Here is a 57,671-nt window from a genome sequence, read left to right as displayed (position 1 = left end):
ACTTCCGCTGTTATGGGGTAATGAGCTATTTGCTGGCCATTTAGAATTATGGCGCCAGTATCAAGCCCACGGACTTCGTTAAGGCATCAGTCAAGTGGTGCACAGCGGTCGAGGCGTCAGCAGCGTCCTGAGCCTGGTGCGCAGCCAGGATGAGATCAGCATCGGCGAGTTCTACGACAAGGCGGGCGATGTGTTGTGGCTGGCGAACCTGGTGCATAACGCCCTGGCGATCCGGATCGATACCGCGGTGCAACAACAGCTTGCCGACAGCGCGGCTGAGGCAGGTTTATCCCCGCGCGAGCGGGAAGTCTTGAAGTGGACCGCCCAGGGCCTGACCTCGGTGGACGTCGCCAAGGTGTTGCAGTTGAGCGAGCGCACGGTCAACTTCCATATTGCCCGCTGCATCGAGAAGCTGGGCGTGTGCAACAAGCTGTCGGCGGTGGTAAGGGCGGTGCTCTGCGGTCTTATCTGAAAATAGCTGGCGGCTCACAGCTTAGTAGCCGGTCATCTCCAGGTACCCCTGGCCAGTGTGGCTACCTTCGATGCGTATCGGGCCCTCCCAATAGGGGGGCGTCACGTCCATCCAGGCGTTGCGGTTCAGGGCGCTGAGTTGCACGTCCAGCCCATGCTCGGCGATGCGCAGGTGCCAATGGGTGGGTACGGTGTGGCCGTCCAGGGTGACCGATGGCGCCAGCGGTTGCAGGTCGATCTGCCGGTTGTCCAGCGGTTGCCCGTGGCCGTCGGCGGCAATCCAATTGCCACTGATGAAGTCGGCGCCACCTTGTTGGCGCAGCCGGAACAGCATCACTTGGCTGCCGTCGGCCAGGTGCAGCGAGAACCAGTCCCAGCCTTGCTGGTTGGCCGCCAGCGGTTGACTGCTCCATTCGCGGTCCAGCCAGGCCTGGCCACTGACCTGCCACTGGCGGCCCCGGGCGTTGACGCGGCCTTGTACCTGGTAGAACGGTTGGCTGTAATACCACGAGGCTTGGCCCTGTTGCGATTTGCGGCTGTAGCCCTGGTCACCTTGCAGCACCAAAGGGCGATCGCTTGCCAGGTTCAGGTCGTAATCAAAGTCTGCGCCATGGGCGCTCATCTGCACGTGCCCGAGGCGATTGTCGGGCGGCCCGATGGCGGTCAGGTGCCAGTCGTCTATCCATGCGGTGAAGGGGGCGGCCTGTGCGCCCGCCTGACCGATGCCGCCACGGGCCATGGCCTGCGCACTGTGCTGGAAGGTGGCGCCGGTCAACGCCGCATGGCCCAGCCACAGCGTCTTGTGGCTCCAGCCCGGCGCTTCGGGGCCGGGCGCCATGGCGCTGCGAAACAGGGTCCATTGGGCGCCAAAGGTTTCACCGGTGGTGGCGGTGAGGTTGGCGGTCACGTACCACCACTCGATGCGGTAGTCAGGATGGGGCCCGTGGTCCTGGGGAAACACCAGCGGCGTGCCCGGCCGTACCTGAGCAAAGCCTTGGGCCTGTGCGCCCAGGCCGGCGAAGCCCTGGGCGGGTGGCGGTGGTGCGTCGCAACCGGCCAGCAGCAGGCAGGCCAGTAGCAAACCTTGTGCTGCGCTGTTGATGAGGCGTCTAGCGTTCATCGGCGAACACTCGCAACAGGTCGGCCGGGCGGCTGCGCAACAGGCGCACCAGCGGCCAGGCCGACGCCAGGGCCGTGGCCAGCATGGCCCAGCCCAGCAATTGCAGGATCTGGCCGGGGAACACTTGCAGGGGCAGGCGCCAGCCGAACGCCTGGACATTCACTACCGCCACCAGGCACCAGGCCAGCAGTATGCCCAGGGGCAAGGCCAGCACCAGGGTCAATAGGCTCAGCAGCCAGGTCTGGGCCAGGTTCAGCGCGATCAACTGCCGACGGTTCACGCCCAGGGCCCACAGTGGCGCCAGGTGGCCCAGGCGGTTGTCGCTCTGGGTCAGCAGGCTGATGAACAGCGCCACGGCAGCCACGGCCAGGGTCAGGCTGTCCAGCGCGCTGGTGGCACTGAAGGTGCGTTCGAATACCTGCACGGCCCAGCGCTTGAGCTGGCCTTGGTCCACCAGGCGGCTGTCGTCCAGCGCGAATTTGGCCTGCAAGGCGGCCTTGAGCCCAGGTACGGCGTAGGGCGCCACGCGCACCGCCAGGCGCGTGGGCGGCTGCCCTGGCCACAGGTGTTGCCAGGTGCTTGCGCTGATCAGCACGTGGCCCTTGGGGTTGCCATAGTCGGCGTAGATGCCCACCACGGTAAACGGCTTGCTGGCGAGTTGGCCGGGCAATGACAACGGCTCGCCCAGGCCGATGTGCAAGTGCCTGGCCAGTTGTTCGCTGAGCATCAGGCTGTCGCTGTCGAACAGCCGGTCCCACGGGTTGCCGGTGGCGGCCTCAAGCAGCGGCCAGTGCTGGCGGTACAACGCATCGTCGACCACCCCGTGCACCTCCACCGGCCAGCCCTGTAGGCTCACATCCTGTTCGCGCCCCGGCAACACCCGGCGCACCTCACCGCGCTGCTGCAGCCAGGTTTGCACCTGGGCGGTCTGGGCGCCATCGTTCGGGCGCACATAAAGCTCGGCCACCAGCCGTTGCTCCAGCCAATGGCTGAAGGTTTCGCGAAAGCCCTGGGTCATGCTTGAGGCGCCGACGTTGGTGGCCATGGCCAGCAGCAAGGCCATCAGCGCCTGGCTCAACGCGGGCAATTGCTGGCGGCAGTCGGCCAGAAACCAGTGGCTCAACACGGCGCCGCGGCGCCCGCTGGCGAGCACGGCCAGCACGCGGTCGAGCATTACCGGCAATGCCAGCGCCGCCGCCAGCAGCAGGCAGGCCAGCAGGGTGAACCCTGCTGCCAGGCTGTCGCCCCACAGCACCAGGGCTACTGCCAATGTGGCCAGAACAAGCGCGGCCCAGCCCTGGCGCTGCAACCACTGGCCATGGGCACCGCGCCACGCCTGATGCCCGGCCAATGCCAGCAACGGCAAGCGTGCGGCCCGCCACAGGCTTTGGCCGCCAGCCAGCAGCGCGCCGGCCAGGCTCAGGCCGATCGCCCCCAGCCACCACCAGGGGCCCAGGCTCAGCTGGTTGCCAACCTCGGCGCCATACAGGCCGCGCAGGCTGGCGGCGACGTCGGGCAGCAGCAGGCTGGCGAGCAGGTAGCCGCTGAACACCCCGGCGACTGCGCCGACCAGGGCCAGCAAGGTCAGTTCCAGCGTCAGGGCAATGATCAATACCCGCAGGCCCACCCCGCAGGCGCGCAGTGTGCGCAGCAGGCCACGGCGTTGCTCCAGCGCCAGGCCGATGGCGGCCTGGGCAATGAACAGCCCCACCACGAACGCCAGCAGCCCCAGGGCGGCCAGGTTCAAGTGCAGTGCCTCGGTCAGGCGCTGCATGTCCTGGCCGGGGTCGGTGTGCTGCCAGCGCAGTTGGCCGTTGAAGGTAGCCGGCAATTCGGCGCTGAAGCCGGCTGCCACCAACAGGCGCGACAGTTGTTCCGGCGCCTGCAACACGTCCTGGGCATGGCCAATGTCCATCAGCAGCACGCCGGGCGCCATGTCGCGGCGCCCATACAGGGGCGGCATCCCAGGGGTGGGCCTGGCACCATCGCTCAGGCCCAGGCTGGCGAGCGTCTGGGTCGACACCCAGGCCTGGCCCGGGTCGCCGATAAAGGCATAGAGGTCGTCCTGGGAAGGGGCCTGTCCGCCCAGCGCGGTATGCGCGGGCAGGCTCAAGGGGTCAATGCCGTTGACCTGCAAGCGCTGGCCGTTGACGGTGACGCTGCCTTGCAGCAACGGCGATACGGGCCAGCCCTGGCGCCGTAGCTGGACGAACAGCGCCTGGGGCATGCGCTGGCCCTGTACGGGCGCCAGGCTGGCCTGGGCCTTGCCGCCAATCAGTTCGCTGGCCTGGGCATAGCTGGCACGCGCCTGGCCATTGAGCGCCTGCACGGCAATCAGCAGCGCAGTGGCCAACCACAGGCCTGCGAGCACGCTGGCCAGTTGCACCGGGTGCTTGCGCCAGTGGCTCAGCAGGGCCATCAGGGTCCAGCCCAGGCGGCGCACCGTGATCAACCCTGTACCTGGCCGGCGTGCAGCACCACTTGGCGTTGCAGGCGCGCGGCAATGGCCGGGCTGTGGGTCACCATCAACAGGCTGCAACCGCTGTCGGCCTGCAGTTGCAGCAGCAAATCCAGGACCTGGCCACTGGTGTGTTCGTCGAGGTTGCCGGTGGGCTCGTCAGCCAGCAGCAGGGCCGGGCGCGAGGCCAGGGCGCGGCCCAGTGCCACCCGTTGCTGCTGGCCACCGGAGAGTTGTTCGGGGTAGCGCTGCAGAACGCTCGACAGGCCCAGGCGCTCGGCCAGTTCGCTGTTCCAGGCCGGATCATGGCGCCCGGCCAGGCGGGCCTGAAACGCCAGGTTGTCTGCCACGCTGAGGCTGCCGATAAGGTTGAACTGCTGAAAGATCAGACCAATGCCCGTGCAGCGCCAGGCCGCGAGCTGGCGTTCGCCCAGGTGCTCCAGCGCCTGCCCGGCCACCTCGATGCTGCCGCTGTCGATGCGGTCCAGGCCGGCCACCAGGTGCAGCAGGGTGCTTTTGCCGCTGCCGGATTCGCCCATCAAGGCCAGGCTCTGGCCCTGCCCCAGTTGCAGGTCCACCCCGGCCAGCACGGGAAGCGGGCCTTGGGGGGTGGGGTAGGCTTTGTGCACCTGTCGAATAATGAGCATGAAATTCCTGTGTAGCCGCAGCCTTCGGCAGCGGCTACAGAATTGTGTACGGTTTACGGTTTGTTCTTGATCAGGCTGCGCAGCTGAAAGCGGTTCGGGTGACAGGCTTCAGCCACCGCGCGAGGCAGCGGCAAGGCCTCGTCATCCAGCCAGGCGGCAATCAGCTCACCGCTCAACGGCGCGGTAATCAAGCCTCGCGAGCCATGACCGCTGTTGACGTACAGCCCCTCCAGCCACGGGCAGGGCGCGTCAGGTACCTGTCGGGCATCGCGGCTGAGTATGGCGTAGGCTTGGGAAAACGCTTCGCGGTCGGCCAGTGGCCCGACAATGGGCAAATAGTCAGGGCTGGTGCAGCGGAAGGCCGCGCGCCCCTGAAGCTGTTCTACCGGCCGTTGCCCCACGCCCAGGCGTTGGGTCAAATCAGCGGATATTTCCTCAAGCATCGCCAGGTTGCCTTCATGCTCGGCCACCGTCGGGGTCAGGTCGTCGCTGTGGAAGTCAAAGCTGGCGCCCAGGGTGTGTTCGCCCAGCCGTGCCGGCGCCACATAGCCTTCGGCGCACACCACGGTACCCAGTGCGGCGCTGCCCGGGGTTTGCGCCAGGCGAGTGATCTGCCCGCGAATGCGCTTGAGTGGCAGGTGCGCCGTGGCGGCCATGTCACGCACCTGCGCGGCGGTACACAACACCGCCACCGGCGCGCTGGCCAGCAGGTGCTCGCCGTCCCAGGCCTGCCACTGGCCATCCACCCGGCGCAGCTCCAGCACTTGATGATGGGCCAGCACGCGCACGCCTGGCTGGCCAGCTTGCCACTGGCACAGCGCGGGCGGGTGTACCCAGCCGCCCTCGGGGTAATACAGGCCGCCGCTGGCCAACTGCACGCCGGCACGCGCCTGGGCTTCATCACGCTCCAGCACATGCAGCAAGTGCGGGTTGAAGGCGGCCGCCAATTGCGCCTGGCGCTGGCGCTCCTTGTCATCGAAGGCCAGTTGCAGCACGCCGCAATCATCCCAGTCGCGGCCGCGTTCAAGTTGCTCCAGCAAGCGGCGGGTGTGGCCGAAACCACTGAGGATCAGTTGCGACAGCGCGGTGCCATGGGCCGACAGCTTGAGGTACAGCACGCCTTGGGGGTTGCCCGAGGCTTCCTGGGCCACCTCGCCATGGCGCTCCAGCAAGCTGACCTGCCAGCCCCGCGCGGCCAGGCTGGCGGCGGTGGCGCAGCCGGCCAGGCCTGCGCCAATCACCAGCGCGTGACGCTCGCCCGCAGGCCGAGGAGGGCGGGCAAACCACGGTTTGACCCGTTCGGCAGGCGCCTGCTCAGGGCCCTGGAAGGCCCCGCGCAGTACTTCCCACTTCTTGCCGATGCCGGGGATGCGCTTCATCTTGTAGCCCACGGCAATCAAGCCGCGGCGCACCCAGCCGGTACTGGTGAAAGTGCCCAGGGTGGAGCCGGGCGCGGCCAGTCTTGCCAGCTCGGCAAACAGTTCGGGCGTCCACATCTCCGGGTTCTTGGCTGGGGCAAAACCGTCCAGGAACCAGGCATCCACCTGAGCGTCCAGTTGCGGCAACTGCTCCAGCACATCGCCAATCAGCAGCGTCAGGGTCACGCGGCCGCCGTCGAACACCAGGCGTTGGAAGCCGGGGTGAATGCCTACGTATTGCTCAAGCAACGGCGCCGTCAGCGCGGCCAGTTCCGGCCACAAGCCCAGGGCGCGGCTGAGGTCGGCATGGCTGAGCGGGTATTTTTCAACGCTGATGAAGTGCAGGCGCGCCCCGGCAGGCGCCTGTTCGTTGAACAGCTGCCAGGCGCAGAAAAAATTCAGCCCCGTGCCAAAACCGGTTTCACCGATCACCAACCGCTGGCCATCGTGAAGCGCGGCGAAGCGCGCGGTCAGGTCGTTCTGGTCGATGAACACATGGCGGGTTTCTTCCAGGCCCGAGGCGGCGAAGTAGACATCGCCGTACTGGCGGGAAGTGGGGCGCCCCAGGTCATCCCAGTCGATGTGGGCGTGCAGCGATTCGGTGCTCATGGTGGGCTCGGTGGCAAACAGGCGTCCATGATACCGGTGGGTGGTGTTTATTGCCGCTTTTAAGCGCCCGCACGGTTGTTAAGGTGCGGCCCTGGACACCTTTCGCAAGGAGCGATGATGACAACCCCAGAGCATTCCCTTATTCCCTTTGCCCGTGGCGATCACGCCAAATCCCGCGAACACGCGCGGGTGGTGGAAACCAGCCTTCCTGCTTGGCTGACCCGTGCACCGAGCCCCATGCGCATGGCGTTGCGTGCCAGCCAGGTCAGCAGCGAGGCAGCACGGGTGGCGTTGGGCCATTGGCTGGCGGCGCTGCAGGGCCTGGACAGTTTTGCCCAGCCGTTACTGGCAGCCGCACTCAAGCCGCTGGCCCCCGGTATCGATGTAAGCACTGATGTACTGGCGCGCCTGCGCAACGTTGGCTCGCTGAGCGTGCCACGCCAGCACATGTCCCGGCAGACATTGCTGCATGCCGCGTTGCAGAATTTCAGCGACGAGGAGTATTTCGAACCGGGCTCGCTGCTGCTGCCCGGCGCCTCGCTGGTGATCGAAGAGGGGGGGTTGAGCTACCGCTACCCGCCGGCCAAGGCCTTGCCCATCAGCGTCTCGGCGTTTGCCGCCACATGCCGCGAGCTGGATATTGGCCAGGCCTACCAAGCCCACCTGAAGACATTCCTGGAACCTGCCCAGCACAGCGCCAAGGCCCTGTTTCTCGACAATGACCGTCGCAGCCTTGAAGTGCAGGCCCACATCGCCCGGCTGCGCAATGACATCGATGAGCCGGCCTACCGCGCGCTGTTGGACCTGGTGCAAGGCCGAGCGGCCAGCTGGGAACGCAAGCCATTGCGCGTCAGTGCGTTGAGCCTGATGCAAAGCTCGATGTTCAGTGGCGGCGAGCTGCATGGGCCGTTGCTGCTGGACACCACCGATGACGGCGCTTGCGTGTTGTATGTGCCCCAGGAACCCACGCAGCCGCTCAAGCAGTACCCGTCCTTGCAGGCCGCGCATGATGCGTTGCGCGAGAAGTTGCGCAACCGCGATTACCGTCGCTTCTGGCGCCGGTTCGTCAGCCAGCGGCATGCCACGGCGTTTTTGGATCACCTCAAGGATCGTCTTACCCCGCTGGTCAGTACCTTTCCCCAGGCCCCGCAGCGCGCGCCAGACGCGGCGGCCAACCTGTACCTGCAACGTGTGGCGTTGGCGGGGGAGGTATTCGCGGCCCTGCACCAGCAACGGGTGGCCCGCATGCTCGACGATGCCAGGGTCATGGCCACGCCCACGGCCGACATCGATGCCCGCGAGCGTGATGAGCGCAACCGCGCCTGGCTGTCGGCGGGCCTGGACCTGCTGGGCCTGACCGCGCTGTTCATTCCCGGCCTGGGCGAACTGATGCTGGCCTGCGCGGCGGCGCAGTTGGTCAATGAGGTGTACACCGGTGTGCAGGACTGGCGCCACGGCGACGCTCATGCGGCGTTCATCCACGCCATGGACGTTTCCGAGAACCTGGCAACCCTGGCCGTGATGTCGGGCGCGGTCAAGTTGGCGCAGATGCCCAGCGTGCCGCGCTGGCCGCAGGGGCCGGTGTTCGATGAACTGGTGCCGGTGCGCTTGCCCAATGGCCGCGAGCGCTTGCACCGGCCCACGCTCGATGGTTATGAGCATTCTGCGACGTTGCCGCCGCAGTTGAGCCCCGACCCCGACGGCCTGTATGTGCATGACGGCCATGAATTGGCCGTGGTGACAGGCAAGGTCTACGCCACACGCTATGACAGCGAGCAGCGCGCCTTCCGTGTGATTCACCCCTCGGCCCGCGACGCTTATGAGCCGCTGTTGGCCAAGGATGCGGAGGGTCTTTGGCAGTTGGCCGCGCAGCAGACTGTGGCGGTCAGGGGCCAGGCCCTGCGTTCGCTGGCAAACAGCTCGCTGGCCTACCTGGACGATGACCGGCTGAACCTGGCCTTTCACTGCGCAGGTGTTGAGCCGGCACTGATCGAGCAAACCTTTGCACCGGGCAGCCGCGTCTCGGCCTTGCTGCGTGACACCCTGGTGCGGTTCGGAATCGACCGGGCAATCGCGCAGCACCGGGCGGGTGTAGACATCACCGACCCGGGCCTGGCGTTTAAATTGGCCGAACCGTTTGCACCGCTGGCAGGTGCGGACGATGACCTGGCCCTGTTTGAAGCGCTGTACGAGGCGTCGCACTTTGGCGGCGCGGGTGCTTCAGCGGTGTTACGCCGTGACTTCCCCTCCATCCCCGTGGGGGTGGCGGAGGAAATCCTCAGCCGGGTAGGCCCGGCCGCCCAGCAAGCAATTGTCAGCGCCCGGCGCTTGCCCCTGGAGCTGGCAGAGCGTGCTCGGGATTATCAACAGGCCTTGCGCCTGAACCGTGCGCTTGAGGGCTTGTGTTCGCCGTCGCGGGCCAACGTCGACAGCGCCGAACTGGCGCGCAGGCTCAAGGTGCAGCTGCCGGCCGAGGCCAGCGCAGCGCAGGTTCGTGACGCAGGCCTCAGCGACCGTGAACAGTGCGCCTACTGGTTGAAACAGCACCCCCCGGCGGCGCATTTCAACGGCCCCGTGCGCGATGAAATGGGCCGGCTGGGCTATGCCATGAGCGGGCGCCGGCCCACTGCTGCCCAGCTCACGCAAGCGCAGTTGTTGGACATGGTAAAACGCACCTATCGCGGCATGCGCAAGAATGACGCCATTGTGTTTGTCCGCGGGCTGGGCCATAGAAGGGGTTACGAAGAAGCCATGGCGGTGCTCCAGGCCCTGGAGGCTTCGCGCCTGGAGCTTAACCTGAGCCTGGATTATTGGGTGCAGGCCCAACCGTCGGCCGCCGCCTTGGCACGCTTCAATGGCGATGTGGTGGAGTTGCGGCATCATCGTCGCGAGGCCGCTTCCCGGCTGGCCGAAGCGTGGCAGCGCAATGGGCCGCCCGACTTTGAGCGCGAGCTGCTCGGCTTCCCTCTGGATTTGCAAGAGCTGCCTCTGATCGACCTGCCGCCCCTGCTGGGCGGCTTCAATTGGGTCCAGTCGCTCAACCTGCGCAACTGCCACATTGATGCCCAGGGCCTGGCAGACCTTCTGTTCAACTTTCCGCGCCTGCATACCCTGCGGCTCAATGGCGTTGGCCTGGAAACCCTGCCGGACCTGTCGCGCCAGCAGGCCACGCTCAAGCGCCTGGACCTGGGGGGCAACCACCTGGTCGTGGACCAGGTAATGCTCGACCGTCTGGGGCAGCTGCCCGAACTCGAAACGCTGTCGCTCAATGGCAATGCCGTGTTGGGTGTGGCGCAGGCCACGGGCTTCAGCCATCTGTACCGCCTGGACCTGGCCAATTCGATGATCGGCGCCTGGCCAGCCTGGCTGGAAAACCTGCCGATGTTGCGTTCGGTGGACCTCAGCGGTTCTGGCTTGACCCAGTTGCCACCGCAGGTGCTGACCGCACAAGGTACGCAGCCCATGATACAGGTGGAGCTGCATGGCAATTTGTTGCCCGTGGCGCTGCAACGGCAGATCGCCCTGGCCAGGTTCGAAGGTCGCCGTTTCAACCTGCAGTTCGTGGCACCACACGTGCAAGCTCAGGCACCGGACTACTTCGCGTCGCCTTGGTTAGTGGGGCTTGATACGGAGCAGCAGGCCGCCTACCGGCAGTATTGGGCACACATGGGGCGCAAGTCGGACATGACTCAGTTCATCAGGCTGCTGGATCAGATGAGGCGGGTGCCGGAATTCGTGCTCAACCCTGGCGAAGTGCGCCGCAGGGTGCTGCAAGTGGTGCGCGCGTGCGCATTGAGGGAGTTGCTGCGACGGCGCCTGGCCAACATCGCGCGCGATGCCTTGCCCGGCGAAGAAGGCCTGCTGTTGGCGTTCAGTGAGATGGAAGTGGAGGTTTACCGTGCCGAACCCCTGGTGCTGGACAGCCCGGCCGCGAGGCGGGAGTGGTTGGTCAATCGAGCACGCTTGCTGTTTCGCGCTCGGCAAATTGCCCTGCATGGCGAAGAGCTGGTTGAACAACGCCGGCGTACAGGGAGCTGGTTCAAGGGTGAAGCCCTGCTCTTGCAGTTGCGCACCGAGCTGGGTACACGAATGGCGTTGCCCGGCCAGCCGCTTCATCGCGTGGTGGCGGGTGAAGGCGGATTGACTGCGATGCAGCTTGATGCCGTACAGGCAGCGGTGGGCGTGGCCGAAGGCAGTGACGAATTCATTCGCTACCTCATCGGGCAGGAGAGCTGGCGCACCCACCTGCATCGCCAGTATCACGAGCAGTTCACGATCACGCCGTCTATGGGCATTGACGCGTTGTGCCGGCAGTTGACTCGACAGGAGCTGTCGCTCATTTCCCCGCCCTTGGCGTGATGCGCTACCCTCAAGGCCTTATTGGTCAAGGAGTAGCTGCCCATGTTCGAGTCCGCCGAAATCGGTCACGCCATCGACAAGGAAACCTTCGAGGCACAAGTGCCGGCCCTTCGCGAAGCCCTGCTGGAGGCCCAGAACGAACTCAAGGCCCAGGCACGTTTCCCGGTGATCGTGTTGATCAACGGCATTGAGGGGGCGGGCAAGGGCGAAACGGTGAAGCTGCTCAACGAGTGGATGGACCCACGCTTGATTGAAGTGCGCTCCTTCGACCAGCAGACCGATGAGGAGCTGGCCCGGCCGGCCGCCTGGCGCTATTGGCGCCAATTGCCGGCCAAGGGCAAGATAGGCGTGTTTTTCGGCAACTGGTACAGCCAGATGATTCAAGGCCGGGTGCACCGCGAGTTCAAGGACGCGGTGCTGGACCAGGCCATCAACAGTGCAGAACGGTTGGAACAGATGCTGTGCGACGAAGGCGCGCTGATCTTCAAGTTCTGGTTCCACCTGTCCAAGCACCAGATGAAAGCTCGGCTCAAGGCCCTCAAGGACGACCCCCTGCACAGCTGGCGCATCAGCCCGCTGGACTGGCAGCAGTCGGAAACCTATGACCGCTTTGTGCGCTTTGGCGAGCGCGTGCTGCGACGCACCGGCCGTGACTACGCGCCGTGGCACATCATCGAGGGCGTGGACCCGCACTACCGCAGCCTTACCGTGGGCAAGATCCTTCTGGAGGGCCTGCAGGCCGCGTTGAAGGCGCCCACCGAGCCCCTGCACCAAAGCATCGCGCCCTTGGGCCAGAGCCTGGATGGCAAGAGCCTGCTGGGCAGCCTGGACCTGAGCAAGCACCTGAGCAAGGACGACTACCACGAACAGCTTACCGCCGAGCAGGCACGCCTGGCCGGGCTGTTGCGAGACAAGCGCATGCGCCGACACGCCCTGGTGGCCGCGTTCGAAGGCAACGACGCTGCGGGCAAGGGCGGCGCCATTCGCCGCGTGTGCGCGGCACTGGACCCGCGCCAGTACAACATTGTGCCCATTGCCGCGCCCACCCAGGACGAACTGGCCCAGCCTTACCTGTGGCGCTTCTGGCGGCAGATACCGGCACGGGGCAAATTCACCATTTTTGACCGCTCCTGGTATGGCCGGGTACTGGTGGAGCGCATCGAAGGGCTGTGCAGTGTCAGCGACTGGATGCGCGCCTACGGTGAAATCAACGACTACGAAGAGCAGTTGGCCAATGCCGGCGTGGTGGTGGTCAAGTTCTGGCTGGCGATCGACAAGGACACCCAGTTGGAGCGTTTCGAAGCTCGGGAACAGGTGCCGTTCAAGCGCTTCAAGATCACCGAGGACGACTGGCGCAACCGCGAGAAATGGGACCAGTACCGCGACGCGGTGGGCGACATGGTGGACCGTACCAGCACCGAAATTGCACCGTGGACGCTGATTGAGGCCAACGACAAGCGCTGGGCACGGGTGAAAGTGCTGCGCACCATCAATGAGGCACTGGAAGCGGCGTTCAAGAAGGACAAGAAATCCGGATAAGCCGCCATCAGGCCCCTCGATTATCGTCGCGAGCTGCTGCCCCCGCACCTATGCTGGGGGCATCCGAACACGACAACTAAAAGAGGTGCGGCATGCGTGAAGTGGTGATCGTCGATAGCGTGCGGACGGGCCTGGCCAAGTCCTTTCGCGGCAAGTTCAACCAGACCCGCCCCGATGACATGGCGGCCCATTGCGTCAACGCGCTGCTGTCGCGCAATGGCATTGACCCGGCCAGTGTCGAGGACTGCATTGTCGGCGCTGCCTCCAACGAAGGCGCCCAGGGCTTCAACATTGGCCGCAACGTGGCCGTGCTGTCGAAACTGGGCACCGGCACGGCCGGCATGACCCTCAACCGCTTCTGCTCTTCGGGCCTGCAAGCCATTGCCATCGCCGCCAACCAGATTGCTTCCGGCTTCAGCGACATCATTGTGGCCGGCGGTGTCGAGTCCATCAGCCTGACCCTGCGCAGCGTCAACCAGGACCGCCTGCTCAACCCCACCCTGCAGGAAAGCTCGCCGGGCATCTACATGCCCATGGGCTTGACCGCCGAAGTGGTGGCCAAACGGTACCAGGTGAGCCGCCAGGCCCAGGACGAATACGCCCTGCAAAGCCAGTTGCGCACGGCCCAGGCCCAGCTGGACGGCCGTTTTGATGACGAAATCGCCGCCATGAACACCCGCTACCTGGTGGAAGACAAAGCCACCGGCGAGCAGAAATGGCTGGACGGCGTGGTGGACCGCGACGACTGCAACCGCCCCGACACCACCCTGGAAAGCCTGGCCAGCCTGAAACCGGCGTTCAGCGAAGACGGCTCGGTGACGGCGGGCAACGCATCGCAACTGTCCGACGGCGCCTCCATGACCCTGGTCATGAGCCTTGAACGCGCCCAGGCCCTGGGCCTGACGCCGCTCGCTATTTTTCGTGGGTTTAGCGTGGCAGGCTGCGAGCCGGACGAAATGGGTATCGGCCCGGTGTTCGCGGTGCCCAAGCTGCTGAAGACCGCAGGCGTGGCGGTGCAGGATGTGGGCCTGTGGGAGCTGAACGAGGCGTTCGCGTCGCAATGCCTCTACTGCCGCGACCGGTTGGAGATCGACAACGCCCAGTACAACGTCAACGGCGGCTCGATTGCCATCGGCCACCCGTTCGGCATGACCGGCTCACGGCAGGTGGGGCATATCGTGCGTGAATTGCAGCGGCGCAAGTTGCGCTACGGCGTAGTGACCATGTGCGTGGGCGGCGGCATGGGCGCCGCCGGCCTGTTCGAAGCCGTTTAAACCCAGTGGCAGCGGGCTGTGCCCGCGAACAGCACGCCACGATCTGTGAGGTGGAACGCGGCGTTTTCTTCGCGGGCAGAACACGCTCCCACCGGTTCAAGCACGTGGCGCCGGGGCGCGCGCCTAGGCCCGGCGCTGCATGCGGTCTATGTAGGCCTGGGTCTGCTGGGCCGCGATCTCCCGGGTGGGGAAGGGCCCTTCCTGGGTATTTTCGCGGGTGGTGAAGAAAAACTCGCCGTTGACCATGATCACCCTGTCACTGCGGTAGTGCACCGTGTCGACCGGGTCTTGCGAACGCTTGCCGAACATGGAAATTCTCCCAGGTTGATTGCCATTCATCTTATCGAGTTCCCGGCCACCGGGTATCTACCGCCGGTCAGCCGTTTTTGCCCGACTCCAGCATGTTCTCCGGCCGCACCCACTGGTCGAACTCGGCGTCGGTGAGGTACCCCAGGTCCAGCGCCGCCTGGCGCAGGGTGAGGTTCTCGCTGTAGGCCTTCTTGGCTATTTGCGCGGACTTGTCGTAGCCAATGTGCGGGTTCAGCGCGGTTACCAGCATCAGGCCGCGTTCCAGATGCTCGGCCATCTGCGCCGGGTCCGGCTCCAGGCCGGCGATGCAATGCGCCTGGAAGTTGCTGCAACCGTCGGCCAGCAGCCGGATCGATTGCAGCAGGTTGTGAATGATCACCGGCTTGTACACGTTCAACTGCAAATGCCCTTGGCTCGCGGCAAAGCCGATGGCCACGTCGTTGCCCAGCACTTGGCATGCCAGCATCGACAAGGCCTCGCACTGGGTAGGGTTGACCTTGCCGGGCATGATCGAGCTGCCCGGCTCATTGGCCGGCAATTTCACTTCGGCAAGGCCTGCGCGGGGCCCGGAGCCCAGCAGGCGCAGGTCGTTGGCCAGCTTCATCAGCGCCACGGCCAGGGTCTTCAGCGCGCCGGACAGGCTGGTCAGCGGCTCATGCCCGGCGAGGGCGGCGAACTTGTTCGGCGCGGTAATGAATGGCAACCCCGACAGCGCCGCCAATTCGGCGGCGATGGCCTCGGAAAAACCGTGCGGGGCATTCAGCCCGGTGCCTACCGCCGTGCCGCCCTGGGCCAGCTCGCACACGGCGGGGAGGGTGGCGCGGATGGCGCGCTGGGCATAGTCAAGCTGCGCCACATAGGCCGACAGCTCCTGGCCAAAGGTAATGGGGGTGGCGTCCATCATGTGCGTGCGCCCGGTCTTGACCAGGTGCATGTGCCGCGCTGCAAGCTCGGCGAGGCCCGCCGACAGTTCGGCGATGGCCGGCAGCAAATGCTGGTTCACCGCCTGCACGGCGGCAATGTGCATGGCCGTGGGGAAGCAGTCGTTGGAACTTTGCGAGCGGTTGACGTGGTCGTTGGGGTGCACCGGCGCCTTGCCTCCACGGCCCTTGCCGGCCAGCTCGTTGGCGCGCCCGGCAATCACTTCGTTGACGTTCATGTTGCTTTGGGTGCCGCTGCCGGTCTGCCACACCACCAGGGGAAACTGGTCATCGTGTTCGCCGTCCAGCACTTCGTCGGCGGCCTGTTCGATCAGCCGGGCAATGTCGGCCGGCAGGTCGCCGTTGCGGTCGTTGACCCGCGCTGCCGCTTTCTTGATCAGTGCCAGGGCGTGCAGCACCGCCAGGGGCATGCGCTGGTCACCAATGGCGAAGTTGATCAGCGAGCGCTGGGTCTGCGCGCCCCAGTAAGCCTCTTCGGGAACTTCAATCGGTCCCAGGCTGTCAGTTTCTGTTCGGCTCATGCGATGGTCCTCCTAGACGGTCTGATTCGCAGTTTAGGCTGCGTATCGCGGTTGCGGTTCCATCAGGTTTCATGTGCCAGCGTGCGCCCGGGGTTGAGCGAAATGCTCGCTTGGGCGCAGAATGTTTGATTCCGGGGTACTACCTCGCCTGCTAACTTAAGGAAACTCGATGACCCGTCTTCGTGCCATCTGTACCGCGGTTGCTCTGGTATGCGCCAGCGGCCACGTCTTCGCCGACACCGCCAGCCACAACGCCAGCGCTGAATCGTTCCTGATGATGGCGCATGCTGACAAGCTCGGGACCCCGGTCTACATGCAGGTGCAGCAAATGTTTGCCCAGCGTTTCGAACAGACCAAGGCCCCGGACTCCAAGCGCGCCGTGCTGGAAACCTACCAGGCCAAGGCCAACGCCGCGCTGGACCAGGCCATTGGCTGGCCGAAGCTGAAGCCGGACATGGTCAAGCTGTACACCGACACCTTCACCGAACAGGAGCTCAAGGACCTGGTCAAGTTCTACCAGTCGCCGCTGGGCAAGAAAGTACTGGAGAAAATGCCTTCGGTGACCCAGCAGTCGGCTCAGCTGACCCAGGAAAAACTGGAAAGCGCGGTGCCTGTGGTCAACAAGCTGCTGTCTGACATGACCAACGAGCTGGCACCGCCAAAAGCGGCAGCACCGGCCGCCGCACCGGCCAAGAAGCCGTAAGCGGGGCTGATCATGTCCATGCAGCAACGCATTGAAGAGGCGCTGGGCGCCTTGCACCCGGCCCACCTGCAGGTGCTCGACGAGAGCCACATGCACAGCCGCGGTCAGGAAACCCACTACAAGGTGGTGTTGGTCTGCGAGCAGTTTGCAGGCCTCAGCCGCGTGAAGCGCCAGCAACGGGTGTATGCCGCCGTGGGTGAGCTGATGGGGCAAATCCATGCCCTGGCCCAGCACACCTACACCCCCGAGGAATGGGCACAGGCGGGCGCCGCGCCTGCCTCGCCTACTTGCGCGGGCGGGCATTGATCCAGGGCAATACTTCCTGGGCCGGTTTTTGATAGAATTGGCCCAGACGTAGTTACCCTCGCTGCGGTAAGGGTTCTGTGGGAGCGGGCTCTGCCCGCGAAGAGCATACCTCGGTGCCTCAGGCGCCACGCGGGGTGTTCTTCGCGGGCAGGGCCCGCTCCCACAGTCGTTTTACGTACATTCAATCATTCATCACAACCCGGTCCGTCCTTTACGAGGACAACCACCAGGAGTTTTATCCATGACACAAGCCATTGTCGTGGCGGCACTGTACAAGTTCGTCACCCTGGAAGATTACGTCGATCTGCGCGAGCCCCTGCTCAACGCCATGGTCGACAACGACATCAAAGGCACCCTGTTGATTGCCGAAGAAGGCATCAACGGCACCGTCTCCGGCACCCGCCAAGGCATCGACGGCCTGCTGGCCTGGCTGCGCAACGACCCGCGCATGGTCGACATCGACCACAAGGAATCGTACTGCGACGAGCAGCCGTTCTACCGTACCAAGGTCAAGCTCAAGAAAGAGATCGTGACCCTGGGCGTGCCCGGCGTGGACCCCAACCGCAAGGTGGGTACCTACGTGGAGCCCAAGGACTGGAACAGCCTGATCAACGACCCTGAAGTGCTGTTGATCGACACCCGCAACGACTACGAAGTGGCCATCGGCACCTTCGAGGGCGCCATCGACCCCAAGACCACGTCGTTCCGCGAGTTCCCCGACTACATCAAAGCCCACTTCAACCCGGCGGTGCACAAGAAGGTGGCGATGTTCTGCACCGGCGGCATTCGTTGCGAGAAGGCCTCCAGCTACATGCTGAGCGAAGGCTATGGCGAGGTGTTCCACCTCAAGGGCGGCATTCTCAAGTACCTGGAGCAAGTGCCCCAGGCGGAGTCCAAGTGGCAGGGCGACTGCTTCGTGTTCGACAACCGTGTCACCGTGCGTCACGACCTCACCGAGGGTGACTACGACCAGTGCCACGCCTGCCGCACACCCATCAGCGTGGAAGACCGCGCCAGCGAGCACTACGCCCCCGGCATCAGCTGCCCGCACTGCTGGGACAGCCTGAGCGAGAAAACCCGCAAGAGCGCCATCGACCGCCAGAAACAGATTGAATTGGCCAAGGCGCGCAACCTTCCGCACCCGATAGGCCATAATTACCGTAAAGCCGCCCAGGACTGATCCCATGCAGACACGCCTGCTGTACGTGATGGACCCCATGTGTTCCTGGTGCTGGGGTTTTGCCCCGGTGGCCGAGGCGCTCATCCAGCAGGCGCGAGCGGCCGGCGTAGGCGTGCACCTGGTGATGGGTGGCTTGCGTACCGGTGGCGGGGCTGCGCTGGAGGCGTCGCTGCGCAGCAGCATTCTGCACCACTGGCACGCGGTGCATGACGCCACGGGCCAGCCGTTCCAGTTCGAGGGCGCGCTGCCCGAAGACTTCGTCTACGACACCGAGCCCGCCTGCCGGGCGGTGGTGGCGGTGCGCAGCCTGGACGAAGGCGCGGCCTGGGCCATGGCCAAGCTGATCCAGCAGGCGTTCTATGCGCAGGGCCGCGACGTGACCAAGGTGGCGGTGCTGGTGGAGCTGGCCGAGGCTGCGGGCATTCCGCGCATCGAATTCGCCGCCGCCTTCGACAGCGCCGAGCAATTGACCGCCACGGCGGATGATTTCAGTTGGGTGCGCGACCTCAACATCGCCGGTTTCCCCACCATGCTGGCCCAGCGCGGCGGGCAGATGGCGCTGCTGACCAACGGCTATCAACCGCTGGACGAACTGGCACCGCTGTTGGCCCGATGGCTGGAGAGGGCTGCCCATGCTTGACCTGCCCGGGCCTACCGAATTGCCCTTGCGCCCAGCGCCAGTCGCTCCCGACCGGCTCAGTTGGGCACACATTCGGCAACTGGCCCTCAGGCACCGCAAGTCGCTGTGGATCGCCAACGGCGTGGCCGTGCTGGCCACCCTGTGCAGTGTTCCCATCCCGCTGCTGTTGCCCTTGCTGGTGGACGAAGTGCTACTGGGCCACGGCGACACCGCGTTAAAGGTCATGAACCAAGTGCTGCCAGGCGCCTGGCAGAAGGCAGCGGGCTATATCGGCCTGATGCTGTTGGTCACCTTCGGCCTGCGCTGCCTGTCGCTGGTGTTCAACGTGGTGCAGGCCAAGCTGTTTGCAGGCCTGGCCAAGGACATCGTTTACCGCCTGCGTATCCGCCTGATCGAGCGCCTCAAGCGCATTTCCCTCAGCGAGTACGAAAGCCTGGGCGGCGGTACCGTCACCACTCACCTGGTCACCGACCTGGACACCCTGGACAAGTTTGTCGGCGAAACCCTCAGCCGCTTCCTGGTGGCCATGCTCACCCTGGTGGGCACCGCCACCATCCTGATGTGGATGAACTGGAAGCTGGCGCTGCTGATTCTGCTGTTCAACCCCTTGGTGATCTTCGCCACCGTGCAGTTGGGCAAGCGCGTCAAGCACCTCAAGAAGCTTGAAAACGACAGCACCGCCCGCTTCACCCAGGCGCTGACCGAAACCCTGGAAGCCATTCAGGAGGTGCGTGCCGGTAACCGCCAGGGCTTTTTCCTCGGCCGGCTGGGCCAGCGCGCCCGTGAGGTGCGCGACTTTGCCGTGGCCTCGCAGTGGAAAAGCGATGCCTCGGGGCGGGCCAGCGGCTTGCTGTTCCAGTTTGGCATCGACATTTTTCGCGCGGTGGCCATGCTCACCGTGCTGTTCTCCGACCTGTCCATCGGCCAGATGCTGGCAGTGTTCAGTTACCTGTGGTTCATGATCAGCCCGGTGGAGCAACTGCTCAACCTGCAATACGCCTACTACGCTGCCGGCGGTGCCCTGACCCGCATCAACGAATTGCTGGCCCGCGCCGACGAGCCGCAGTACCCCGGTGGCGTCGACCCGTTCAGGAACCGCGACACCGTGGGCATCGAGGTGCGCGACCTGAGTTTCGGTTATGGCGAGGACAAGGTGCTGGAGCACCTGGACCTGTCCATCGCGCCGGGCGAGAAGGTGGCCATTGTCGGCGCCAGCGGCGGCGGCAAGAGCACCCTGGTGCAGTTGCTGCTGGGGCTTTATACGCCCCAGAGCGGGGTGATCCGCTTTGGCGGCTCCACCCAGCAGGAAATCGGCCTGACTACCCTGCGCGAGCACGTCGCGGTGGTGCTGCAACACCCCTCGCTGTTCAACGACAGCGTGCGGGCCAACCTCACCATGGGCCGTGAGCGCAGCGACGAAGCCTGCTGGCAGGCGCTGGAAATCGCCCAGCTGGACGCCACCATCCGCGCCTTGCCCCAGGGCCTGGACAGCATTGTCGGCCGCTCTGGCGTGCGCCTGTCCGGCGGGCAGCGGCAGCGGTTGGCCATCGCCCGCATGATTCTGGCCCAGCCACGGGTGGTGATTCTCGACGAGGCCACCTCGGCGCTCGATGCCGCCACCGAATACAACCTGCATCAGGCCATGGCGAAATTCCTGAGTGGGCGCACCACACTCATCATTGCCCATCGCCTGTCGGCGGTGAAGCAGGCTGATCGGGTGCTGGTGTTTGATGGCGGGCGCATTGCCGAAGACGGTGATCATCAGCAGTTGATCGCCGACGGCGGCCTGTACGCACGCCTCTACGGGCACTTGCAGCAGGTCTGAATTGTCCGGTTATCGGCACATTTGTACCAAAGACAACGCTAGCCATTCGTTTGAGTGGGCCTGTAAAGTGCCGCGTTGAACGAAATGTGTTGCCTGGCCATCAAGAGTCCTCTAATTGTGCGGTTTTGGCCTAGGCTAAGCTGATGTGAGTGGAGTTTTCCTGGATGGTTGTCTGGCTCTGCTGATGCAAGGGACCTCATGAAGCAAAATCGGACTCTCGAAACGCCGAGATTATTGGGCATCGTCTGGCCATTTATCGCAGTCGTACTGTTTCAGGCATTGTTGGGTTGCATCAGCCTTTACGCATTGTCGGCAGTGCGCGGCTATGTGGCCGGTGAGAGTCTGTGGTCCAAGGGCCAGAAGGACGCCATCTATTATCTGAACCTCTACGCCGACAGCCGCGACGAGCGCATTTTCAGCAAATACCAGGCTGCCATCGCCGTGCCGCAGGGCAGCCACGACCTGCGCGTGGCCCTGGACCGGCCCACCCCGGACCTGGTGGCCGCCCGCCAGGGTATCCTGCAGGGCGGCAACCACCCGGACGATGTGTCCAGTCTGATCTGGCTGTACCTCAATTTCCGCCACTTCAGCTACCTGGAGCGCGCCATCGAGCGCTGGACCGTGGGTGACAGCTACCTGGTGCAACTGGACTCGGTGGCCCGGCAAATGCACGCCGGTATCACCTCTGGCAGCGCCAGCGATGAAGACATCATGCGCTGGAAGGACCAGATACTGGCCATCAACGACGGCGTCACGCCAGCGGCCAAGGCCTTCAGCGACGCGCTGGGCGAAGGTTCGCGCTTCCTCTGGCGGCTGTTGATGGTGGTCAACCTCACCACTGCGGTGCTGTTGATTGCCCTGGCCCTGTGGCGGGTGCACCGCCTGTTGAGCCAGCGCCATGCCTTTGCCAACGCCCTGGAGCTGGAAAAGGAGCGGGCCCAGGTAACCCTGGCGTCCATCGGCGACGGCGTGATTGCCACCGACTTCGAAGGCTGCATCGCCTACATGAACCCGGCGGCCGAACAGCTTACCCACTGGAATGCCGAGCAGGCCGCAGGGCTGCCGTTGGCGTCGCTGTTCAACCTGCTGGACGAAAACGCCGAAAAAGACAGTTTCACCCTGATCGAGCACATCCTCGGTGGCCAGCTGACCGGGGGCAGCGAGCACGCCAAGCTGATCCAGCGCCTGGACGGCAGCACCGTGTCGGTGACCCTGGTGGGCGCGCCCATTCGCACCGATGGGCGCATCAGCGGCACCGTGCTGGTGCTCCACGACATGACCCAGGAACGCCAGTACATCGCCAACCTGTCGTGGCAGGCCACCCACGACGCCCTGACCGGCCTGGCCAACCGCCGCGAATTCGAATTCCGCCTGGAGCAGGCGCTGGGCAATGTCAGCCGCAGCCAAAGCCGCCACTCGCTGATGTTCCTGGACCTGGACCAGTTCAAGCTGGTCAACGACACCTGTGGCCACGCCGCTGGCGACGAACTGCTGCGCCATATCTGCACGTTGCTGCAGTCGGGGCTGCGCGACGGTGACACCCTGGCGCGGCTGGGGGGCGACGAGTTCGGCATTCTGCTGGAAAATTGCCCGGCCGACGTCGCCGAGCGCATTGCCGAAAGCCTGCGCCAGACCGTGCAGAACCTGCACTTCGTGTGGAAGGGCCGGCCGTTCGTGACCACCGTCAGCCTGGGCCTGGTGCATATTTCCCAGGCGCCCACCACCCTGGAAGCGTCCTTGCGTGCCGCCGACATGGCCTGCTACATGGCCAAGGAAAAGGGCCGCAACCGCGTGCAGGTGTACCACGCCGACGACACCGAACTGTCCATGCGCTTTGGCGAAATGGCCTGGGTTCAGCGTTTGCACATGGCCCTGGAAGAAAACCGCTTCGTGCTGTACGCCCAGGAAATCGCCTCGCTGGGGCGCACGGACAGTTCCGGCGGGCATATCGAGATCCTGTTGCGCCTGCACGATGAAGGCGGGCGCATGATCATGCCTGAAAACTTCATTCCGGCCGCCGAGCGCTACGGCCTGATGACCGCGCTGGACCGTTGGGTGGTGCAGAACGTGTTCAAGATCGTCCAGCAATGCATGAGCGAGGGCGCCAAGGGCCCGCTGGCCATCTGCGCGATCAACCTGTCGGGCACCAGCATTGGCGACGAGGCGTTCCTGGAGTACCTGCGCGAGCAGTTCCAGCGCTTCTCCATTCCGCCTGAGCTGATTTGTTTCGAAATCACCGAAACCGCGGCCATCTCCAACCTGGGTAGCGCCATTCGCTTCATCAATGAGCTCAAGGGCCTGGGCTGCCGCTTTTCGCTGGACGATTTCTGTGCGGGCATGTCTTCGTTCGCCTACCTCAAGCACTTGCCGGTGGACTTCCTCAAGATCGACGGCAGTTTCGTCAAGGACATGCTCGATGACCCCATCAACCGGGCCATGGTCGAGGTCATCAATCACATCGGCCACGTAATGGGCAAGCAAACCATCGCCGAGTTTGTGGAAACTCCACTGATAGAGCAGGCATTGCTGGAAATCGGGGTGGATTATGCTCAGGGTTATCTGATAGAACGTCCACAGGTATTCACCTGCGAAAGTCTGCAGCGTCGTGACGTACGGCCCCGGCCCCTGTTGTTCAAGGCGCCGGGCACGTTTCGCTGATGGCTGTAGCCGTGACCATCACTCCAAAAAGAAGGAATCTGAAAAGTGATCGAGGCGTTCGTTCGTACTGGCCCCCTTATGGAAGCCACCAGTTACCCGCTCTGGGCCCAACAGCTGATTCGTGACTGCAGCGAAAGCAAGCGTCGTGTGGTGGAGCACGAGCTGTACCGCAGCATGCGCGACGCCACGTTGAGCGCCAAGACCATGCGTCAGTACCTGATTGGTGGTTGGCCGGTGGTCGAGCAGTTTGCCCTGTACATGGCGCAAAGTCTGACCAAGACCCGTTTTGGCCGCCACCCTGGCGAAGACATGGCCCGGCGCTGGCTGATGCGCAACATTCGCGTGGAGCTCAACCATGCCGATTACTGGGTGAACTGGTGCAATGCCCATGGCGTCAGCCTGGAAGATCTGCAGGCGCAGGACGTGCCGGCCGAACTTCTGGCGCTGAGCCACTGGTGTTGGCAAACCACGTCTGCCGACTCGCTGATTGTCGGCATCGCCGCCACCAACTACGCCATCGAAGGGGCCACGGGCGAATGGTCGGCCGTGGTCTGCGCCAACGATATCTATGCCAATTCGTTCCCGGAGGAAGGGCGCAAGCGCGCCATGAAGTGGCTGAAGATGCACGCCCAGTACGACGATGCCCACCCGTGGGAAGCGCTGGAGATCATCTGCACCCTGGCTGGGCACAACCCCACCAAGGCGCTGCAGGCCGAGCTGCGCCGCGCCGTGTGCATGAGCTACGACTACATGTTCGGCTTCCTGGAGCGCTGCATGGCCCTGGAGCTGGAACAGCGGCCTGTGCGCCGCGAGCGCGTTGCCGCGGTCGCCCAGCACTAAGGGTTACTGGGCGTTGAAGGCCTGGCCGTTGACGCCTGCGCTGTCGGCACCCATCAGGTACAGATAGACCGGCATGATGGCCTCGGGCAGCGGGTTCTTTTCCGGCGCCTCCGCCGGGTAGGCCTGGGCCCGCATGCTGGTACGCGTGGCGCCCGGGTTGACACTGTTGGCCCGCAACGTGCCCATGCCATCCAGTTCGTCGGCCAGGGTCTGCATCAGGCCTTCGGTGGCGAACTTGGACACCCCATAGGCACCCCAGTAGGCCCGGCCCTTGCGCCCCACGCTGCTGGAGGTGAACACCACCGAACCGTCGTTCGACAGCTTCAGCAGCGGCAGCAGCGTGTTGGTCAGCATGAACATGGCGTTGACGTTGATGTGCATCACGCGCATGAAGTGCTCGCCGGCCAGTTGATCCAGCGGTGTGCGCGGGCCGATGATGGAGGCGTTGTGCAGCAGGCCGTCCAGGCGCCCGAACTCGTTCTCGATCATCACCGCCAGTTCGTCGTACTGGTGGGGCAGGGCGGTTTCCAGGTTGAAGGGGACGATCACCGGCTTGGGATGCCCGGCGGCTTCAATCTGGTCGTAGACCTGGCTCAGGTTGGCTTCGGTCTTGCCCAGCAGCAGTACCGTGGCGCCGTGGGCGGCGTAGGTAACGGCAGCTGCGGCACCAATGCCCCGGCCAGCGCCGGTGACCAGGATGACGCGGCCCTGGAGCAGGGCGGGTGGGGCGGTGTAGTCGAACATGGAGGAAAAGCTCCCACGGTTTGGGCAATTTGTGGGAGCGGGCCCTGCCCGCGAAAAGGGCGCCGCGGTGTCTTGGGTATTTCGCGGTGTGCTTTTCGCGGGTAGAACCCGCTCCCACGCATGGGTTGTCTGGCGGACGGTCAGCAGCTACACAACGCCTGATCCAGCACCTTGCGCAAATCCAGCGGGTGGTCCACCACCACGTCGGCGCCCCAGTGGCTGGGGTTGTCGTGCGGGTGAATGTAACCGTAGCGCACCGCAGCGGTACGCGTGCCCGCATCACGGCCGGACTCGATGTCGCGCAGGTCGTCACCCACGAACAGCACGCTGGCCGGGTCCAGGTCGAGCATCTTGCAGGCCAGGATCAGCGGTTCCGGGTTGGGCTTGCTGTGGGTCACGTGGTCGGGGCAGATCAGCAGGGCCGAGCGCTCGGCCAGGCCCAGTTGCTGCATGATAGGCTCGGCAAAACGCACCGGCTTGTTGGTGACCACGCCCCAGCGCAGGCCGGCCCGTTCGATGTCTTCCAGCAGTTGCGCCATGCCTTCATACAGGTGGCTGTGCACGGCGCAGCCTACCTGGTAGCGCTCCAGGAACTCCAGGCGCAAGGCCTCGAACTCCGGCGCCTGGGGCGACAGGGCGAAGGTGGCCGAGACCATGGCCTTGGCCCCGCCCGACACTACGTCGCGAATCAGCTGGTCATCGATGGCCGGCAGGTTGCGGTCGGCCAGCATTGCCTGGCAAATGGCGATGAAGTCCGGCGCCGTGTCGAGCAGGGTGCCGTCCATGTCGAAGAGAACTGCTCTCAAGCGCATTGATCACTCCTCCCGCAGGGTCTGGACCATGTAGTTGACGTCGACGTCGGCGGCCAGCTTGTAGTGCTTGGTCAGCGGGTTGTAGGTCAGGCCAATGATGTCCTTGACCGACAGGCCGGCCGCACGGGCCCAGGCGCCCAGCTCGGAGGGGCGAATGAATTTCTTGAAGTCATGAGTGCCGCGCGGCATCAGCTTGAGGATGTATTCGGCGCCGATGATCGCGAACAGATACGACTTGGGGTTGCGGTTGATGGTGGAGAAGAACACCTGGCCGCCCGGCTTGACCATCTTGAAGCAGGCACGGATCACCGAGGAGGGGTCGGGCACGTGTTCGAGCATTTCCAGGCAGGTGACTACGTCGAACTGGCCGGGCATTTCCTCGGCCAGCGCTTCGGCGGTGATCTGCCGGTATTCCACCTGTACGCCGGATTCCAGCTGGTGCAACTGGGCCACGGCCAGCGGGGCCTCGCCCATGTCGATGCCGGTCACAGTGGCGCCGCGCAGGGCCATGGCTTCGCTGAGGATGCCGCCGCCGCAGCCCACGTCCAGGACTTTCTTGCCCGACAGCCTGGCGCGCTCGTCAATCCAGTTGACGCGCATGGGGTTGATGTCGTGCAGCGGCTTGAACTCGCTCTCGCGGTCCCACCAGCGGTGCGCCAGGGCTTCAAACTTGGCGATTTCGGCGTGGTCGACGTTACTCATGGGGTGTCCTCTGAAAACTTGCTTGAATTCGGTGTAAGGCCGGTGGCGGGTGGGCCACCGCGCGGTTATTCGTGCCGGGCGCCAATGCGCTGGCCCCAGTGGGCAGCGGTTGCCGCCAGTGCCTGCTCGTCCAGGCGCGTGAGCTGCCGGTCGTCGAGCAGGTGTTTGCCAGCGACCCAGACGTGCTTCACGCAGTCCCGGCCGGTGGCGTAGATCAATTGCGAAACCGGGTCGTACACCGGCTGTTGCGCCAGGCCCGACAGGTCGAACGCCGTAAGGTCGGCGGCCTTGCCCACTTCCAGCGAGCCGATGGCCGCTTCCATGCCCAGGGCGCGCGCACCATTGAGCGTGGCCATGCGCAGGGCGCGGTGGGCGTCCAGGGCGGTGGCGTTGCCGGCCACGGCCTTGGCCAGCAGCGCTGCGGTACGGGTTTCGCCCAGCAGGTCCAGGTCATTGTTGCTGGCGGCGCCGTCGGTGCCAACTGCCACATTGACGCCGGCCTGCCACAGGCGTTCCACCGGGCAGAAGCCGCTGGCCAGTTTCAGGTTGGATTCGGGGCAATGCACCACGCTGGTGTTGCTTTCTACCAGCAGAGCCAGGTCGTCGTTGCTGACCTGGGTCATGTGCACGGCCTGAAAGCGCGGGCCCAGCAAACCCAGGCGGGCCAGGCGGGCCAATGGGCGCTCGGCCTTGGCGGCCAGGGCCTGCTCCACTTCGCCGGCGGTCTCGTGCACATGCATCTGGATGGCGGCGTCCAGTTCGTCGGCCAGCACGCGGATTTTCTCCAGGTTCTCGTCGCCCACGGTATAGGGGGCATGAGGGCCAAAGGCAATGCTGATGCGCGGGTGGTGCTTCAGGTCGCTGAACAGTTCCACACCCTGGTGCAGCGCCTCATCGGCCGTGCGGGCGCCGGGAATGGGGAAATCCAGCACCGCAATGGTGATTTGCGCGCGCATGCCGCTGTGGTGCACGCGTTCGCTGGCCGTGCGCGGGTAGAAATACATGTCCGAGAAGCAGGTGATGCCGCCCTTGAGCTGTTCGGCAATGGCCAGGTCGGTGCCGTCGCGCACGAAATCCTCGTCCACCCAGCGGCCTTCGGCCGGCCAGATATGCTCCTGCAGCCAGGTCATCAACGGCAAATCGTCGGCCAGGCCGCGGAACAGGGTCATGGCGGCATGCCCGTGAGCATTGACCAGGCCTGGGGTCAGCAGCATGCCCGGCAGCTCGCGCACTTCATGGGCCTGCAACCGCAGGGCTTCCGTTCGCGGGCCAATGAACACTATATTGCCATCACGGACACCCAGGCCATGATCCTTCAGCACCACCCCGGCCGGTTCCACAGGCACCAGCCAAGTGGGCAGCAGCAACAGGTCTAGGGGCTCGGCAGCGTTGGGCATGGTGGGTATCCAGTGCTTTGGTTCGGTGATGGCGAAGTATACCCGAGCGTCTTCGTCGGGGGCTCGCTATAATCGGCCGCTTTTGATGTCAGCTTTCAGATTAGGGGTGGGCAATGCGCGATCGTCTATTGGCAGCAGAAAAAGTGAAGGCCATCGATTGGCGTGCCGACGCCCTGTATTTGCTCGATCAGCGTGTGTTGCCCCACGAAGAAACCTGGCGGGCCTACAGCGACGCCGCTGGGGTGGCCGAGGCCATTCGTTCGATGGTGGTGCGCGGTGCGCCGGCCATTGGCATCAGCGCCGCCTACGGCATGGTGCTGGCGGCCCGGCAGCGCCTGGCCCAGGGCGGCGACTGGGTAGCGGCGCTGGAACAGGATTTCACCCGGTTGAGCCAGTCGCGGCCTACTGCCGTTAACCTGTTCTGGGCGCTGGGGCGCATGCGCGAGCGCCTGGAACGGGTAAAGGACAGCCCCGACGCCCTGGCGGCGCTGGAAGCCGAGGCCATCGCCATCCATGAAAGCGACCGCGAAGCCAACCTCACCATGGCCCAGCTGGGCGTGGACCTGATTCGCCGTCACCAGGGGAACGTCCAGGCCTTGCTGACCCACTGCAACACTGGCGCCCTGGCCACGGGTGGCTTCGGCACGGCGCTGGGTGTGATTCGCGGTGCGTTTATCGAAGGCATGGTGGAGCGCGTCTACGCCGATGAAACCCGCCCCTGGCTGCAGGGCTCGCGCCTGACGGCCTGGGAACTGGCCAACGAAGGCATCCCGGTCACCGTCAACGCCGACTCGGCTGCCGCGCACCTGATGAAGACCAAGGGCATCACCTGGGTCATCGTCGGCGCCGACCGCATCACCGCCAACGGCGACGTGGCCAACAAGATCGGCACCTACGGCCTGGCGGTCACCGCCATGCACCACGGCGTGCGTTTCATGGTGGTGGCGCCCAGTTCCACCATCGACATGAGCCTGGCCAGTGGCGAAGACATTCCCATTGAAGAGCGTGATGGGCGTGAGTTGCTGGAAGTGGGTGGCCAGCGGGTGGGGGCGGACGTGGATGCGTTCAATCCGGTGTTCGACGTGACGCCGGCGGACCTGATTGATGCAATCGTGACCGAAAAGGGCATTGTCGAGCGGCCAGATGCGGCAAAGATGGCGCAATTGATGTGCCGCAAGCGGTTGCATTGAGCTCTGCAGTCACTTTGCATCCCGCGGCGGGTAATCGCCTGCCCGTTGAGCCCGCCCGGCCCTGCGCGGGTTGGCGCCTGCTTCGCGGCCGCGGCCCGCTCCTGCTGGTGGTTCGCTTGAGTAAAGTGGGCATCGCGCACGCCGCAAATCCCCCCAAAAGCCCCTCAGAGCCACCCCACGCCCGATTACCCGTCAATTAATGGGTTTGCAAGCCTTGCAGGGGATAGGTCCCTGACGGCGATTGTGGTAACATCCGACGGTTTCCAGGGTCGCCCTTTGGTGCGGCCCCCACTGCGCAGATCCACAGCATAACTCGTTGATTTGTCGTAAGTCGCCTCACGGCATTGGCCGTCGGCGGCGAGCTTCGTTCGTCCCAATGGATGTGACGGAGTTTCACCAGAAAAAGGAATCAGGCTTCTCATGGGCGAACTGGCCAAAGAAATCCTCCCGGTCAATATCGAAGACGAGCTGAAACAGTCCTACCTCGACTACGCGATGAGCGTGATTGTCGGGCGTGCACTGCCTGATGCGCGTGATGGCTTGAAGCCCGTGCATCGCCGCGTTCTGTTTGCGATGAGTGAACTGGGTAACGACTGGAACAAGCCGTACAAGAAATCCGCCCGTGTGGTCGGTGACGTGATCGGTAAGTACCACCCGCACGGTGACACTGCGGTCTACGACACCATCGTGCGTATGGCCCAGCCCTTCTCCATGCGTTACCTGCTGGTAGACGGCCAGGGCAACTTCGGTTCGGTGGACGGCGACAACGCCGCGGCCATGCGATACACCGAAGTGCGCATGACCAAGCTGGCGCACGAGATCCTGTCCGACCTGCACAAGGAAACCGTGGACTGGGTGCCCAACTACGACGGCACCGAGCTGATCCCGGCGGTCATGCCTACGCGCATCCCGACCCTGCTGGTCAACGGTTCCAGTGGTATCGCCGTGGGCATGGCCACCAACATCCCGCCGCACAACCTGGGCGAGGTCATCGATGGTTGCCTGGCGCTGATCGACAACGCCGACATCACGGTTGATGAACTGATGCAGTTCATCCCGGGGCCGGACTTCCCGACCGCCGCCATCATCAACGGCCGCGCCGGCATCATCGAAGCCTATCGCACCGGTCGTGGCCGCATCTACATGCGTGCGCGCTCCACGGTCGAAGACATCGACAAGGTAGGCGGCCGCCAGCAGATCGTCGTTACCGAGCTGCCGTACCAGCTGAACAAGGCTCGCCTGATCGAGAAGATCGCCGAGCTGGTTAAAGAGAAGAAACTGGAAGGCATCACCGAGCTGCGTGACGAGTCCGACAAGGACGGCATGCGCATCGTCATCGAACTGCGTCGTGGCGAAGTGCCGGAGGTGATCCTCAACAACCTCTTCGCCCAAACCCAGATGCAGGCGGTGTTCGGTATCAACATCGTCGCCCTGATCGACGGTCGCCCGCGCATCCTCAACCTCAAGGACCTGCTGGAAGCCTTCGTTCGCCATCGTCGCGAAGTGGTAACCCGCCGTACCGTGTTCGAGCTGCGCAAGGCCCGTGAACGTGGCCATATCCTGGAAGGCCAGGCCGTGGCGCTGTCGAACATCGACCCGGTCATCGCCCTGATCAAGGCATCGCCCACGCCGTCCGAGGCCAAGGAAGCCCTGATCAACACCGCCTGGGAATCCAGCGCCGTGGTGGCCATGGTGGAAGCGGCGGGCGCCCAGTCCTCGCGTCCCGAGAACCTGGACCCGCAGTTCGGCCTGCGTGAAGGCAAGTACTGGCTGTCGCCGGAACAGGCCCAGGCCATTCTGGACTTGCGCCTGCACCGCCTCACCGGCCTGGAGCACGAGAAGCTGCTGGCCGAGTACCAGGAGATCCTCAACCAGATCGGCGAACTGATCCGCATCCTCAGCAGTGCCGAGCGCCTGATGGAAGTGATCCGCGAAGAGCTGGAAGTGATCCGCGCCGAATTCGGCGACGTGCGCCGCACCGAGATTCTCGATGCGCGCCTGGACCTGACCCTGGGTGACATGATCCCGGAAGAAGAGCGCGTGGTGACCATCTCCCACGGCGGCTACGCCAAGACCCAGCCACTGGCTGCCTACCAGGCCCAGCGCCGCGGCGGCAAGGGCAAGTCGGCCACTGGCGTGAAGGACGAGGACTACATCGCTCACCTGCTGGTAGCGAACAGCCATACAACGCTGCTGCTGTTCTCCAGCAAAGGCAAGGTGTACTGGCTCAAGACCTACGAGATCCCAGAGGCATCCCGTGCCGCCCGTGGTCGCCCGCTGGTCAACCTGCTGCCGCTGGAAGATGGCGAGTACATCACCACCATGCTGCCGGTAGAGGAATACACCGAAGGTCATTTCATCTTCATGGCCACCGCCAACGGCACCGTGAAGAAGACCCCGCTGGAATCCTTCAGCCGCCAGCGCAGCGTGGGCCTTATCGCCCTGGAACTGGACGAAGGCGACGTGTTGATCAGCGCGGCCATCACCGATGGCGAGCGTGAAGTCATGCTGTTCTCCGACGGCGGCAAGGTCACCCGCTTCAAGGAATCCGACGTACGGGCCATGGGCCGTACTGCCCGTGGTGTGCGCGGCATGCGCCTGCCGGAAGGCCAAAAGCTGATTTCCATGCTGATCCCGGAAGAAGGCAGCCAGATCCTCACCGCTTCCGCACGCGGTTACGGCAAGCGCACTGCCATTGGCGAGTTCCCGGAGTACAAGCGTGGCGGCCAGGGCGTTATCGCCATGGTCAGCAACGAGCGCAACGGCCGCCTGGTAGGGGCTGTACAGGTGCTGGACGGTGAGGAGATCATGCTGATTTCCGACCAGGGCACCCTGGTGCGCACCCGTGTCGACGAAGTCTCCAGCCTGGGCCGTAACACCCAGGGCGTCACGCTGATCAAGCTGGCCAGCGACGAAACCCTGGTAGGCCTTGAGCGCGTGCAGGAACCATCGGAAGTCGAGGGCGAGGAATTGCTCGAAGGCGAAGAGGGTGTCGAAGCGTCGGTTGAAGGTGTAGAAACGCCCGATGACCTGGCGGGCGACGACGAGTTGCCGCAGGAATAAATTGTTGTGATGGATCATGGGGGCACTTCGGTGCCCTCAGTGATATTTGGGTGGTACCCCCTTCGCGGGCAGAGCCCGCTCCCACCAAGGCAAATAAGCGCGAATTGCCTGTGTGGGAGCGGGCTCTGCCCGCGAAGGGTTCGCCACCGATCTAACGAATTCAAGCAGAGCGAGAGTGGATGTGAGCAACCGAGCCTTTAACTTCTGCGCAGGTCCAGCTGCGCTCCCTGAAGCTGTCCTGCAACGCGCCCAGGCCGAGATGCTGAACTGGCGTGGCAAGGGCCTCTCCGTCATGGAGATGAGCCATCGCAGCGACGACTACATGGCCATTGCCGCCAAGGCCGAGCAGGACCTGCGCGACCTGCTGTCCATTCCCTCCCATTATAAAGTGCTGTTCCTGCAAGGCGGCGCCAGCCAGCAGTTCGCCGAGATCCCGCTGAACCTGCTGCCTGAAGGCGGTACCGCCGACTACATCGAGACCGGCATCTGGTCGAAGAAGGCCATTGAGGAAGCGCGTCGCTACGGCAACATCAATGTCGCGGCCAGCGCCAAGCCTTACGACTACCTGGCCATCCCGGGCCAGAACGAGTGGAACCTGACCCCAGGCGCCGCCTACGTTCACTACGCCTCCAACGAAACCATCGGCGGCCTGGAATTTGACTGGGTACCGCAGACCGGTGACGTGCCGCTGGTGGTGGACATGTCGTCCGACATCCTCTCGCGCCCCATCGACGTGTCGCAGTACGGCATGATCTACGCCGGCGCGCAGAAGAACATCGGCCCCAGCGGCCTGGTGGTGGTGATCATTCGCGAAGACCTGCTGGGCCGCGCCCGCAGCGCCTGCCCAACCATGCTCGACTACAAGATCGCGGCCGACAACGGCTCGATGTACAACACCCCGGCCACCTATTCCTGGTACCTGTCGGGCCTGGTGTTCGAGTGGCTCAAAGAGCAGGGCGGCGTCGACGCCATGGAAGCGCGCAACCGCGCCAAGAAGGACCGCCTGTACGGTTTCATCGACAGCAGCGAGTTCTACACCAACCCTATTTCCCACAACGCCCGCTCGTGGATGAACGTGCCGTTCCGCCTGGCCGACGAGCGCCTGGACAAGGCCTTCCTGGCCGGTGCCGACGCCCGTGGCCTGCTGAACCTCAAGGGTCACCGCTCAGTAGGTGGCATGCGTGCCTCCATCTACAACGCCCTGGGCCTGGATGCTGTTGAAGCGCTGGTGGCCTACATGAGCGAGTTCGAGAAGGAAAACGCCTGATGTCCGACCAGGAGCTGAAGGCCCTGCGGGTTCGCATCGATGCGCTGGACGAGAAAATTCTCGAACTGATCAGCGATCGCGCCCGCTGCGCCGAAGAAGTGGCCCGTGTGAAAATGGCCTCCCTGGCTGAAGGCGAGGTGCCGGTGTTCTACCGGCCCGAGCGTGAAGCCCAGGTGCTCAAGCGCGTGATGGAACGCAACAAGGGGCCGCTGAGCAACGAAGAGATGGCGCGCTTGTTCCGCGAAGTCATGTCCTCGTGCCTGGCCCTGGAAAACCCCCTGAAAGTCGCTTACCTGGGCCCTGAAGGTACCTTCACCCAGGCCGCGGCCATGAAACACTTCGGCCACGCCGTCATCAGCAAGCCGATGGCGGCCATCGACGAAGTGTTCCGTGAGGTGGTGGCCGGTGCGGTCAACTTCGGCGTGGTGCCGGTGGAAAACTCCACCGAGGGTGCGGTCAACCACACCCTGGACAGTTTCCTGGAGCACGACATGGTCATCTGCGGGGAGGTGGAGCTGCGTATCCACCACCACCTGCTGATCGGTGACAGCACCAAGACCGATTCCATCACGCGCATCTACTCCCACGCCCAGTCGCTGGCCCAGTGCCGCAAGTGGCTGGACGCCCATTACCCCAACGTCGAGCGCATTGCCGTGTCCAGCAATGCCGAGGCGGCCAAGCGGGTCAAGGGCGAGTGGAACTCGGCGGCCATTGCCGGCGACATGGCGGCCAGCCTCTACGGCCTGCAACGCCTGGCTGAAAAAATCGAGGACCGCCCGGACAACGCCACGCGGTTCCTGATCATCGGCAGCCAGGAAGTGCCGCCGACCGGCGACGACAAGACCTCGATCATCGTGTCCATGAGCAATCGCCCGGGCGCGCTGCACGAGCTGCTGGTGCCGTTCCACGACAATGGCATCGACCTGACTCGCATCGAAACCCGTCCGTCACGCAGCGGTAAATGGACCTACGTATTCTTCATCGATTTCGTTGGCCACCACCGTGATCCCCTGATCAAGGGTGTGCTCGAACAAATCAGTCAGGAAGCTGTGGCACTCAAGGTGCTGGGCTCCTACCCGAAAGCGGTTCTTTGAGGTTTAGTGATGAGTGATTTTCTCGCCCTGGCACAGTCGGGCGTACAAAAACTGTCGCCTTACGTGCCTGGCAAGCCAGTGGACGAGCTGGCCCGCGAGTTGAACCTGGACCCAGCCAACATCGTCAAGCTGGCCAGCAACGAAAACCCGCTGGGCGCCAGCCCCAAGGTGCGTGAAGCCATTGCCAAGGCATTGGCCGAGCTGACGCGCTACCCTGACGGCAACGGTTTTGAGCTCAAGACCCTGCTGGCCGAGCGCTGCCGCGTGCAGCTCAATCAGGTCACCCTGGGCAACGGTTCCAATGACATCCTTGAGCTGGTGACCCGTGCCTACCTGGCGCCGGGCCAGAACGCGGTGTTCAGCGAGCACGCTTTTGCTGTCTACCCCATCGTGACCCAGGCCGTAGGCGCCGAGGCGCGCGTGGTGCCGGCCAAGGACTGGGGGCACGACCTGCCGGCCATGCTGGCGGCCATCGACGCCAACACCCGCATCGTGTTCATCGCCAACCCCAACAACCCCACCGGCACCTGGTTCAATGCCCACGCGCTGAGCGACTTCCTGCGTGACGTGCCGTCGGACGTACTGGTGGTGCTGGACGAGGCCTACATCGAATACGCCGTGGGCGGCGAGCTGCCTGACGGCCTCGACTACCTGGCCGAGTTCCCCAACCTGCTGGTGTCGCGCACCTTCTCCAAGGCTTACGGCCTGGCGGCGCTGCGGGTCGGCTACGCGTTGTCGTCGCCGGTCATCGCCGACGTGCTCAACCGCGTGCGCCAGCCGTTCAACGTCAATAGCCTGGCCTTGGCGGCCGCCTGTGCGGCGCTGGCCGACAGTGACTACCTGGCCAAGAGTCGCGAGCTCAACGAGTTCGGCATGCAGCAACTGGAAGACGGTTGCCGGGCCCTGGGCCTGGGCTGGATCCCGTCCAAGGGCAACTTCCTGTGCATCGACCTCGGTCGCGTGGCGGCCCCGGTGTTCCAGGGCTTGCTGCAAGAGGGCGTGATCGTGCGCCCGGTGGCCAACTACGGCATGCCCAATCACCTGCGGGTGACCATTGGCCTGCCCACCGAGAACGGCCGTTTCCTGGACGCGCTCAGCAAGGTCCTGGCCCGTGGTTGATGGTGTTTCGGCTGTTGTAGCGCCAGCGCCGCTGGTCGGTCGCCTGGTGGTGGTCGGCCTCGGGCTGATCGGTGGTTCGTTTGCCAAGGGTGTCCGCGAAAGCGGCCTGTGCGGCGAAGTGGTGGGCCTGGACCTGGATCCGCAGTCGCGCAAGCTGGCGGTGGAGCTGGGCGTGGTCGACCGCTGCGAAGAAGATCTGGCTGCCGCCTGCCAGGGCGCCGACGTGATCCAGTTGGCCGTGCCCATCCTGGCCATGGAAAAACTGCTCGGCAAGCTGGCGACACTCGACCTGGGTGACGCCATCCTCACCGACGTGGGCAGCGCCAAGGGCAACGTGGTGCGTGCCGCCCGTCAGGTGCTGGGCGCGCAGCAACTGCTCAATTTTGTGCCCGGGCACCCCATTGCCGGGTCTGAGCAGAGCGGGGTGGAAGCCTCCAACGCCCAGCTGTTCCGTCGCCACAAAGTCATTCTTACGCCGCTGGAAGAAACCGCACCCCGTGCCCTGCACGTGGTCGACGCCCTGTGGCGTGCCCTGGGTGCCGATGTGGAGCACATGGCCATTGAGCGCCATGACGAAGTGCTGGCAGCCACCAGCCACTTGCCGCATCTGCTGGCTTTCGGCCTGGTGGACTCGCTGGCCAAGCGCAACGAAAACCTGGACATCTTCCGCTACGCGGCGGGCGGTTTCCGCGACTTCACGCGCATTGCCGGCAGTGATCCGGTGATGTGGCACGACATCTTCCTGGCCAACCGCGATGCAGTGTTGCGCACCCTCGACACCTTCCGCAGTGACCTGGATGCCCTGCGCGACGCGGTGGACGTGGGTGACGGCCAGAAGATGCTGGGTGTGTTCACCCGCGCGCGCATGGCGCGCGAGCATTTTGGCAAGATCCTTGCGCGCCGCGCCTACGTGGACAAGCGCGAGGCCTGCGACCTGAACTTCATCGCCGCCCCGGGCGGCAGCCTGGCCGGGCGTATTCGCGTGCCGGGCGACAAGTCCATTTCGCATCGCTCGATCATGCTGGGTTCGCTGGCAGACGGCACCACCGAAGTCGACGGCTTCCTGGAAGGCGAGGACGCCCTGGCCACCCTGCAAGCCTTCCGCGACATGGGGGTGGTCATTGAAGGCCCGCACCACGGCCGCGTGACCATTCATGGCGTGGGTCTGCATGGCCTGCAACCGCCGCCGGGGCCGATCTATGTCGGCAATTCGGGTACCACCATGCGTTTGCTGGCCGGCCTGCTGGCGGCCCAGCGTTTTGACAGCGTGCTCACGGGCGATGCGTCCCTGTCCAGGCGCCCCATGAATCGCGTGGCCAAGCCGCTGCGCGACATGGGCGCGCGCATCGACACCGCGGCCGACGGCCTGCCGCCCCTGACCATACAGGGTGGCCAGGCCCTCAAGGCCGTGGACTACACGCTGCCCATGGCCAGTGCCCAGGTCAAATCCAGCCTGCTGCTGGCGGGTTTGTACGCCGAAGGCGAAACCCGCGTCACCGAACCGGCCCCCACCCGCGATCACACCGAGCGCATGCTGCGCGGCTTCGGCTACCCGGTGAATCGCGAAGGCGCCACCGTGTCACTGGCTTCGGGTCATGGCCTGCGTGCCACGCGCATCGAAGTGCCGGGCGACATCTCCTCGGCGGCGTTCTTCCTGGTGGCCGCGTCCATTGCCGAAGGGTCGAACCTGGTACTGGAACATGTGGGCATCAACCCCACCCGTGCCGGTGTCATCGACATTCTTAAGCTGATGGGTGCCGACATTCGCCTGCAGAACCAGCGCGAAGTGGGCGGGGAACCCGTGGCCGACCTGCACGTGCGCTACGCGCCGCTCAACGGTATCGAGATCCCGGCGGCCCTGGTGCCGCTGGCCATCGATGAATTCCCGGTGCTGTTCGTCGCCGCAGCCGTGGCCCAGGGGCGTACCGTGCTGCGCGGCGCCCAGGAGCTGCGGGTAAAAGAATCGGATCGCATCCAGGTCATGGCCGACGGTCTTCAGGCCCTGGGTGTAAACTGTCAGCCAACCGAGGACGGCATCATCATCGACGGCGGCGCACTGCGCGGCGGCGAAGTACAGGGGCAGGGCGATCATCGCATCGCCATGGCCTTCAGCGTGGCATCGCTGCGGGCCAGCGCGCCCATTCGCATCCTCGATTGCGCCAACGTCGCCACCTCCTTTCCCAACTTCCTGGCCTTGTGTGGCCAGGTCGGGATCCGTGTAACAGAAGAGGGCAAGTCGTGATTTCCCACGCGCCAGTAATTACCATCGACGGCCCAAGCGGTTCGGGCAAGGGCACCGTTGCCGGCATCCTGGCCAAGCGCCTGGGCTGGAACCTGCTCGACTCCGGCGCCCTGTATCGCCTGCTGGCCTTCAATGCCGGCAACCACGGCGTAGCCCTGGACAACGAAGACCTGCTGGCCCGCCTGGCCGCACATCTGGATGTGCAATTCATTGCCGCCACCGAAGGCCAGCTGCAACGCATCATTCTGGAAGGTGACGAAGTCAGTACCGTCATCCGCACCGAAACCGCCGGCGCCGGCGCCTCCAAGGTCGCGGCCCTGCCGGCCGTGCGCGCGGCCCTGCTGGAGCGCCAGCGCGCCTTCCAGGAAGCGCCGGGGCTGATCGCCGATGGCCGCGACATGGGCACCGTGGTGTTCCCCGACGCGCCGTTGAAGATCTTCCTCACCGCCAGTGCCGAGGAGCGTGCGCGTCGTCGTTACTTGCAGTTGAAGGGCAAGGGCGAAGATGTTAGTCTGTCGAGTCTGCTAGATGAGATACGTGCGCGCGATGAGCGTGACACCCAGCGAGCGGTAGCCCCGCTCAAGCCGGCGGCTGACGCCATACAGCTGGATTCCACGGAATTGTCCATCGAGCAGGTGCTGGAACGCATCATGAGCGAAATCGCGCTGCGCGATATCGCCGGGTGACCAGAAAGCGTACGGGAAACCAGTCCCTAGCCTGTGCGCCTTCTTTACTTTGAACGAACCCGCATTGTCTGGAGTGCGGCTGATGGGCGTTTTTTCCGCCCAAATCTACAGGAATTAAAATGAGCGAAAGCTTTGCGGAACTCTTTGAAGAAAGCCTGAAAACCCTCAACCTTCAACCAGGTGCGATCATCACCGGTATCGTTGTCGATATCGACGGTGACTGGGTTACTGTCCACGCCGGTCTGAAGTCCGAGGGCGTCATCCCGCTCGAGCAGTTCTACAACGAAGCTGGCGAGCTGACCATCAAGGTCGGTGACGAAGTTCACGTTGCGCTGGACGCGGTCGAAGACGGCTTTGGCGAAACCAAGCTGTCCCGTGAAAAAGCCAAGCGCGCCGAGTGCTGGATTGTTCTGGAAGCAGCTTTCGCCGCCGAGGAAGTGGTCAAGGGCGTTATCAACGGTAAGGTTAAAGGCGGCTTCACTGTCGACGTTAACGGCATCCGTGCGTTCCTGCCTGGTTCCCTGGTCGACGTCCGTCCGGTTCGTGATACCACGCACCTGGAAGGCAAAGAGCTGGAATTCAAGGTCATCAAGCTGGACCAGAAGCGCAACAACGTTGTCGTTTCCCGTCGCAGCGTCCTGGAAGCAGAGAACTCGGCCGAGCGCGAAGCTCTGCTGGAATCCCTGCAGGAAGGCCAGCAGGTCAAGGGTATCGTCAAAAACCTCACCGACTACGGCGCCTTCGTGGACCTGGGCGGCGTGGACGGCCTGCTGCACATCACCGACATGGCCTGGAAGCGCATCAAGCACCCTTCCGAAGTGGTCAACGTTGGCGACGAGATCGACGTCAAGGTTCTGAAGTACGATCGCGAGCGCAATCGTGTTTCCCTGGGCTTCAAGCAACTGGGTGAAGACCCATGGGTTGCTATCAAGGCTCGTTACCCAGAGAACACCCGCGTCATGGCGCGCGTGACCAACCTGACCGACTACGGCTGCTTCGCTGAGCTGGAAGAAGGCGTTGAAGGCCTGGTACACGTTTCCGAAATGGACTGGACCAACAAGAACATCCACCCTTCGAAAGTCGTACAAGTCGGCGACGAAGTGGAAGTCATGGTTCTGGACATCGACGAAGAGCGTCGTCGTATCTCCCTGGGCATCAAGCAGTGCAAGTCGAACCCATGGGAAGACTTCTCTGGCCAGTTCAACAAGGGCGACGAAATCTCCGGCACCATCAAGTCGATCACCGATTTCGGTATCTTCATTGGTCTGGACGGCGGCATCGACGGTCTGGTTCACCTGTCCGACATCTCCTGGAACGAAGCTGGCGAAGAAGCAGTACGCCGCTACAAGAAAGGCGATGAGCTGAACACTGTGATCCTGTCTGTTGATCCAGAGCGTGAGCGCATCTCCCTGGGCATCAAGCAACTGGAAAGCGATCCGTTCTCCAACTACGTTGCTGTCAACGACAAAGGCGCTATCGTTCGCGGTATCGTTAAAGAAGTTGACGCCAAAGGCGCCATCATCACCCTGGCCGACGACATCGAAGCCACTCTGAAAGCTTCCGAAATCAGCCGTGACCGCGTTGAAGACGCGCGTAACGTCCTGAAGGAAGGCGAAGAAGTCGAAGCCAAGATCATCAGCGTTGACCGCAAGTCGCGCGTGATCAACTTGTCCATCAAGTCGAAAGACGTTGAAGACGAGAAAGAAGCAATCCAGAGCCTGCGCGACAAGCCAGCTGCTTCGGACATCGCAACCGGTCCAACCACCCTGGGTGACCTGCTGCGTGCTCAAATGGAAAAGCAGAACTAAGTTCTGACTGACCATTAAGAAAAAGGGCGACTTCGGTCGCCCTTTTTTGTGGGCGCGATTTGGCCTGCATCTGTTTGTGGGCGATTCTGTAGCAGTGGCCGCCAGGTCGCGTCACAGACGCCGCGCACTGGCTGATCCACCGCGCCGCCTGTGACGCAGCCTTCGGCAGCTGCTACAGAGGTGCGGTGCACACTGTGATCGCGGCGTAGGAGCCGACTTTAGTCGCGATGCGGGCAATGCGGTTTCAAGCAGATCACGCCTTGGTGGGAGCGGGTTCTACCCGCGAAAAGAGCGCCGCGAAGTATCTGAAACACCACGGCGCTTTCTTCGCGGGCAGAGCCCGCCCCCACAATGCCAATGCAAACAACGATGTGAGCCTTGGCACTGTGGGAGATTCTATGGTGTTGAGCAACCTGTGGGAGCGGGTTCTACCCGCGAAAAGAACACCGCGAAGTATCTGAAACACCGCGGCGCTCTCTTCGCGGGCAGAGCCCGCTCCCACATGATGGACAGTTGCTGCTATGTAGGTGGGTACATACTGTGGGAGCAAAGCTTGCTCGCGATTGCATCGACGCCGTGCATCAGAAAGACCGCGTCGCTTGCATCGCGGTCTTGGCTTGAGGCTACATGACGAAATACACCTGCCATTGATCCCCCAACCTCCCTCCCGCACTATCCCAAGGCTTGTCCACATCATCAGGCAGGAAGCAGGCAGGCCTCAACCGTCTGCCCACCCATATTTCAAGGAGAAACCACCATGCCAACCGGCACCGTCAAATGGTTCAACAACGACAAAGGCTTCGGTTTCATCTCGGCCGAGAGCGGTAAAGACCTGTTCGTCCACTACAGGGCAATAAAATCGCACGGTTTCAAAACCCTGGTAGAAGGCCAGAAGGTCACCTTCAACGTCGAGCGCACGCCCAAGGGCGATCAGGCCATCGACGTTGAAGTTGAGTAATGCGTCCTGAGCCCCTAGCAGGCCTTTCAGGGTGTAAAGCGCTTAAGCGCCGCCGCTGGGCCTCAAGCGCTCACCACGCGCGCTCAGGGCGCGCGTAATCGCTACCGGCATCGAGCGTTGCTTCAACGCACTGGCCACAGAAGCGAGCCTCACTGGCTCGCTTCCTTGCGTGCTACGCCGGCAGTCAGGCGAAAGTCGTCAGCCTTGCTACATTAAACAGTCATATACAGCCGCCACTCTGGGGCTCCCCACAAAAAAGCGCTGGTGGGGCAGAATCTCCTGTGAAATCAGGTGTCTACCCAAAACAGGGCATAGAGGTACTCATTGAAATGGCTGCTGTTCATTTCAGGGGCGCTACAAGGGATGCGAATGAAAGGACTGCTGCTGGGAATGCTGGTGCTCGCGTTGGCAGGTTGCGACGCAACGATGTCCAGGCATGAAGTGAAAGGTATCGCCACCCTGCACATCAACTGCTCGGGGCTCACCTCATCGTGGGACAAATGCTATGAAAAAGCCGAGGACGCCTGCGGCGTAGCGGGGTACAGCGTGGTGGCCAAGTCCACGGACCTCCAGGACGACACCCCTGACTACCCCTTTGGTATCAATCCTGCAGGCATGTCCAGTCGCAGCCTGGTGGTGAGATGCAAGGACACCTGAGCCGGCCACGTGCCAGCGCCCGGGCGGCGGGCGGCGCGCGATCTACCGTAAACCTTTGCAACAAGTCAATACACGGGCTGTTCAAATCCTTCCAGCCATGCTAAAACCTTTCAAGCGATTGTCTAGCTTCTTGATAAAGAAGGGAAAAATATGACGAAATCTGAACTGATCGACCGTATTGTCACCCATCAAGGCTTGCTCTCATCCAAGGATGTGGAGCTGGCGATCAAGACCATGCTTGAGCAGATGTCACAGTGCCTGGCCACCGGGGATCGGATCGAGATTCGTGGCTTCGGCAGCTTCTCCCTGCACTACCGCGCGCCGCGGGTGGGGCGCAACCCCAAGACTGGGCAATCGGTTAGCCTGGATGGGAAGTTTGTGCCGCATTTCAAGCCGGGCAAGGAATTGCGGGATCGGGTGAATGAGGATGAAGAGCATGAGCATGCTTGAGTGGATCAGCCTTGGAGGGCGGGGCATTGCGTAATCTGAAAAGGCTGCTGCTGGGGCTCATCGTTTTGGTGGTAATGGCTGTGGTCGTGGTGTTCATGCTGGAAAATCAGCAGCCTGCGTCGCTGGTTTTCTTTGGGTATTCGCTGCCGCAACTTCCGGTTTCAATCTTTGTCATGCTGGCGTTTTTGGTTGGGCTGGTGATTGGGCCGGTTCTGAGCGTTGTCATATATATGAGAAAGTCCAAGCGCGTCAGATATCATACTGTAACAGGTGGTTAATATCCCGGTGCGTGTGAAAAGCGGAGACGCACGTTGGCACGCCCAAGTCCACCGCTGTACACAAAAAATATCCTCTCTTGTATTGCCCATTTGGGTGTCCGTGCATTGCGAGCAACTCGCTGCACAAGATGATGCCTTAATGCTGGCCAGTCCTGCCTCGTCTTCCTTTGAAACAGTTGTTCGGCTTTCTGCATTGGCCCTAGGGGATTATTTCTCTGATATTCTACGGCACTGCCATTCTAGTCCACCTTCGATATTGCAAGGGGTGGGAAAGCTAGCAAACAGCCGAACGCAATCAACGATCAGAAATATGACTTTTGCCCATACCTCGCGGGCGACCGCTTGATGGGCTGCTAAGGATTTAAAAGCTATGGAAATGATTCCCGTAATTCTGTCCGGTGGCGTTGGCAGCCGGTTGTGGCCTGTATCTCGGGAAGCTCATCCCAAGCCGTTCATGGCGCTCCCGGACGGTCAAAATCTGATCCAAAAAACCTTCCTGCGGGCCGCCCGCCTGGAGGGCGTCGTCGAGGTGATGACGGTCACCAATCGCGAACTGTTGTTCAAGACAGAAGACGAGTACGGCCTCGTAAACACTCAGAACCTGGCTCAGGGCTATATCCTCGAGCCGTTCGGACGCAACACCGCTGCGGCTGTTGCGGCAGCTGCACTGCAATTGAATGAAAAACACGGCAGCGACGCACAAATGCTGGTGCTGGCCGCAGACCATTTAATTCAGGACGAAGCCGCGTTTGCCGCTGCGGTCAAACAGGCATCGCAGTTGGCTGCAGAAGGGTGGCTGGTCACCTTCGGCATTCAGCCCCAGTATCCCGAAACCGGATTCGGCTACATCGAAGCGGGCGTAGCGGGCGAGCTGCCAGCAGGCCTGAAGGTCAAACGTTTCGTAGAAAAACCGGATCTGAAAACCGCCGAAGCCTACGTGTCGGCCGGTAACTACTTCTGGAACTCCGGTATGTTCTGTTTCCGCGTTGGCACGGTACTGGAAGAGCTCAGCGCCCATGCACCGGATGTGCTGGCCGCCGTATCGCTCACCCTGGAAAAGTCCCGCTGCTCCAAAGCTTCAGCCTACAGCTGCCTGACTCTGGATGCCGAAACCTTCGGCCAAGTGCCAGACATCTCGGTCGACTACGCCTTGATGGAGCGCTCCTCCCGGGTAGCCACCATTCCCTGTGATATTGGCTGGAGCGATATTGGCTCCTGGAACGCGGTGAGTGAACTGACCAAAGCTGATGCCAACGGCAACCGCTTTGAAGGCGAAGTCCTTGCCCACGGTTCCAGCAACAACTACGTCAACAGCGAGAGTCGACTGACCGCACTGGTCGGTGTCGAGGATCTGCTGGTCATCGACACGCCTGACGCCGTGCTGATCGCCCACAAGGATCATGCCCAGGACGTCAAGCACATCGTCGGCCAGTTGAAGGCCAAATCCCATACCGCGCACTTGTTGCACCAGACCGTCCACCGCCCGTGGGGTACTTACACCACGCTGGAGAATGGCGAGCGCTTCAAGATCAAGCGTATCGTAGTCAAGCCCGGCGCCTCCTTGTCCCTGCAGATGCATCACCACCGCAGCGAGCACTGGATCGTGGTCAGTGGCATGGCTGTAGTGGTCAATGACACTCGTGAGCTGATGCTCAATACCAATGAATCGACCTTTATTCGTGCGGGGCACAAGCATCGCTTGAAGAATCCGGGGGTGATTGATCTGGTGTTGATTGAGGTGCAGAGCGGTGATTATCTGGGTGAGGATGATATTGTTCGGTTTGAAGATAATTATGGTCGTGTTGAAAATTAATAATAGTCGGTCACGGCAGCCGTGGTCATTGATGAGGCTGGTCGGAATTGAGTATCAATTTTAGTCAGAGCAATAACGTTTGAATTCTGTCTGAAGTGCTCCGGCAGGTGTCAAAGGTTTTTGATGGCAAAGGACGGTGTCTCAGCATGCTGCCGAGATTGATCGTTTTATTCAGGGGTAATTATGCTTGGTATGTTGAGGGGGCTTTGGCAGTACCGAAGCTTTATTGGGAGCTCGATAAAAAACGAGTTTATTGCACGATTCGCCCGAAGCCGGCTCGGCGGTCTATGGATGATCATACATCCGCTTGCTCAGGTCGCGATTTACGCCCTCATCTTGTCCAATGTCCTTGCAGCAAAATTGCCTGGTATTGACAACAAATACGCCTACGCCTTGTACCTCATGGCTGGAATGCTAGCCTGGAATTTGTTCTCTGAAATAGTTTCGCGTTGCCTGACGATTTTCATCGAAAACGGCAATTTAATGAAAAAAATGCGGTTCCCACGGATCGCACTACCCGTCATAGTCGTTGGCTCCTGTCTGCTTAATAACCTGTTGTTGTTCGTTGCTGTACTAGCGGTGTTCGCGATTCTTGGCCATGAGCCGACCATGCAAATGCTCTGGCTGATTCCAATGACGCTGGCAGTGGTCGCACTCGCCGTCGGCCTAGGCCTGGTGTTGGGCATTCTTAATGTTTTTTTGAGGGACATCGGGCAAGTGGTGCCGATCGTTTTACAAGTACTCTTCTGGTTTACACCCATTGTGTATTCGGTGAATATCATTCCGGAAGGATTGCGTGGAATGCTTATTTATAATCCGCTTTACCCGCTGGTTGTGTCCTATCAGAGCATCATGGTGTACGGTACCTCGCCAAGCCTGCAAGATGCTTTGTTTGCGTTTACTTTGGCCTTTTGTCTCATGGCGCTGGGTCTATTCCTTTTTCGTCGGGCGGCGCCTGAAATGGTGGACTCGCTATGAGCCTGCTCAGTGTCAGAAATTTGGGTAAGGCTTATCGAACCTACCGTTCAGAGTGGCAGCGAATCGCCCGATGGTTCTTTCTGCCTGTTTCACCCAGCGAAGAGCATTGGGTGCTCAAGCATGTGAGCTTTGAGATCCAGCCGGGGGAAGCGATTGGCATCGTCGGGCAGAACGGTGCGGGTAAGTCAACGCTGCTCAAAATGATTACCGGCACGTTGCAGCCCTCTGAGGGCACCTTGCAGGTTAACGGTCGTATTGCCGCCATTCTTGAGCTGGGGATGGGCTTCAATCCTGAACTCACTGGCCGCCAGAACGCTTACCACGCTGCTGGTCTGATGGGGTTCAGCACTGAGCAGTTGGACACGGTCATTGATGACATCGAGGCATTCGCTGAAATTGGTGAATACTTCGATGAATCGGTGCGTACCTACTCCAGTGGCATGCAGATGCGGGTGGCGTTTGCGGTCGCCACTGCATTTAGGCCAGAAATACTGATCGTTGATGAAGCGCTTTCCGTTGGTGACAGTTATTTCCAGCACAAAAGCTTTGACCGTATTCGCGAGTTCCAGCAGATGGGAACGACGTTGCTTATCGTCTCCCATGATCGTGGCGCGATCCAGGGGCTGTGCAACCGTGCGATTCTTCTGGAATCTGGGACGGTGATCAAAGATGGTGCGCCGGAAGAGGTGATGGACTACTACAATGCGATAATAGCCGCCAAGGAAAACTCCACTGTAACGGTCACTCAGCGTGGAGACGGTAGTGTCCAAACTCGTTCGGGCTCGGGCGAGGCGACCATTCGTTCCGTCAGCCTGCATAACAGTAAGGGTGAGCCGATCGAATATGTGCAGGTGGGTGAGACCGTCAGCTTGAGAGTTGACGTACGGGTCAACAGCGACATCCCCGAGCTCGTCACTGGCTATATGCTGAAGGATCGATTGGGGCAAACGGTTTATGGCACCAACACCCACCACCTGGGGCGCACGCTGGAACACATGGTGGCCGGGCAGGACATCCAGTACAGCTTCACCTTCGAAGCCAATCTGGGCGTAGGCTCCTACTCGGTAGCGGTAGCCCTGCATACCACCGAGAATCACATCGCGTGTAACTTCGAATGGCAGGATCTGGCGCTTGTGTTCAATGTTGTTAACGTATCTAAAACAGAGTTTGTCGGCCTTGCCTGGCTACCGCCAACATTGGAAGAGAATAGATGAGTAAGACATTTTACCGCGCTTTCGAAGACCGGCATCGCGGTAGTCGTGGGTTGATCGCGAAGCGTCTTGAGGTTTATCTACCCTTTGTCAGCCCACTCAAGACGCTGTATTCCACCTGTCCGGTTTTGGATTTGGGATGTGGTCGCGGTGAATGGCTTGAGTTATTGCAGGCGCAAGGTTTTTCCCCGCGGGGTGTTGATCTTGATGACGGTATGCTGGAGGCCTGTTGGGCGCTTGAACTAGTTGCCGAGCATAACGATGCGTTAACAGCGCTGGCGGCTCTCGACGATAACAGTCAGGCTGTGGTGTCGGCATTCCACCTGGTAGAGCATATTTCCTTCAGTGACGTGCAAAAACTGGTGAGTGAAGCACTGCGGGTGCTTAAGCCCGCAGGGCTGTTGATCATGGAAACACCCAATGCGGAAAATTTGGTAGTGGGAACAAGCAGTTTTTTTCTTGATCCGACCCATGAAAAACCTGTTCCGTTGGATTTGCTGGGTTTCCTTGCCGAGTATTCGGGGTTTTCCCGTACCAAAGTGGTCCGTCTGCAGGAAGAACCCTCGCTTCATGGTTCTCAGCACCTGACCTTAATGGATGTGTTGGGTGGAGCTAGCCCTGACTACGCTATTGTGGCGCAAAAATCGGCAACCGCCGAACAATTGGCGGACTTCGATGCATGCTTTGATCGTGGCTACGGTGTGAGTTTGGAAAGCTTAGCAGTGCGCTACGAGCAGCAGTTGCAGCTTCGCTCTCAGGAAGCTTTTGATAAGCTTCATCTGCCAGAGTTTCAGGAGCAGCTTGTTGATATCAAGGCAGAGTTGCAACTGGTTCGCCAAAGACAGGATGAGTTTCAGCTGCCAGTGCTTCAAGAACAGCTTGTGGAGATCAAGGCTGAGCTGAAGCAGGTTCGTGAACAGCACGATGAAGCCTTCGAGAAGTTTCAACTGCCTGCCTTGCAAGAAGAGTTTTTGCGCCTCAGCACTGAGCTACAGCTCGTCCGAGAGCAACGTAGCGAGACGTTTGAGAAATTTCAGCTGCCTGCATTGCACGAACAACTCAAGCATATAAAAGAAGAGTTGCAGCAGGTCCGCGAGCAGCGCGACGAAGCGTTCGAAAGCTTTCAGATTCCAGCGGTTCGGGAGCAGTTGGCTCATATCAAGGCCGAGTTGCAGCAGGTTCGCGAGCAACGGGATGAGGCCTTCGAGAAGTTTCAGCTTCCCGCGCTGCAGGAACAGCTTGTCCACATCAAGGCCGAATTCGAACAGTCCCGCCAGCAGCGCGATGAGGCCCTCGAGAAGTATCAGTTGCCTGCTCTCGGGGAGCAGCTTGTTGGCATCAAGGCTGAGTTGCAGCGTGCTCGCCAGCAGCGTGATGATGTCGTAGAAACGGCCCATTATTCTGCGCAGCAGGACCAGTTGACCGCAATTGAGGCGCAGTTGGAACATGCGCGTCAGGAACGCGATGAGGCCTTGGCTAAAGCTCACGAGTTTTGGCTAAAGAGTTGTGCAGATGAAAGCACGGTTCATGCGTTGACCAGCAGTACGTCATGGCGCATGACTGCGCCGTTGCGTTGGTCGGTACATACAGTTCGCGTCTTGCCAGGTGCTTTTGCCAAAGCTCTAAAAAATGCGCCTCGCCGGGTGTTGATAGGCGGTGTTCGATTCGTCCTTGCGCGACCAGCGCTCCTTCAAGGGCTAAACAATGCCATCAAACTGTCACCGCGCTTGCATGGTGCGTTCAAGAACTTTGCCCATAACAATGGGGTGATAACGGATGCTACCCTCGGAGCCAACCAGGCCACCGATATTTCGGTGCCTCAGTATCTGGATGGCCTGTCAGTGGAAGCCCGGCAGATATATCACGATTTGAAAAAAGTTATTGATCAAAAGGACCTGGGTTGATGCGTATTGTTGTAGACATGCAGGGCGCTCAGGCGCATTACGTTAAATCTGAGCCGTCGTGCTACATCACTAATCTGGCTCGTAGCTTGGCCGCACACTCGGGTGAGCATGAAGTCATCCTGGCCTTGAGCGGATTATTCGAAGGCACTGTCGAAGCACTTCGTTCAGAGTTTCACGGCCTGTTGCCGAGCGACAACATTCGCGTTTGGTCGGCACCTGGCCCGGTTAATCGTCACCATCCTGCAAATGAAGGGCGTGCGCAGGTTGCCGAGCTTATCCGTGAAGCATTCCTGGCAAACCTCAAGCCTGATCTGGTGTTGCTATCGAATGTATTTGACAGTCTTGAAAGCGAAACAATTTTCACCATTGGTGAGTTGCAACAGACTGTCCGTAGCGTCGTAATTCTTGACTCCATGTGCGAGCCTGAAAATACTGCGACGGCGTCGCGGAGTAACCGTCGGGCGCGGCAACTGGAGCAAATCGCTCATGCGGACAACGTGCTGTTGCTGTCACCGCTGGACGCTGGAAGTGTCAGCCAGGCACTAGGTATCCCAGCGGAGCGGATCGATCAGTTGGTTTCGAGCCCCGGCGATAGCTTTAGCGAAGAGGCCCTGCGCGATGACGCGCAGGCGGTGCTGAAATTGCTGGAAGACCGTCAGGAAAATCTGGGGAAAAGTGTTCCTGTCACTCGGCAAAAGTTGGCGTATGTATCACCACTACCGCCGCAGAAAAGCGGTATTGCGGGATACAGTGCAGAACTGCTCCCCGAGCTCAGTCGTTACTATGATATCGATGTGGTAACCGGCCATTCTGATGTTACCGATCCGTGGGTTTTAGCGAATTGTCCAGTACGCCCGGTAGAATGGTTCCGCCAAAATGCTGCTGGCTACCAGCGGGTCATTTATCACTTGGGTAACAACCCGATGCATGCCTTCATGTTCGAGTTGCTCGAGGAGATCCCGGGCGTTGTCGTGCTGCACGACTTCTATCTCAGCGATGTGCAATGGTATTGCCAAGTGCATGGCGTGAAACCCGATGCATGGGTGAAAGAGCTCTACCAAGGACACGGTTACAAGGCAGTCGTGGATTTCTATCGCGAAGGCGTGCATGGCACTTTGTCCAGGTACCCGGGTAGCCTTGGTGTGCTCAGCAAGGCGTTAGGTGTGATCGTTCATTCGGACCACTCATTATCCTTGGCTCGCCAGTGGTATGGCGAGGCTGCGCATTGCTCGATGGTTCCACTGCTACGTGTGCCTGCCGCAGCCCCAGATCGGGCGCGAGCCCGGGCTGCCTTGGGCCTGAATGATGATGATTTCGTAGTCTGTAGCTTCGGTTTCATGGGTAAGACCAAACTCAATCACCGGCTATTGGCTGCTTGGGAAGGTTCTGCTCTGCTGCGCCAGGACCGCAACTGCAAGCTGTTCTACGTAGGCCAGAACGAGGCCTCCGACTATGGCCTTGAGATCGAGCAGCATCTCAAAGCCCGCAAAGACGCTTCGAGTGTGAGCATTGTTGGCTGGACCGACGCGGCTACTTACGAGATGTACTTGGCGGCAGCGGATGTAGGGGTGCAACTGCGAGAGTTGTCTCGCGGCGAAACTTCTGCGGCGGTGCTTGATTGCTTCAACTACGGGCTTGGCACAGTTGTGAATGCCAACGGGGCGATGGCCGATCTGCCCGATGACGTACTGATCAAGCTGCCGGATCAATTCAGCGATGCGCACCTGATCGAGGCGTTGGAGAAACTGCGCAGTCAGCCACAGCTTTGTGAAGGTCTCGGTCAGCGGGCCGCCGAATATGTACACAGGGATCATGCGCCGGCTCATTGCGCGCAGCTCTACATGGAACGTATCGAGGCGCATTATCGTGAGCGTAACCAGTACCAGGCGTTCATTTCGTCGGTGGCTGGCGTTATCGCTGATCGGGATGCGAACGTCGATATTCTTACTACCTCCAAATGCATGGCGCTCAACCAGCCGCCAGCAATTGGCTTGCGCCGCATCTACGTAGACGTTTCGGCAATGGCGCGGGTGGATTTGCGCACAGGTATTCAGCGAGTTGTCCGGGCGCTGTTACTGGCGTTAGTCGACTCTCCCCCCGCGGGTTACCTGTTTGAGCCCGTTTTCCTTTGTAATACGACCGGTGCATGGCATTGGCGCTATGCGCGTAATTTCATGCTTACGCTCATGGGGTGTCCGACCGGCTGGCTGCGCGACGATCCGGTGGATATGCAACCCGGCGATCAATTTCTGGGGCTGGACTTTTCGGGTTCGTACGCCGTCGAGGGCGGGAAGGCGAAGGTGTTTTCGCGAATGCGCGAACGTGGCGTGAGAACAACGTTTGTCGTGTATGACCTGATACCTATCCTTTTTGAAGAGCACTTTCCGCCGGGTACCAAGGATGCACATGCCCAATGGCTGTACGAGATCACACAGGCTGATGCAGCGCTGTGTATCTCTGCGGCGGTGGCCCATGACCTCCAGTACTGGGTGGCCGTCCATGGCGCCCCGCGTGCGCCTCATATGCACCTGCAGACGAGCTGGTTTCATCTGGGGGCTGATTTGAACTCGTCGCTGCCTACTACGGGTATGGCGGAAGGTGCGACCGCAGTTCTCAAATGCCTGCGCAGTGCTCCGACATTCTTGTCCGTGGGTACCATCGAACCACGCAAGGGCTATGCCCAAGCACTCTCGGCATTCGAATTGCTATGGGCCGAAGGCGAGCAGCTGAATTTGGTGTTCGTAGGAAAGCAAGGTTGGATGGTCGACGACTTGGCTGCGCGTCTGCGTAAGCATCCGCAGCTGAACAAGCGACTGTTCTGGCTTGAAGGTATCAGCGATGAATACCTGGAAGCCCTGTACACGTCTTCATCCTGCTTGCTGGCAGCCTCCGAAGGGGAGGGCTTCGGTTTACCGTTGATCGAGGCTGCGCAGCACAAATTACCGATACTCGCACGGGCATTGCCTGTTTTCCATGAGGTTGCCGGTGAGCATGCGACGTTCTTCGAGGGCGATAGCGCGCAAAATCTCGCCGATGCCGTGCTCCAATGGATAAAAGACAGTCGCGAGGGGAAGACAATTGTTTCAGACGATATGCCTTGGTTGACTTGGAAGCAGAGTGCTGAGCAGCTAAAAGCAGCGTTATTTGGTATGGAACAGTTGCATTCGGAACAGAATAGAGTGATTGAGCACGCTGTGAATAAAGTGGAAGCGGTAGCGCGGCTAGCGCGTCGATACAGCTGACCTTAGTCTAGGTCGTCGGTAGGTAAGATCAAAGGCTTGTTTCTTTCTGGAATATTAAATCGACAGAAAAGGCCCAATTAAAGATGCCTTACAACCAACCCGCTCCGGCGGGTTTTTTGTACCTGAAACCTTGGTGGTTCGCTTATCGCATTTTGTTGCTAATGCGCAGTGGTCCCCCGGATCTATGCGGGGACAGCAATCGGTTGCCGTCCCCGCTTCGGTAGACCGGTTACGGAATGATCTGCATTGATACGAAACCGATGCCTAAAATCCGCCCATCTGTATTCCCTGACACTTGGCTTGGCGAAGCAGGTTTGGGGGGGATAAAGGTTATGCGATCTGTGCTTTCACCCCCAAGGTTAACGTCCAGGCGAACTTCGGAGATGCCTGCAGTGAGTTGCATACTGTATTCATGCTGGCCTACCAGAACACGAGTCGGCGTCTGGGCATTAGTCGCGTAGGCTTGGGCCTTCAATACCAGGGTGAATTTCTGCGGCAGGGGGGCAGTAAATTCAAAGACTGCCTGCTGGGATGACCAGCGTCCCCACGGCTCGATACCATATAGGCCTTGGGCATCGCTTATGAATTCAGGCAGCCCGCTGCGTGTGAAATCTATCCCGCTCGCAAGGCTGCCGCTGTAGCGCGGTCCCCAAGCGTCTCCGAAAAACCCTGCCTCGCGCTGAATTTGTTTGGGAGACAGCCCAGACAGGTCTGGGTGCGCGCTATTCTCAAGCTTGAAAAAGACCATTTCTTTGTCGCTGCTTTGCAGTAGCGGTGGTTCCTGCAGTAACTGCGACAGCTCTTGGATCAACGCATCGCCGTTATCAGCATAACCCCGGCGATCGATATAAATGCCGTCGAATCCGAGTTTGCGGATAACCTCGATTTGGCGCGTCATTGGTTCTTGCGCCAGAGCGCGGTAGAACAAGTCACCTGGTCGGCCTTTCATACCGCCGAAACTCCAGTGTAAGGCCTTTGAATGCAAGACCCCGACCATCATCTGGTAATTAATCAGACGCTGTAGTATCGGTACTTCTGGAAAGCCAATGTAAGGTAGTTGATAAACCGATCCGCCGGCGGGAAGCGCTTTTTCGATGGACTGAATAAAGTCTTTGTCGCTATCAAAAGCTGCGTTCTGGACGGCAATGCAGCTTTTGCACGGCGATACAGTTTGATCGAACAGTCCTACCAGTACCAGCGCTGCCGCTATTCCGACTGAGTAGTTGGCTAGCCGGGGCGCTATCTTCTGCAATAATATTTGCAGTGCGATGAAGAGGAAAAGCAGCGCGCCACAGGCGATGAAGATACTGTCTCTATTCCAGGCCCTGATGGAGGGTGAGACAGTCATCGCGAACAACGAACCTAAACCGCCGATGGTGGCAAATAGAAACAGCACGAACGTAGTGACGGCCACTAGGCGGAGTCTGTCGTCTGAGTCTGGGCGAGCCGAGGCAAAAAGGAAATAGAGCAATACCAGCATAAAGCCGGCTGCGCCAATAATACCTAGCGACGAGGTAGAGTTTTCATTAACCAAGGGGGTTGCTTGATTGTAGCGCTGAGCGATACCACCCAATTGCTTTATACGATGGTCCGGTCGTGGCATCAACAATTGCATCATCTTCATTCCATAGACTTCAGATTCAACAATTGAGCGCTGGGCGACCTCAAGATTTGGCCCGTTTTTATAGGTTCCGATCATGTTGGGCGCAATGTTGACGAATACGCCGAATATTGTTGCGGCAATCAATAGTGCTGCTTTTCTCACACCGTAAGTATTATGGGTTTTAACCGCGCTCATGACCCCGGCCGCTGCTAATATAATTACCCCGAACAACGCGTAGTACACGCCAAAGGAGGCAAGAATCAGCATGCCTAGGGCTGTTGCAAGCAGTTTGCGACCCTTTGACTTGATGCTCGAGGGCGTTACCGGGCCGTGGGTCAAGTAAATGTCGAGTGCCAAATAGAAAAATAACGGGGCGATGAAGTACCAGGTGTAGAAAAGATGCTGCAACCGCAAAAAGTGGAAGGGGGCGAAGGTGTAAATTACGCTGCCTGCCACTGCAAAACTGCGGTTCAAGCCAAACGCGCGGGCGGTGACGTATGTGGCGACGAAGCAGGCAGGAAAACCGAACAGATAGAACAGCTTCACTCCAGCTGCCCAGCCTCCACCAAGCAGGGCAAAGATCTTGATCAGCAGATGATCACCGCCGTCCGATCCAGGAAAGTCCAAGAAGTTCGAACCGAACGGATAGCCACTTCGGGCATTATCGAACAGCCAACCTTCCGCGACTCGCTGCGCCATCCATGCGTGAAATAGCCCGTCGCCTGCGTATGCGTATGGCCGTGATAAATCTGGTGTGAAGGCGCTGGCCAGGCCACTCATGACAATGCTGGCGAGGAGTAACGAACCAAGCGCACCAATGAGGATTAGCTTCCAATCAGTAGCGAGAATCGTCCTCCATGTGGGGTAGGTGCTTATTCTGGAAGCGCTAGGCTTAGGTAAGGAGTGTTGTGAATTCACAGTTTGTGCTCGCAATTATTTAGTCAAAATTTACGCGTTCGATTTCGACCACAAGCGGCATATTGCGAATCTTTGTATGAACCGAACCCAAATACTCCCCGAGCATCCCCAAAAACAGGATCTGTACCGAACTGAAGAAGAACAGCGAAATAAGCAGAGGGGCGATACCCATCTGGAATGAATTCCAGAACGCCAGCTTTGCTATTAGGAACCCAAAGGCGGCCAACAGGCTCATCCCCGCGAGGAGTGCACCGCCCATCACCATCAGCCGTAGTGGCACCTTGGAGTGGTTGGTAATACCGAGCATGGCAATATCATACAAGGTGTAGAAATTATTCTTGGTGATGCCACGCATGCGCCGCGGCTGCTTGAATGGAACCGTGGCGATTGGGAACCCAATTTCACACAGCAGACCGCGGAAATACGGATACGGATCGTCGATTTTCTTAAGAATGTCCAGCACGGCACGATCGAACAGGCCGGCACCGGTGGCATTCTGTACCAGCGGCACCTCGGAGATGCGTGTGACAAAACGATAGTAAGCGCGACGTGCAATGAACATCAGGCGCGATTCTTCGCTTTCGGGCTTCACTGCCATCACTGTCTTAAAGCCTTCTTCCCACTTTTTCACAAACTCTTCAATCATCTCGGGTGGGTCTTGCAGGTCGGAGGCGATCAACACAGCGGCATCGCCCCGAGCCTGTAGCAGGGCATGGTAGGGTGAGCGAATATGGCCAAAGTTACGTGCGTTCAGAATCAGTTTCACACGTTGGTCTTGTGCCGCCAGTGCACGCAACTTGACAATACTGCTATCAGTTGAACAGTTATCGATAAAAATATGTTCGTAATCGTAGTCAAGGCGAGCCATTACCTCGACGATGCGCTGGTAAAGCTCATCAATATTGGCTTCTTCATTGTAGCAAGGTGTCACTATACTGATGAGCTTACGCATAATTGAAAACATACCTGTTATTAATGACAAAAGAGAGAAGGGCCATGGGCACGAGTAGGGCGACACCGGCAAGGTAAGGGCTCACGCCCAGTAACTTGAGCGCCGCAATACCAGCCACGTTAGCGCCATAGACAACTGCATATCCGATTACAAAGCGAAAGATAAGCTTGTTGTTCTTCGAGCCAAAAACCAAGGCCCCGGTGCTTTTGAAGTTAAACATGACGCCCAGAATCGTGGCCAGTAGCAGGGCTGCACTATAATGCAGGCCCAGGTAAAGAAAGCCGGCAAAACAGCCGTAGCCGAATGCCGCATTCATTACCCCCACTAACAGAAACCGGACCAGTTTCACATTCAGAAGCGCACGGAGCCGTGGCAATCCTTGTTCAGTTTCTTGCATGCAGCGCCTGCTTGATCTCACGTAAAACGCCGTTTAGCGAAGATTCTCCGGGTACATAACCGAACAATTTTTCGGCCTTGCGATTATGCGAGTAGTAATGAGCCTTGGGGCCGGTGGCGTTCACTGGCTCCTGGTTACCTATCACGGCAAATTGCAGACCAAAATGCTCACCCAATGCAGTCAGCAGTTCGAATTTCCCGACGGGAGCCAAGCTGTAACAGTCCACCACTTCGTTGCACGCCGGTGCTTGCAGTATCCGGTCAATCAATTGCATGAAGTCGTCAGGTGTGAGGTAGTCCCTGAGCATGTCGTCCGGTGCAACTTCCAATACCGTGCCGGCTTGCAGCGCCCTTAAGATGTCACTGAGGAAGAAGCGCGCTTCGGGGGCCTGGCGATGACTGAAGTAACTGAACACCCTCACGTCGACGATCGCTGCTTCGGGTAGAGCGCGATGGCGACACTCTGCCTGGAACTTGGCGGCGCCATACCAATGCTGGGGCTGCAGTGCATTGATGGGGAATACCGCTGTGGATGCCTCGGTGATGGGTGTTGCAAAGTTGCTACCATAGGCTGCGCCGCTGCTCAGGTAGATGTACCTGCACGAGGGATGGCTGCTTAGGTACCCCAAGGCCAGATTGTCGTATTGTTCGGTGACGGTGAAGATGCTCGAGCCCATTTGCACGGCCCTGGCCGGGTCGCCCACGCCTACAAAGTTGATGATGGCATCGAACTGGCAGATGTAATCAAATTTGGCGTAGTCCAGAACGGCAAAACCTTTGCGCTTGGCAACTTCTAATAGCCCAGTGTCCAGGTTGCCTCGCGCGCGCACGAATAAGGTGCACTGGTGCGGGGTGTGCTCGGCGAGGCTGGCTATCAGGTCCTTGGCGATATGGCTGCTCGCTCCAAGGATTGCCAGCCTCATTGGCCCAGGTCCAGCAGCGGCGACTGCTCGTCGATGGGGCGACCGAACTCCAGGCGCGGCCGGCACTCTCGTGCATCAGGCATCAGCACCTCAATCAGCATCGGCTTGCGGTTGGAAAGGAATTCCACTACCGCGGCCTTGAAAGCCTCCAGACCTATCACGCTACATGAATGGATGCCATAGGCTGCCCCCAAGGCCTGGAACTGCGAGGTATAGCCATTCCAATAAGTCGACGAGTTGCGGCCCTCGAAGTACATTTCCTGAAAGCCACGAACCATGCCCAGCGAATGGTTGTTCAGCACGATCGTGAGAATAGGCAGCCGCTCACGGGAAATGATGTCCAGCTCCTGGATATTGAGTTGAGCCCCGCCATCACCTGTAATGACCACCACCGGTTTGTCGCCGGAGATGCAGGCACCCACCGCAGCAGGAATGGCGAAACCCATGGTGCCCAGGCCACCGGAGTGGTGCATCGCCTGGTCAGGCCCCAAGCGCAATGTGTGGGCAGCCCACATCTGATTGTTGCCCACATCGACGACATAATCCAACGAGCGGTTGGCGGTCAAACCATTGAGGGTATTGAACAGTTCGAATGGGCTGATGCTCCACTCTGAATATTCGTCTTTGAACGACAGCTCGAAAACCTCCGCCAGGCGCGCGCGCCACGCGATATCGGTGTGTGGCAATTTAGGGGCGTTCGCGATGAAGGAGGTGAATACCGTGTCGAGGTTAGCGTTAACCGAAAGATGTGCCTTGACCCTGTTTTCCAGCTGGGCAGGGTCCAGGTCGAACTGCACGATGTGCGCGTTTGCTGCGAACGTTTCCGTCTTGGCGCCGGTTTGACGTACGTCCATGCGGCTGCCGAATACCAACAGCAAATCGCAATTTTGTACGGCGTGATTGGCTGCGCGAGTACCGTAGGCACCCAACATTCCGAGGTAGTGCTCGCTGGCAGTGAGCTTTTCCGCACCCTTCAGGCTGGCGACGTGGGGAATGCCCAGATTTACTATCTCGCGCAGCCATTGGCTGAACCCTGGCGTGTTCACCGCACCGCCACCAATCAGGAACAACGGTTTCTGTGCATTTTCCAGCAATGCCCATATATCGTCGTATGAGGCATCTTGAACCCGGGCCATCGCCGAGGCGTGAGCCCAAGTGGTCAGTAATTCATCCAGTACCGCTTCGTCGATTTCGGCTCGTTGGATATCCATGGGGATGTCCAGCAGCACAGGCCCTGGTCGGCCTTCGCGAGCGATGGTAATTGCTTTCAGTAAGCTTGGAATCAAGTCATCAATGTGGGTCACTTGATGAGCATATTTGGTAATACTGCTCACTAAAGCAACGCTATCGAGCTCTTGGAAACCCTGCTGGCGGATGGCCCGCTCGCCTTTGAGTTCATGTGTGTTGACTTGACCGGTCAGGAACAGGCACGGGTGGCTGTCCAAC

43 protein-coding genes and 1 pseudogene (2 of these 44 cut by a window edge) are annotated in these 57,671 nt (G+C 61.1%); 29 read left to right on the top strand and 15 right to left on the bottom strand.

Features of this window, described 5'->3' with window-relative positions:
* Together PMM47T1_RS29870 and PMM47T1_RS16235 are read left to right on the top strand one after the other, a co-directional pair.
* Positions 1–82: part of an autoinducer binding domain-containing protein coding region (locus PMM47T1_RS29870; protein WP_177323386.1), annotated on the top strand (this coding region is incomplete at its 5' end). 113 nt of the annotated region lie to the left of the window's left edge; the window shows 82 of its 195 annotated nt.
* 15 nt (positions 83–97) lie between these two features.
* On the top strand, positions 98–472 hold the full coding sequence (locus PMM47T1_RS16235) for a helix-turn-helix transcriptional regulator (protein WP_157213026.1): 375 nt from the start codon (positions 98–100) through the stop codon (positions 470–472).
* A gap of 21 nt (positions 473–493) precedes the next feature.
* On the opposite strand, the gene PMM47T1_RS16230 is transcribed toward PMM47T1_RS16235, so the two are convergent.
* The 4 genes and pseudogenes from PMM47T1_RS16230 to mnmC form a co-directional block, all read right to left on the bottom strand.
* Positions 494–1,591 carry a lipocalin-like domain-containing protein gene (locus tag PMM47T1_RS16230; RefSeq protein ID WP_008370771.1) on the bottom strand — a complete coding sequence of 366 codons (1,098 nt, stop codon included), beginning with the start codon at positions 1,589–1,591 and terminating at the stop codon, positions 494–496.
* Entirely contained in the window at positions 1,581–4,010 is a 2,430-nt protein-coding gene (locus tag PMM47T1_RS16225; protein WP_043301169.1) for an ABC transporter permease, read from the bottom strand. The genes PMM47T1_RS16230 and PMM47T1_RS16225 overlap by 11 nt, the downstream gene beginning before the upstream one ends.
* 193 nt (positions 4,011–4,203) lie before the next feature.
* A pseudogene (locus tag PMM47T1_RS30905) lies at positions 4,204–4,588 on the bottom strand (ABC transporter ATP-binding protein); the annotation flags it as partial.
* A 161-nt stretch (positions 4,589–4,749) separates the two neighbouring features.
* Positions 4,750–6,723 carry a bifunctional tRNA (5-methylaminomethyl-2-thiouridine)(34)-methyltransferase MnmD/FAD-dependent 5-carboxymethylaminomethyl-2-thiouridine(34) oxidoreductase MnmC gene (mnmC, locus tag PMM47T1_RS16215; RefSeq protein WP_008370766.1) on the bottom strand — a complete coding sequence of 658 codons (1,974 nt, stop codon included), beginning with the start codon at positions 6,721–6,723 and terminating at the stop codon, positions 4,750–4,752.
* A gap of 117 nt (positions 6,724–6,840) precedes the next feature.
* Between mnmC and PMM47T1_RS16210 the strand changes: the two genes are divergently transcribed.
* From PMM47T1_RS16210 to PMM47T1_RS16200, 3 genes are all read left to right on the top strand, one after another.
* Entirely contained in the window at positions 6,841–11,082 is a 4,242-nt protein-coding gene (locus PMM47T1_RS16210; RefSeq protein WP_043301145.1) for a dermonecrotic toxin domain-containing protein, read from the top strand.
* A gap of 42 nt (positions 11,083–11,124) precedes the next feature.
* The gene (pap, locus tag PMM47T1_RS16205; protein ID WP_008370763.1) at positions 11,125–12,621 is read left to right on the top strand and encodes a polyphosphate:AMP phosphotransferase; all 1,497 of its coding nucleotides are present in this window, start codon (positions 11,125–11,127) and stop codon (positions 12,619–12,621) included.
* Between the two features lie 92 nt (positions 12,622–12,713).
* Complete coding sequence (locus PMM47T1_RS16200) at positions 12,714–13,895, top strand: thiolase family protein (RefSeq protein WP_008370760.1); 1,182 nt, start codon at positions 12,714–12,716, stop codon at positions 13,893–13,895.
* A 123-nt stretch (positions 13,896–14,018) separates the two neighbouring features.
* On the opposite strand, the gene PMM47T1_RS16195 is transcribed toward PMM47T1_RS16200, so the two are convergent.
* Together PMM47T1_RS16195 and PMM47T1_RS16190 are read right to left on the bottom strand one after the other, a co-directional pair.
* Positions 14,019–14,204 carry a DUF6316 family protein gene (locus PMM47T1_RS16195; RefSeq protein ID WP_008370758.1) on the bottom strand — a complete coding sequence of 62 codons (186 nt, stop codon included), beginning with the start codon at positions 14,202–14,204 and terminating at the stop codon, positions 14,019–14,021.
* Between the two features lie 67 nt (positions 14,205–14,271).
* Complete coding sequence (locus PMM47T1_RS16190) at positions 14,272–15,666, bottom strand: class II fumarate hydratase (protein WP_008370756.1); 1,395 nt, start codon at positions 15,664–15,666, stop codon at positions 14,272–14,274.
* Between the two features lie 169 nt (positions 15,667–15,835).
* On the opposite strand from PMM47T1_RS16190, the gene PMM47T1_RS16185 reads away from it, so the two are divergent.
* The 7 genes from PMM47T1_RS16185 to PMM47T1_RS16155 all read left to right on the top strand — a co-directional run bounded on the left by PMM47T1_RS16185 (position 15,836) and on the right by PMM47T1_RS16155 (position 23,818).
* Entirely contained in the window at positions 15,836–16,369 is a 534-nt protein-coding gene (locus PMM47T1_RS16185; RefSeq protein WP_008370754.1) for a DUF2059 domain-containing protein, read from the top strand.
* 12 nt (positions 16,370–16,381) lie between these two features.
* Positions 16,382–16,675: a BolA family protein gene (locus tag PMM47T1_RS16180; RefSeq protein WP_008370752.1), complete on the top strand. Its 294-nt coding sequence runs from the start codon at positions 16,382–16,384 to the stop codon at positions 16,673–16,675.
* A gap of 241 nt (positions 16,676–16,916) precedes the next feature.
* A complete protein-coding gene (gene trhO / locus PMM47T1_RS16175; protein ID WP_008370750.1) occupies positions 16,917–17,855 on the top strand; it encodes an oxygen-dependent tRNA uridine(34) hydroxylase TrhO in 939 nt (312 codons plus the stop codon).
* A gap of 4 nt (positions 17,856–17,859) precedes the next feature.
* Positions 17,860–18,495, top strand: coding sequence for a DsbA family protein (locus tag PMM47T1_RS16170; protein WP_008370747.1), 636 nt, complete (start codon positions 17,860–17,862; stop codon positions 18,493–18,495).
* Positions 18,488–20,320, top strand: coding sequence for an ABC transporter ATP-binding protein (locus PMM47T1_RS16165; RefSeq protein ID WP_008370745.1), 1,833 nt, complete (start codon positions 18,488–18,490; stop codon positions 20,318–20,320). Before PMM47T1_RS16170 ends, PMM47T1_RS16165 begins: the two co-directional genes overlap by 8 nt.
* A gap of 198 nt (positions 20,321–20,518) precedes the next feature.
* The gene (locus PMM47T1_RS16160; protein ID WP_008370743.1) at positions 20,519–22,978 is read left to right on the top strand and encodes an EAL domain-containing protein; all 2,460 of its coding nucleotides are present in this window, start codon (positions 20,519–20,521) and stop codon (positions 22,976–22,978) included.
* 45 nt (positions 22,979–23,023) lie between these two features.
* Positions 23,024–23,818, top strand: coding sequence for a TenA family transcriptional regulator (locus tag PMM47T1_RS16155; RefSeq protein ID WP_008370741.1), 795 nt, complete (start codon positions 23,024–23,026; stop codon positions 23,816–23,818).
* Between the two features lie 3 nt (positions 23,819–23,821).
* On the opposite strand, the gene PMM47T1_RS16150 is transcribed toward PMM47T1_RS16155, so the two are convergent.
* The 4 genes from PMM47T1_RS16150 to PMM47T1_RS16135 form a co-directional block, all read right to left on the bottom strand.
* A complete protein-coding gene (locus tag PMM47T1_RS16150; RefSeq protein ID WP_008370739.1) occupies positions 23,822–24,562 on the bottom strand; it encodes a YciK family oxidoreductase in 741 nt (246 codons plus the stop codon).
* Positions 24,563–24,702: 140 nt separating this feature from the next.
* A complete protein-coding gene (gene mupP / locus PMM47T1_RS16145; protein ID WP_008370738.1) occupies positions 24,703–25,374 on the bottom strand; it encodes an N-acetylmuramic acid 6-phosphate phosphatase MupP in 672 nt (223 codons plus the stop codon).
* Between the two features lie 3 nt (positions 25,375–25,377).
* Positions 25,378–26,076, bottom strand: a complete 699-nt coding sequence (ubiG, locus tag PMM47T1_RS16140) for a bifunctional 2-polyprenyl-6-hydroxyphenol methylase/3-demethylubiquinol 3-O-methyltransferase UbiG (RefSeq protein ID WP_008370735.1) — start codon at positions 26,074–26,076, stop codon at positions 25,378–25,380.
* A gap of 65 nt (positions 26,077–26,141) precedes the next feature.
* Complete coding sequence (locus PMM47T1_RS16135) at positions 26,142–27,473, bottom strand: TRZ/ATZ family hydrolase (protein ID WP_008370733.1); 1,332 nt, start codon at positions 27,471–27,473, stop codon at positions 26,142–26,144.
* Between the two features lie 113 nt (positions 27,474–27,586).
* Between PMM47T1_RS16135 and mtnA the strand changes: the two genes are divergently transcribed.
* The 17 genes from mtnA (at position 27,587) to PMM47T1_RS16050 (ending at position 51,433) form a co-directional block, all read left to right on the top strand.
* Positions 27,587–28,663: an S-methyl-5-thioribose-1-phosphate isomerase gene (mtnA, locus tag PMM47T1_RS16130; RefSeq protein WP_008370731.1), complete on the top strand. Its 1,077-nt coding sequence runs from the start codon at positions 27,587–27,589 to the stop codon at positions 28,661–28,663.
* A 420-nt stretch (positions 28,664–29,083) separates the two neighbouring features.
* Entirely contained in the window at positions 29,084–31,726 is a 2,643-nt protein-coding gene (gene gyrA / locus PMM47T1_RS16125) for a DNA gyrase subunit A (protein WP_008370728.1), read from the top strand.
* 181 nt (positions 31,727–31,907) lie between these two features.
* Positions 31,908–32,993: a 3-phosphoserine/phosphohydroxythreonine transaminase gene (gene serC, locus PMM47T1_RS16120; RefSeq protein ID WP_008370727.1), complete on the top strand. Its 1,086-nt coding sequence runs from the start codon at positions 31,908–31,910 to the stop codon at positions 32,991–32,993.
* Complete coding sequence (gene pheA / locus PMM47T1_RS16115) at positions 32,993–34,087, top strand: prephenate dehydratase (protein ID WP_008370726.1); 1,095 nt, start codon at positions 32,993–32,995, stop codon at positions 34,085–34,087. The genes serC and pheA overlap by 1 nt, the downstream gene beginning before the upstream one ends.
* Positions 34,088–34,096: 9 nt before the next feature.
* On the top strand, positions 34,097–35,206 hold the full coding sequence (gene hisC / locus PMM47T1_RS16110; protein ID WP_008370725.1) for a histidinol-phosphate transaminase: 1,110 nt from the start codon (positions 34,097–34,099) through the stop codon (positions 35,204–35,206).
* A gap of 31 nt (positions 35,207–35,237) precedes the next feature.
* Entirely contained in the window at positions 35,238–37,448 is a 2,211-nt protein-coding gene (locus PMM47T1_RS16105; protein WP_043301167.1) for a bifunctional prephenate dehydrogenase/3-phosphoshikimate 1-carboxyvinyltransferase, read from the top strand.
* Positions 37,445–38,134 carry a (d)CMP kinase gene (gene cmk / locus PMM47T1_RS16100; protein ID WP_008370721.1) on the top strand — a complete coding sequence of 230 codons (690 nt, stop codon included), beginning with the start codon at positions 37,445–37,447 and terminating at the stop codon, positions 38,132–38,134. Before PMM47T1_RS16105 ends, cmk begins: the two co-directional genes overlap by 4 nt.
* 119 nt (positions 38,135–38,253) lie before the next feature.
* Positions 38,254–39,942 (top strand): 30S ribosomal protein S1, encoded by a 1,689-nt coding sequence (rpsA, locus tag PMM47T1_RS16095; protein ID WP_008370720.1) that lies wholly within the window; start codon positions 38,254–38,256, stop codon positions 39,940–39,942.
* A 757-nt stretch (positions 39,943–40,699) separates the two neighbouring features.
* Positions 40,700–40,900, top strand: a complete 201-nt coding sequence (locus PMM47T1_RS16090; RefSeq protein ID WP_008370719.1) for a cold-shock protein — start codon at positions 40,700–40,702, stop codon at positions 40,898–40,900.
* A 369-nt stretch (positions 40,901–41,269) separates the two neighbouring features.
* Entirely contained in the window at positions 41,270–41,557 is a 288-nt protein-coding gene (locus tag PMM47T1_RS16085) for a hypothetical protein (RefSeq protein WP_043301166.1), read from the top strand.
* A 150-nt stretch (positions 41,558–41,707) separates the two neighbouring features.
* Entirely contained in the window at positions 41,708–42,007 is a 300-nt protein-coding gene (gene ihfB / locus PMM47T1_RS16080; RefSeq protein ID WP_008370717.1) for an integration host factor subunit beta, read from the top strand.
* Between the two features lie 26 nt (positions 42,008–42,033).
* The gene (locus tag PMM47T1_RS16075; RefSeq protein ID WP_008370715.1) at positions 42,034–42,285 is read left to right on the top strand and encodes a LapA family protein; all 252 of its coding nucleotides are present in this window, start codon (positions 42,034–42,036) and stop codon (positions 42,283–42,285) included.
* Positions 42,286–42,655: 370 nt separating this feature from the next.
* Positions 42,656–44,098, top strand: coding sequence for a mannose-1-phosphate guanylyltransferase/mannose-6-phosphate isomerase (locus tag PMM47T1_RS16070; RefSeq protein ID WP_008370714.1), 1,443 nt, complete (start codon positions 42,656–42,658; stop codon positions 44,096–44,098).
* A 183-nt stretch (positions 44,099–44,281) separates the two neighbouring features.
* Positions 44,282–45,076 (top strand): ABC transporter permease, encoded by a 795-nt coding sequence (locus PMM47T1_RS16065; RefSeq protein WP_008370712.1) that lies wholly within the window; start codon positions 44,282–44,284, stop codon positions 45,074–45,076.
* Positions 45,073–46,290 (top strand): ABC transporter ATP-binding protein, encoded by a 1,218-nt coding sequence (locus PMM47T1_RS16060; protein ID WP_008370710.1) that lies wholly within the window; start codon positions 45,073–45,075, stop codon positions 46,288–46,290. Before PMM47T1_RS16065 ends, PMM47T1_RS16060 begins: the two co-directional genes overlap by 4 nt.
* Positions 46,287–48,191 carry a class I SAM-dependent methyltransferase gene (locus PMM47T1_RS28720; RefSeq protein WP_008370701.1) on the top strand — a complete coding sequence of 635 codons (1,905 nt, stop codon included), beginning with the start codon at positions 46,287–46,289 and terminating at the stop codon, positions 48,189–48,191. Before PMM47T1_RS16060 ends, PMM47T1_RS28720 begins: the two co-directional genes overlap by 4 nt.
* The gene (locus PMM47T1_RS16050) at positions 48,191–51,433 is read left to right on the top strand and encodes a glycosyltransferase (protein ID WP_008370699.1); all 3,243 of its coding nucleotides are present in this window, start codon (positions 48,191–48,193) and stop codon (positions 51,431–51,433) included. The genes PMM47T1_RS28720 and PMM47T1_RS16050 overlap by 1 nt, the downstream gene beginning before the upstream one ends.
* A gap of 229 nt (positions 51,434–51,662) precedes the next feature.
* Here PMM47T1_RS16050 and PMM47T1_RS16045 read toward each other — a convergent pair whose 3' ends face one another.
* The 5 genes from PMM47T1_RS16045 to PMM47T1_RS16025 all read right to left on the bottom strand — a co-directional run.
* A complete protein-coding gene (locus PMM47T1_RS16045) occupies positions 51,663–53,816 on the bottom strand; it encodes a DUF7024 domain-containing protein (RefSeq protein WP_202947825.1) in 2,154 nt (717 codons plus the stop codon).
* A 157-nt stretch (positions 53,817–53,973) separates the two neighbouring features.
* Entirely contained in the window at positions 53,974–54,906 is a 933-nt protein-coding gene (locus tag PMM47T1_RS16040) for a glycosyltransferase family 2 protein (protein ID WP_008370695.1), read from the bottom strand.
* Complete coding sequence (locus tag PMM47T1_RS16035; protein ID WP_008370693.1) at positions 54,899–55,303, bottom strand: GtrA family protein; 405 nt, start codon at positions 55,301–55,303, stop codon at positions 54,899–54,901. Before PMM47T1_RS16035 ends, PMM47T1_RS16040 begins: the two co-directional genes overlap by 8 nt.
* A complete protein-coding gene (locus PMM47T1_RS16030) occupies positions 55,290–56,225 on the bottom strand; it encodes an NAD-dependent epimerase/dehydratase family protein (RefSeq protein ID WP_008370691.1) in 936 nt (311 codons plus the stop codon). Before PMM47T1_RS16030 ends, PMM47T1_RS16035 begins: the two co-directional genes overlap by 14 nt.
* Positions 56,222–57,671 carry the 3' portion of a thiamine pyrophosphate-binding protein gene (locus tag PMM47T1_RS16025; protein ID WP_043301143.1) on the bottom strand. Its footprint extends 266 nt past the window's final position, so only the last 1,450 of its 1,716 coding nucleotides appear in the window; its start codon lies off the right edge, out of view; it ends in the stop codon at positions 56,222–56,224. The genes PMM47T1_RS16030 and PMM47T1_RS16025 overlap by 4 nt, the downstream gene beginning before the upstream one ends.

The sequence above is a fragment of the Pseudomonas sp. M47T1 genome, assembly GCF_000263855.1.
Lineage (GTDB): Bacteria > Pseudomonadota > Gammaproteobacteria > Pseudomonadales > Pseudomonadaceae > Aquipseudomonas.
This window is presented reverse-complemented; position numbering and strand designations above follow the sequence as displayed.

Excerpts from the sequence above, each read along its gene's own strand:
- PMM47T1_RS16230 (WP_008370771.1), bottom strand. The coding sequence starts at position 1,591 with ATGAACGCTAGACGCCTCATCAACAGCGCAGCACAAGGTTTGCTACTG.
- PMM47T1_RS16225 (WP_043301169.1), bottom strand. The coding sequence starts at position 4,010 with ATGGCCCTGCTGAGCCACTGGCGCAAGCACCCGGTGCAACTGGCCAGC.
- mnmC (WP_008370766.1), bottom strand. The coding sequence starts at position 6,723 with ATGAGCACCGAATCGCTGCACGCCCACATCGACTGGGATGACCTGGGG.
- PMM47T1_RS16210 (WP_043301145.1), top strand. The coding sequence starts at position 6,841 with ATGACAACCCCAGAGCATTCCCTTATTCCCTTTGCCCGTGGCGATCAC.
- pap (WP_008370763.1), top strand. The coding sequence starts at position 11,125 with ATGTTCGAGTCCGCCGAAATCGGTCACGCCATCGACAAGGAAACCTTC.
- PMM47T1_RS16200 (WP_008370760.1), top strand. The coding sequence starts at position 12,714 with ATGCGTGAAGTGGTGATCGTCGATAGCGTGCGGACGGGCCTGGCCAAG.
- PMM47T1_RS16195 (WP_008370758.1), bottom strand. The coding sequence starts at position 14,204 with ATGTTCGGCAAGCGTTCGCAAGACCCGGTCGACACGGTGCACTACCGC.
- PMM47T1_RS16190 (WP_008370756.1), bottom strand. The coding sequence starts at position 15,666 with ATGAGCCGAACAGAAACTGACAGCCTGGGACCGATTGAAGTTCCCGAA.
- PMM47T1_RS16185 (WP_008370754.1), top strand. The coding sequence starts at position 15,836 with ATGACCCGTCTTCGTGCCATCTGTACCGCGGTTGCTCTGGTATGCGCC.
- PMM47T1_RS16180 (WP_008370752.1), top strand. The coding sequence starts at position 16,382 with ATGTCCATGCAGCAACGCATTGAAGAGGCGCTGGGCGCCTTGCACCCG.
- trhO (WP_008370750.1), top strand. The coding sequence starts at position 16,917 with ATGACACAAGCCATTGTCGTGGCGGCACTGTACAAGTTCGTCACCCTG.
- PMM47T1_RS16170 (WP_008370747.1), top strand. The coding sequence starts at position 17,860 with ATGCAGACACGCCTGCTGTACGTGATGGACCCCATGTGTTCCTGGTGC.
- PMM47T1_RS16165 (WP_008370745.1), top strand. The coding sequence starts at position 18,488 with ATGCTTGACCTGCCCGGGCCTACCGAATTGCCCTTGCGCCCAGCGCCA.
- PMM47T1_RS16160 (WP_008370743.1), top strand. The coding sequence starts at position 20,519 with ATGAAGCAAAATCGGACTCTCGAAACGCCGAGATTATTGGGCATCGTC.
- PMM47T1_RS16150 (WP_008370739.1), bottom strand. The coding sequence starts at position 24,562 with ATGTTCGACTACACCGCCCCACCCGCCCTGCTCCAGGGCCGCGTCATC.
- mupP (WP_008370738.1), bottom strand. The coding sequence starts at position 25,374 with ATGCGCTTGAGAGCAGTTCTCTTCGACATGGACGGCACCCTGCTCGAC.
- ubiG (WP_008370735.1), bottom strand. The coding sequence starts at position 26,076 with ATGAGTAACGTCGACCACGCCGAAATCGCCAAGTTTGAAGCCCTGGCG.
- PMM47T1_RS16135 (WP_008370733.1), bottom strand. The coding sequence starts at position 27,473 with ATGCCCAACGCTGCCGAGCCCCTAGACCTGTTGCTGCTGCCCACTTGG.
- mtnA (WP_008370731.1), top strand. The coding sequence starts at position 27,587 with ATGCGCGATCGTCTATTGGCAGCAGAAAAAGTGAAGGCCATCGATTGG.
- gyrA (WP_008370728.1), top strand. The coding sequence starts at position 29,084 with ATGGGCGAACTGGCCAAAGAAATCCTCCCGGTCAATATCGAAGACGAG.
- pheA (WP_008370726.1), top strand. The coding sequence starts at position 32,993 with ATGTCCGACCAGGAGCTGAAGGCCCTGCGGGTTCGCATCGATGCGCTG.
- hisC (WP_008370725.1), top strand. The coding sequence starts at position 34,097 with ATGAGTGATTTTCTCGCCCTGGCACAGTCGGGCGTACAAAAACTGTCG.
- rpsA (WP_008370720.1), top strand. The coding sequence starts at position 38,254 with ATGAGCGAAAGCTTTGCGGAACTCTTTGAAGAAAGCCTGAAAACCCTC.
- PMM47T1_RS16090 (WP_008370719.1), top strand. The coding sequence starts at position 40,700 with ATGCCAACCGGCACCGTCAAATGGTTCAACAACGACAAAGGCTTCGGT.
- PMM47T1_RS16085 (WP_043301166.1), top strand. The coding sequence starts at position 41,270 with ATGAAAGGACTGCTGCTGGGAATGCTGGTGCTCGCGTTGGCAGGTTGC.
- ihfB (WP_008370717.1), top strand. The coding sequence starts at position 41,708 with ATGACGAAATCTGAACTGATCGACCGTATTGTCACCCATCAAGGCTTG.
- PMM47T1_RS16070 (WP_008370714.1), top strand. The coding sequence starts at position 42,656 with ATGGAAATGATTCCCGTAATTCTGTCCGGTGGCGTTGGCAGCCGGTTG.
- PMM47T1_RS16065 (WP_008370712.1), top strand. The coding sequence starts at position 44,282 with ATGCTTGGTATGTTGAGGGGGCTTTGGCAGTACCGAAGCTTTATTGGG.
- PMM47T1_RS16060 (WP_008370710.1), top strand. The coding sequence starts at position 45,073 with ATGAGCCTGCTCAGTGTCAGAAATTTGGGTAAGGCTTATCGAACCTAC.
- PMM47T1_RS28720 (WP_008370701.1), top strand. The coding sequence starts at position 46,287 with ATGAGTAAGACATTTTACCGCGCTTTCGAAGACCGGCATCGCGGTAGT.
- PMM47T1_RS16050 (WP_008370699.1), top strand. The coding sequence starts at position 48,191 with ATGCGTATTGTTGTAGACATGCAGGGCGCTCAGGCGCATTACGTTAAA.
- PMM47T1_RS16045 (WP_202947825.1), bottom strand. The coding sequence starts at position 53,816 with ATGAGTGGCCTGGCCAGCGCCTTCACACCAGATTTATCACGGCCATAC.
- PMM47T1_RS16040 (WP_008370695.1), bottom strand. The coding sequence starts at position 54,906 with ATGCGTAAGCTCATCAGTATAGTGACACCTTGCTACAATGAAGAAGCC.
- PMM47T1_RS16035 (WP_008370693.1), bottom strand. The coding sequence starts at position 55,303 with ATGCAAGAAACTGAACAAGGATTGCCACGGCTCCGTGCGCTTCTGAAT.
- PMM47T1_RS16030 (WP_008370691.1), bottom strand. The coding sequence starts at position 56,225 with ATGAGGCTGGCAATCCTTGGAGCGAGCAGCCATATCGCCAAGGACCTG.